The organism is Psychrobacter sp. FME13, assembly GCF_014861395.1.
Classification (GTDB): domain Bacteria; phylum Pseudomonadota; class Gammaproteobacteria; order Pseudomonadales; family Moraxellaceae; genus Psychrobacter.
The window spans coordinates 1-57,671 of the sequence record NZ_RRYV01000006.1; the positions used below are offsets into that span (position 1 = coordinate 1).

Below are 57,671 nucleotides of genomic sequence, written 5' to 3' on the forward strand. Positions count from 1 at the left end.
ACGTTACTTTAATCAAAATCTCTTATCAGCTGTCCTAAATTAGTTGACCACTACAATGAAGGTGGCAGATCTAATAAGGATGACAGGAATTAGTAAGTCGACAGTGCACAAGATCTATAACGAACAGACTTCAAGAATAGATTTTGACACTATGGATAAAATTTGTGAGGCACTAGATATTGAAGTAGGTGATTTATTTACTTATGTACCTAACGAGTCGCTAGATAAAGAGAAGTAAATTAATTTTGAGAGTGCTTTAGATAGTTTAGGGTAGAGGTCAAAAGTGCTACTCTGAAAGAAAGGCGAAATAGACAGCAGGCGCAACTTAGGCACAATTTAGGCACACACATTTTTTAATGACGTTTGCGGAAAGTGAGAAAAGAGGAAATCTGCATCAACGTATAGTTTCCTTTTCCGCTACAGCCCATATTTCACGGACAAAAAAAAGCCCCAATCAAAAAGATTGGGGCTTTCGAATCTGGTAGGCGTAACTAGATTCGAACTAGCGACCTCTACCATGTCAAGGTAGCGCTCTAACCAACTGAGCTATACGCCTATTTAGGTCATGCATTTTAGCAAGTTTTTCAAACTTTGCAAGCCTTTTCTATCACAATACTCACTTATTATCATAATATTTGATAAAGCGTCAGATATAGAATATTTATTAGTGTTAATTATTTATTTATATTAAATACTAATTTAATTGTGTTTAGTTTTTATTGTTAATAAAAGTGTCATTCCTATTATTTATCAAGGCTGAACTGATATGATATATCTTGAGTTTTGGTGATAATGATTTCAAATGAATCTTGATTGCCAAGAATGAAATAAGCATAAGTTGGAGGAGAATATGGGTCTATTGGTAGATGGGCAGTGGCAAGACAAATGGTATGACACAGAATCTAGCGGTGGACGCTTTGAGCGTGAAGATGCAGGTTTTAGAAACTGGGTCACGGTAGATGGCAGCGCAGGACTGTCAGGTGTAGGGGGATTTAAAGCTGAGGCCAATCGCTATCATCTATATGTTTCGTTAGCTTGTCCTTGGGCGCATCGTGCTTTAGTTTATCGTAAGCTCAAAGGCTTGGAAGATATGATTTCACTTTCTGTCGTCCATCCCTATATGGGTGAGCATGGCTGGACGTTCTCAGATGGTTCAGGTGTCATCGCTGATCCTATCGTAAATGCGAGCTATTTATATGAGATATACAGGGCGGCAAAACCGGACTATACAGGACGTGTCACGGTACCCGTTTTATGGGATAAAAAGACCAATACCATCGTTAGTAATGAGTCGGCAGAGATTATTCGTATGTTTAATTCAGCCTTTGACGAAGTTGGTGCATTGGCGGGTAATTTTCTACCGATAGAGTCATTAACAGCAATCGATGAGATCAATGATTTTGTTTATCCTGCGATAAATAATGGCGTGTATAAAGCAGGTTTTGCGACTACGCAAGCAGCTTATGAGGAGGCAGTGACGGAGCTGTTTGCCGCGCTAGATACGTTAGAGGTACGCTTATCCAGCCAGCGCTATTTGGTCGGTGATACGATAACGGAAGCAGATTGGCGACTGTTTACGACCTTGGTGCGCTTTGATGCTGTGTATGTCGGACATTTTAAATGTAACCTGCATCGTATCGTTGATTACCCAAATCTATGGGGCTATCTGCGTGAGTTATACCAAGTGCCAGGTATTGCGGAGACGGTGAATATGGCTCATATTAAGCAGCATTATTACACCAGTCATGCCAATATCAATCCTACTCGCATCATACCTGTGGGACCAGTGGTTGATTTTAATGAGCCGCATGACCGTGCACATTTATAGCTTTATTTATTAAAATAAAGCATTCAGACGAAAAAACGCCTCAACCACTATTAGGTAGTTGGGGCGTTTTTTTATGAGATGAAATACTCTTTACTTCATGTTAGGCATTGTTTAATTGACGTGCTGCTTCTAGAGCAAAGTAAGTCAAGATACCATCAGCACCAGCGCGGCGGAAGCCTATTAAAGACTCTAAGATGACGGCATCGCTGAGCCAGCCGTTTTGAATGGCAGCCATGTGCATCGCGTATTCACCAGAGACTTGATAAGCAAAGGTCGGTACACCAAAGGTATCTTTGACCTCACGAATCAAGTCTAGGTATGGCTGACCAGGCTTAATCATGACCATATCAGCACCTTCATTGATGTCCATGGCCACTTCATGCAATGCCTCTGCGCGATTGCCAAAGTCCATCTGATACTGTTTTTTATGTCCACCTTTTAGGTTGCCAGCACTACCGACCGCATCACGGAATGGACCATAATAAGCGGATGCATATTTTGCTGAGTAGGCCATGATGGCGGTATTGACAAAACCTTCGGCTTCAAACGCATCACGCATGGCCTTAATGCGGCCATCCATCATATCGCTTGGGGAGATGATATCCGCACCTGCACGAGCATGTACCAATGCTTGCTTGACTAGCACTTCAATGGTTGCATCATTGATGACATAGCCAGTGTCATCTAGCAAACCATCTTGACCGTGTGAGGTATAAGGGTCTAAGGCAACATCGGTCATAACTACCATTTCTGGTACGGCATCTTTGACCGCCTTTATTGTACGTGCCGTTAGTGCGTTTTCGTCATAAGCTGATCTGCCATCAGCTGTTTTTAATGAGTTATCAATCACTGGGAAGATATCGATGGTTGTAACGCCTTCTGCCAGTAATTCTTTGGCGTAGTGGATCAGTAAGTCAATGGATAGGCGCTCGACACCTGGCATACTAGCAATCGTTTCGCGCTGGTTCTCACCTTCTAGTACAAAGACAGGGGCGATAAAATGTTTAGGATGTAGCTCAACTTCACGAATCATGGCACGTACATTATCGTTATAACGTAGGCGGCGTAAGCGAGTAGCAGGGTATTGGCGATTGAAAGTATAAGTCATGTTTTTCTCACTATAGGATTTTATCTGGATTTTGATTTAGGTTTTTTATCACAGATGGTTATAACAACAGCGTTATTTAATGATATTAAAAATATCTAACGCTACTATAACCAATAGTGATAGTAGAAAGCAAAAAGCCCTACCAAGTCGGTAGGGCTTTTTGTACTTATCGACTGCTGATCTTATGATATGGCCATGAGATAATGCCTCTATCAAGCTTAAGGACGAGTATCCTTAAGGATTAGTTGTCTGTGTGACAGATGCTGGCTCAACAGTGCTCTTGTTAAAAGTCGTCTTTTCCGTGATTACTCCTACAGTCGCATCCGTTGTACCATCGTTATTAATATCAACTTCGGTAGTAGGTCTAAAGGTTGTGGATTCAGATGGTTGCGCTTGTTCAATCGCTGATGCTTCCTCTAAAGAAACCACGCGTGCTGAGCCTGCAGCATTAACTGCATTGGTGGCTTTTGTCTTATTACCGTAGTTTGACACATTCGCTATTTGTGCCAAGTTGGTATGCTGCGGTACTGGAATATCAGTTGGTACGTCTAGATTGGCACCGCCGCCGAGCGCTTGATACAACTCAATTTGGCTAATGACTTTTTGTAGCTCTAAATTCAAAATACCCTGCTGCGTTGAGAATAAAGAACGTTGTGCATCAAGTACGTCTAGGTAGTTAGAGACACCTGCTTTAAAGCGTGCATTGGCAATATTATAAGTTTGCTCATAGTTGTCTTGCAAACGATATTGTGCATCGAGCTGATCGCCTAATGTTGCTCGTGTTGCGAGGACGTCAGAGACTTCACGGAACGCCGTTTGAATAGAGCTTTCATAGGCAGTCAGCGTTTGGTCGCGCTCAATCTTAGCCACATCATAATTGGCATCTAAGCTACCAGCATCGAAAATAGGCACACTAATACTTGGACCAAATGACCAACCAAATGAACCACTGCTGAATAAATCATCCAAACTGCCACTACTAACACCGATATTACTGGCCAGGCTGATAGATGGGAAATAAGAGGCACGTGCTACTTCGATGTTGGCACCAGCAGCTTTCAAGTTGTATTCTGCTTGTAGCACATCTGGGCGATAGCGTAGCAACTCACTAGGTAATCCAGTATTAAATATTTGCTGGTTAGTAATATTGGTAACCGAAGGCGTAGGCCGAAGGTCACTAGGTATAGGTGCACCAACTAAGTACTGCAAAGCATTACGTGCCGTCAAAACACTGCTTTGAGCACTCAACATCGCAAGATTGGCGTCTTCTAATGAGGCGCTCGCTTGCAAAGAAGCCAGTTTGTCATCAATGCCTGCTTCAAAGCGTTTGGTGGTGATAAAGAGTGACTCTTTACGACTTTCATAAGTTTTGGACGCCAACTCAAGTTGGGCTAGGCTATAACTTAGATTGGCATAGCTCTGGGCAATATTACTGATGAGCGTGATTTGAGTGGTGTTTTTTGCAGCTGTGGTGGCCAAAAAGTTCTGTAAGGCTTGATCTTTTAGGCTTGAAATTTTACCCCAAAAATCCAGCTCATAGCTTGCTAAACCCAGATTAACATTGTAGCTATTACTGGCGTTACGATCAGTGCTGTTTTGGGCACCGCGAGAATAACTGCCACTACCATCAATCGTTGGCAAGTCGCTAATATCCGTGATTCGATATTGTGCACGTGCTTTTTCAATGGCTAGACGTGCGCTTTCGAAGTCTTTATTGTTTTCAAGACCCAGTGCTATGAGAGCTTTTAAGCGCTCATCGCTATAAAAATTCTGCCAGCGCTGACTGGCAATACTGGCCTGATCAGCGCTACTAGCCGTGTCCTTATCGTATGCTTCATAGGCTTGGTTGATTGGAACATTAGGCTGAGCCAGCACAGGGTTTATATCTGATTTCGGAATCGTATTACAAGCAGCCATACTGATTGCTAGGGTTGTTAGACCTATTAGCCGCACACCATTTTTACGAATGCGAGATGGTAATAAAAGGGTAGAGGTCACGGGGCACTCACCTGTCGTTGCGCCCACGCTGGCAGTCATATTGACTGTCGCGTGTGCTGAGTTTGAGGTAAAAATCGAACGAAAACTCATTATGTATTGTCTCCTAAGTTCACAGGCTGATAACTCTTAGAGAGAGTCGGACTTTGTGGATCACCATTTGGTGTATCATCACCATCGTCTCTATCATTTGGCTTGTTATTCTCATATTTATGAGGAAAGATACTACGTATCCAGATATAGAACATGGGAATAAAGAAAACACCTAATATAGTGGCACTAACAACCCCACCAAGTACACTGGTACCAATAGCACTTTGGCTGCCAGAACCAGCGCCAGTGGCTAAGAATAATGGTACAACCCCGAGGCCAAAGGCAAGCGATGTCATAATGATTGGGCGCAAGCGTTGACGCGCTGCCGTCATCACTGACTCTTTAAGACTATAACCAGCGTCTTGATAATCTCTTGCAAATTCGATAATTAAAATCGCATTTTTAGCAGACAGTCCAACTACAGTCAGCAAACCTACCTGCAAATAAACATCGTTGGCGAAGCCGCGCATCCATGTAAATAGTACTGCGCCTAAAACACCAAGTGGTACAACTAATATGACAGAGAAAGGTATCGACCAGCTCTCATACAAAGCAGCTAGACATAAGAATACCACTAAGAGCGAGACTGCATATAGCAATGGAGCCTGAGCACCTGATTTTTTCTCTTCAAGTGACGTGCCTGTCCACTCATAACCGACGCCTTCAGGCAGATTGGTTATCATCGTCTCTACCGCCGCCATTGCTTCACCCGTACTGAGTCCAGCAGCAGCAGAACCCTGAATGTTCATAGAAGGGAAACTGTTGTAACGGGTCAGACGCGGAGAACCTGACTGCCATTCACTGCTAGAGAACGCATCGAATGAAATCATATCGTTATTGTCATTACGTACATACCACTTACCAAGATCGTCAGGATTGGTACGACTACTCGGCTCGCCTTGTACATAAACGCTCTTAATACGACCACGGTCAACGAAGTCATTGATATAACTTGAGCCCCATGCGGTCGAGATAACGCTATTGATACTGGACATCGACAAGCCATATGCAGCGGCCTGTTCTTGATTGACATTGACTTTCAGCTGCTGTGCATCCTCTTGACCGTTAGGACGTACACCAGAGACTTGGTCGTTTTGAGCGGCCATACCCAACAACATATTGCGGGCTTCGAGCAGCCCTTCATGACCGACGTTTCCGGTATCCTGTAGCATCAAGTCAAAACCACTGGCATTACCAAGTTCAGTAATAGCGGGCGGTACAATGGGGAATACTTGCGCCTCATTAATCTGAGTAAAGAAGTACCCCATTGCTCGGCCAGCCACAGCTTGCGCGGTATTTTCATCACCTGGGCGTTCATCCCAATCCGACAAGCGTACAAACGCCAGACCCATGTTTTGGCCTGATCCGGCAAAACTAAAGCCTGCAACGGTAAAGACAGAGGCAATATTATCGGCTTCTTGAGTATCGTAATAGTTTCTAACTTTATCCAGTACGTCTTGTGTCTGATCGAGTGTAGAGCCAGAGGGAAGCTGAACTAAGGTAAACATAATACCTTGATCTTCTTCTGGCAAAAACGAGCTAGGAATGCGTAAAAAGATCACCGTCATAATACCAATAATGGCAGCATAGCCAATTAAATATAACCATTTACGACCGAAGCTTTTACCCACGAAGCGCTCATAAGAGATGCTTGCTTTAGAGAAGCTACGGTTAAACCAACCGAAGAAACCTTTTTGAGTGGCCATATTACTCTTGTCATGGCTCTTGCTACGTTTAAGCAAGGTCACACACAGGGCAGGGGTAAAGATAAGGGCAACTAAAGCCGATAGTACCATGCTGGTAATCAAGGTAATGGAGAACTGACGATAGATAGCACCAGTTGAACCGCTAAAGAACGCCATAGGTACAAATACTGCTGATAGAATCAGAGCAATACCAACAACAATCTTACTAATTTCACCCATCGATTGAACGGTAGCGTCTTTGACAGAAATGTCAGGATCTTCTTCCATAATCCGTTCGACGTTCTCTACGACTACGATGGCATCATCGACCAATAGTCCGATAGACAGTACCATCGCAAACATAGTCAGAACGTTAATACTAAAACCTGCGATATACAGCACACACAAGGTACCCAAAAGTACCACAGGTACAGCCAATGTCGGGATAATCGTTGCACGCCAGTTCTGTAAGAAAATGAACATGACGATAAATACAAGCACAATAGCTTCGATGAGCGTATGTACTACTTGCTCAATAGACAACCGAACGAATGGTGTCGTGTCATAAGGAGTAACCGTGGTTAGGCCAGCAGGAAAGTTTCGTTCCAACTCAGCCATACGAGCACCAAGTGCTTCGCGCGTATCAAGTGCGTTAGCGCCACCTGCCAAGGATATACCCATACCAGCAGCTTCTTGACCGTTAAATAGTGAGTTAACACTGTAGTCTTGACTTCCAATCTCAACATCTGCGACATCGCTTAAGCGTACTTGCGCGCCTGAGGCATCCGTTTTCAATAATATGTTTCTAAATTCATCAGGGGTCTGTAGGTAGCTTTGTACCGTTACAGTTGCGTTGATGACTTGTTGTTCAGTGTCAGCGGGCGCTTGACCTAACTGGCCTGCAGAGACTTGCGCATTTTGCGCACCGACGGCAGTAATGACATCAGAAGGCATCAAGTTATAGCTACGTAAGCGTGCAGGGTCTAGCCAGATACGCATCGCGTAGGTAGAGCCAAATACACGAACTTCACCAACACCTTCGACACGGCTGATCTGATCAACGATGTTTGAGTTAATGTAATCTGCGATATCACCGCGATCCATACTGCCATCTTCAGAGATGAATGCTTGCACCATCAAAAGGCTGCTAGAGGATTTGTTGACCGTGACACCTTGACGCTGAACGGATTCAGGTAGTGAGCTTGTTGCTGCTTGAAGCTTGTTCTGTACCTGTACTTGAGCGGTATCAGAGTCAGTACCAGTCTCAAAGGTGAGCGTCACTGATGCGCTACCGTTTGACGAGCTGGTTGATGACATATACATCAAACCATCAAGACCTTTCATTTTTTGTTCGATGATCTGGACCACTGAGTTTTCAACGGTTTGCGCACTGGCACCAGGGTAATTTGTGCTAACTGTAACAGTCGGCGGTGCAATACGTGGGTACTGTTCGATCGGTAGATTAATGACCGATATCACCCCGATGAGCATGACTAAAATAGCCAATACCCATGCAAAAATAGGGCGATTAATAAAAAAACGTGACATAGTATATCCCTAAGTCTTCCTATCTTTGAATGGAATTAGTTAGCTGCATCTTCCGCAGGTTTCTTGGCCGTGTTGCTGTCAGCAGGGTTCTTAGTTGCTGCTTGCTGTGGTGTTTTGGCCGAAGTACTAGCAGGCGTGCTATTTCCAGTTGATGCTGGCGTAGCATTTTCTACAGGCTTGGCAACGACTTCTTGATCAGGCTTAACTTTTGAGCCACCGATGACCACTAGCTTGTCGCCTTCTTTTAGACCGTCAGTCACTATCCATTTGCCTTCATATGTACCATTGATCGTTACAGGGCGTACTTTAATTTTATTGTTTTCATCGACGATATAAACTTGAGTTTCATTTTTGGTAGAGCGGGTGACCGCGCTTTGTGGTACCAATACTGCGTTGGTAATGACACTTTGGGTCAAACGCGCACTTACATACATACCCGGTAGTAGAATATCATTACTATTCGGGAAAATTGCGCGTAGAGTGACGGCGCCAGTTGATTCATCAACTTGTGCTTCAGATAAAGCCAATTGACCACTAACGGGATAAACGGTACCGTCTTCTAATACCAACTCAACACTATTCAGTCCCGCTTGTGCTTTGCCTGCAGCGATTTGTTGCTTCAATTTTAGCAGCTCGGATGAAGACTGACTGATATCGACATAGATAGGATCTAGACGTGAAACTGTCACGAGCGGATCAGTTTGACTGGCACTAACCAACGCACCAGCAGTAAAGTTTGAGCGGTCACTACGACCAGAAATGGGTGCACGTACTATCGTGCGACTAAAGTCTAGGGCACTGGCTTTTAAACCCGCTTTTGCGCTTGCAATACTCGCTTTTGCGCTTGCGGCGCTGGCTTGTGATTGGCCAATAGCTGCGCGTGCGCTTGCTACCGCTGCTTCGGCTGTGCGTACAGCTGTCACAGCTTGATCGTATTCTTGTTTAGATATGGCATTAATTTCGACCAAACCACTCAATCGCTGTAAGTCGCTTTGTGCTTGTGCTAATGATGCTTGATTACTCACCAAGGTAGCTTTGCTGCTGGCCGTGTTTGCCAATGCTGTTTGATAGTTGGCCTGAGCCTGTGCGACAGCTGCTCGACCACTCGTTACAGAAGAAGCATAATTGTCCGTATTAATACGATAAAGTGCCTGACCTTTTTTGACAGAGCTCCCTTCACGGAAAAGTATTTCATCAATGACGCCACTAACCTGTGGGCGGATGTCTGCGGTTTGGTAGGCTGTGGTACGACCAGCAAAGGTTTTTACTTGAGGTACGGTTTCGAAGGTTACGGTTTGGACGTTGACGACAGATGGAGGCATTTGCTGTTGTGCTGCATCTCCAGCAGCATCGCCATCATTGTCACAGCCCACCAATACAGCTCCAGATAGTACAGCTGCCATTATAAGCGCAAGATAAGAGTGCTTCATCAATGTCCTCGTCAATAATATAATTGCGGTATAAATAAAAGAGTAATAATCAGTAGTAGTGTTTGATATATCGTTATTTATGCTATAACAATCAGCATTAGGTGCTATGAATAATAGGCATATGCATTACAATGTTGATTGTTTAATAAATTTAAAAATGGCTATCAATACGAAATATATAATTAAATAATCAGGTATTAGCCAATAAGCATAGTCCGCTATTATAAACTAAAGGGTTAACCCCACAGTCAAGCTAATAAAAAGAAATTTTTCCTAAAAAAATCCGTATTTCTAATCATAAACAATAAAGATATTGAGGGTGTACGCACCACAAAATATAACGTTCAACAAGATGTAACATTATGAACCAGTTAAAATTATGTTGTTTTTTGGTTAATGAAGCTGATTTTGTACATATCTAAAACTGTATTTAAGAAGTGTCATGTAGACAGCAAAACATTGTATTTAGCGATATCTAAAATCATTTTTAAATTTAGTTAAGCTGTATGGGTTGCTATTAGGGAGTGTCCTCAATTCAATTGATAGACATCTAAATGGGTTAAAAATGGCTAAATCTTGCCAAACAGCGTCAAATAACTGACTAATATCTCGATATTATCTGCGCTATTTTCCTTGTTTGACGACAATTTATCTCATTTTCATCACCATTTTTTAAATGAGGACACGCCCTAGAACAAATATTATTTCGTTATAAAAAGCAACCATCACGCAATTATAGTACTGCTTAGACTTATGAAACTTAAAGAAAGGTAACGATTTAACTAAAAGAACAAGTGTGTCAGTAATTAGAATGTTTAGCGAATGATATCAAATAGATAAATTTTGCCCAATTATATTGGACTATATTGAATACTTACAGGTTTGCATCTGCTCATAAGTGATACTGCTGATCATAGCAGTCTTGCGCTTGCAAGTTCAGTGAGTTGATATAAACCTAAACGGTAACGATTGTCCGGCAGTGTGCTAAGCGCATCTTGAGCCAGTTTGGTTTCTTCCAGCGCACGCTTTTTACAGTAGTCCAATGAGCCTGAGCTTCGCACTAGTTCAATCAGCTGTTCTGCATTTGGCGTTTTACCGGTTTGTACGGCAACTCTCAACTGCTCATAACCTAATGCATCACGGTCTTTTAATAGCTCAAGTGCTTTGATAGTGGGTAGCGTTGGCTTGCCTTCCGCAAGATCATCGCCAAGGTTTTTGCCCATTAATTCACTATCACCACTATAATCAAGCACATCATCAATAATTTGAAAAGCATTACCAAAGTGTTGACCGAAATCACCTAGTGCCTGCATATATTCTGTTTTACCTTGTAAGATAGCAGCTCCTTGCGTTGCCATCATAAACAGACGTGAGGTTTTACCATCAATAATGCGCAAGTAGTCTGATTCTGTAGCGCTAGGGTTATGCTGATGTTGTAATTGCAATACTTCACCCTCAGCGATATCGCATGTGCCATCAGAGAACACTTGTAATAATGGCAAGCTTTGAAAGCCAACGAGTAGATTAAAGGCCCGAGCAATCAGATAATCACCAACCAATACGGCGGTAGCGTTATCCCATGTAGCATTGGCTGTAGGTTTGCCACGACGTTGACCTGACTCATCAATAACATCATCATGAACTAAGGTAGCGGTATGTAACATCTCAGTGATAGCGGCCAAATGCATGGCTTGTTGTGATGGGTTGTCGTTGAACATACGTGCGCATAACAAGGTAATTAACGGGCGCATACGCTTGCCACCAGCATTAATTACATGCTGTGAAACGCTCATTACTAACTGAACCTTGGAGTTCAGACTACCGAATACTTGCTTATCCATAATCTCAAAATCACTAGACACGATACTCTGGATATCAGCATAGTTAAGTGTTGATGGCATGTTTAGATCTGTCTTATTTAGAGGAGTACTGGTCATAATAAATAGTCGTATTATAAAAGTGAAGAGAGTTTTCAGCCTTGGATCTCTAATGGATAAGGCGTTTTTTCTATAATAGCATAGCTGTGTCTTTAAATTGTTGGTTAAAGTATTTAGAGAGCAATGTACCTTTTCTATATCATGTTTGTTGAGCGTATGTAGACATTGAAATAAAACACTCAAAATTAGCTGAAATGCTACGTAGGTAAATAAATCTGTTTTTACTAGGGCATGTCCTCAATTCAATCGATAGTTATCTAAATGGGTTAAAAATAGCTAAATCTTGCCAAACGGCGTCAAATAGCTGACTAATATCTCGATATTATCTGCGCTATTTTCCTTGTTTAACGGCAATTTATCTCATTTTTATCACCATTTTTAAAATGAGGACACGCCCTAGATTTATAAAGAAAAAAGATATCTATAAAGAACTATAAGTAACTGATTATATAAGTTATAATAACGACCTTTAGGCATAAACCACTATCCACTATTATTTTGCGATGCCTCTTTTGTTGAGCGTTAGAATAGATGTGTTCACAATCAATAGCTTATATAGTAGCAAAAGGTATGCTTATTCGTGTAACCACCTTACAAAAACAAGATGTGCGGCTTGCTTTTATGAGCAAAAAGCCGTAAAATCTTGCCTTTAATTTTTCCCTGTCGTGTTCGTCGTAAAAGCGTTGGTATAACATCAGCCACGGCACACGGGTTAAACGGAGTCAGACAATGTACGCAGTAATCAAAACTGGTGGTAAACAGCACCGTGTAGTCGTCGATGAGTTGCTTAAAGTTGAACTACTAAAAGCAGAAAAAGGCGAAACTATCAAATTTGAAGACGTATTAATGGTTGTTGACGGCGATAACGTCAAAATCGGTCAACCTGTCGTTGAAGGCGCTAGCGTTGAAGTTGAAGTTGTTGAGCATGGTCGCGGCGAAAAAATCCGTATCATCAAGCACAACCGTCGTAAGCATTATCACAAAGAACAAGGTCACCGCCAATGGTACACCTTGTTAAAAATCAAAGCTATTAATGCCTAATTACCCATTTAGCAATTACTGCTAAACAGCGCACTAAATGCTTAAGAGTTGCCGCATCAGCGGTAAGTCAAATTAACAAGGAGATTTTCTCATGGCACATAAAAAAGCTGCCGGTTCGAGCCGTAACGGTCGTGATTCAAACCCAAAAATGCTAGGCGTAAAAATCTTTGGTGGCCAAGCTATCACAGCTGGTAACATCATCGTTCGTCAACGTGGTACAGAATTCCATGCAGGCGAAGGCGTTGGCATGGGTCGTGACCATACTTTATTTGCACTGAATGACGGTGTTGTAAAGTTTGCGACCAAAGGTAAATTTAACCGTCGTTATGTTACGGTTGAAAACGTATAATTATCTATTTAGGTCATTTTGTTCTTTGAATGCAATGATCGGATAATTAAAAAAGCTCCTATTGCCTTGTGGTAGTAGGGGCTTTTTTATATGTATTGATTATAAAAAGTATTGTCAAACGATGATAATAAACAACAATAGTCATTACTCATCCTGCTGAATATTATGTAACAATCATAATTACAAGCCTGTATGGCAGGTGTAGTAATGATTGCAAATCATGACTATGCGTGTGATAAAAAAACTGGCACACTACCTCTATTGTTTATAGACACTAGTTTGATTCTCGTCAAATAAGCACTGGTATAAAATTTTAATTGAAATACTGTATTTTTAAGCGATTATGCATTTTAAAGAGGATTAATGATGACTTTATTAACCAAACAATCAAAAAAACAGATAAGCTTAAAACAAAAAGTAGCGAATGGTGCTTTAGCAGGTATATTGCTGACATCGCTTGGCGTGGCGGCACCTATGATTGCGATGACACAGTCTGCTACTGCAGCACCCGCAGATAACCTAATCGCTGCTAAGCGCTTGAATACGCTTTTGACAAATACGAAGAGCATGACGGCTAACTTTACTCAAACGACTAAAGGTGCGAACAGCGGTACGTTCAGTGGCTCTATGAGTGTGCAACGCCCGAATAGTTTCCGCTGGGAAACCAAGTCACCATCAGAGCAGTTAATTATTGCTAATGGCAGTTCAATGTGGGTATATGATAAGGACTTAGAGCAAGCGACTAAGCAAAACGTGGATAGCCAAGTCGGTAATACACCAGCGTTACTACTATCAGGTGATCCGAGTAAAATTGATCAAAGCTTCAAAATTACTCAGCCATATGATAATAAAAACTACTACGTGCTGTATCCAAAATCAGACAATGCCAGCTTTAAGAGCTTGTCAATGAGCTTTAGTGGTGGCAAACCTGTAATGATGGTGTTGAACGATACGCTTGGCCAAACTACCTCTATTAAGTTTAGCAGTATCAAAATGAACCCAAGTATTAGTAGTAGTCAGTTCAAATTTACACCGCCTAAAGGTGTTGATGTTATCAATCAGTAAAATCAATTTCTGAACGGTATGACTACTCAGATAAAAACAGTATGATTACTCAAAAAAAAGGACAAATCTTAAATGATTTGTCCTTTTTTATGGCAATGAGTATAGCTATAAGATGGTGATAGTATTGCTATCTCGATATTGTGCGTTGAGTGCTTTCAAAGCGTTGATGTTTTAAGACATGGCTTTGATGGTCTCTATATCGGGCATTGGTGGTAACTCATCCAAGCTTGTTAGCCCAAAAGCATCTAAAAACTGTGGTGTGGTGTGTAGCAATGCAGGACGACCTAAAGTTTCTTTATAGCCATTTTCTTTTATCCACCCCTTATCAAACAATTGCCGTAATATATTGCTCGACAACGTCACACCGCGCACATATTCTATGTCGCTACGGGTGACTGGCTGTTTGTAAGCGATCACACTTAGGGTTTCTAGTAACGCTTGGCTTAGACGCTCCTGCCGCTGTGGAAAGACGCTTTGAATCAAGCTGCTATAGCCATCTGATATCTGTAGTCGATACCCGCTAGCGGTCTCGTGCAAGCTTAATACACCGCTATCTAATCGTATCTGCAATAAAGAAAACGCTTGATTCAACTCTTTCGCCGATAAAGAAAGGTGTTTCTTTAATGCATGAGCAGTTAGTGGCGCCTCCGAGGCATGTAATAGCACCTCAATATCTTTACTGATACTTTCTAAGTGCTGACGTTGCTCATCGGTCAATGACAGTAGCGCTACTGATGATGTTTTCTCATGGCGTTGCTTTAGGTTAGAGGTATCTGTCATGACAAAGCTACTCTTTTTAAATGTTGGTATGTATAAAGGCACGCTTTAATAGATAAATGATGATTATGCCAACCACTGTAACGTCAATAGGCCGGTTTGCTGATCTTGTTCAGTATCAGTGTTTTGATCAACAGTAGCGTTGTGATCAATAGCAGGGACACTTTCTAATTCAGTGTTCATGACACCAACCAACTGCCGTTTAATCAGCTCTAATACCGCGACAAAACTGACCACGACGCCTATTTTACCTTGTGATTTATCTAACAGTTCATAAAAAGAGTGTGCACCATCTGTGCTCAGTTGCCGACTGATACTAGCGATACGGTCAGCAAGTGGTACGATATCGACCTTAATATTATGCATTTGATAATCAGGCTGTAGCTGCATCTTAAATAAGCTATCAATCAACAGATTGGGTGAGTAGCTAGGTAACTCTGCATGCATAATGTCTTGGCTAGGCATGCTAACCATCGCCAAAAATACATCACGTTCTAGGCGAACTAAGTTATCCAAGCGCTGACTGGCTTCTTTGATTTGTGCATACTCTTCCAACCGCTCAATCAACTCTGCTTTTGGATCACGCTCATCAGTTGGTGTTTCTGGTTTTGGAAGCAGCAGCTCTGTTTTAATAGCAATCAATGTCGATGCCATTAGCAGATAGTCACCGGCCAACTCAAAGTGATCGGTATCCAACTCACTGATATAAGCCAAATACTGCTCAGTGATGGGCAGTATTGGCATTTGGGTTAGGTCAACGTTATTTTTTTTGACCAAATACAACAAAAAATCTAAGGGTCCAGCGAACTGCTCTAGCCAAATGGCAAAAGCTTGCGGCGGCACGTACAAGTCTTCTGGCAAGTGCTGCACTGGCGTCTGATAGATACGTAATGACATATCATGAGTGCTGGCAGCGGTAGCCGGTGCTTCTTCTAACAACTGACTCGTATCCAATGGATTATTTGAGCTTGGCAAGTGGTTTGATGCCAATGGCTCGGCGTGTTTTATCCAGTTGCTTGCGGCTATGACGACGTGCTTTTTCTGCGCCCATTTGTAGTATTTCTTCAAGTTCTTTTGGATTAGCCATCAGCTCTTGGTAACGTTCGCGGAATGGCGCGATTTCGTCATTTATTTTGTTGAATAAGGCTTTTTTTGCATCTCCCCAGCCTATACCAGTAGCAAACTGCTCACGCATATCCGCTATTTCTTCAGGCGTTGCAAAAGCTTTATAAATCTCAAAGATAGCTGAGTCGTCAGGGTCTTTTGGCTCATCAGGCAGCTGCGAGTTGGTGACGATTTTCATGATGGCTTTTTGCATTTGCTTTTCGGCGCTTACTTGCGGATTAGTATCGCCAAATAGCGGAATGGTATTGCCATAGCTTTTACTCATTTTACGGCCATCAAGACCTGTTAGTAATGGAATATCATCATCTACAACCGCAGATGGTAGCGTAAATAAAGTTTTGTATCGATGATTGAAAGTACCTGCGATATCACGCGCCATTTCGATATGTTGTATTTGATCACGACCTACAGGTACATGGGTGGCATTGAACATCAATATATCGGCTGCCATTAGTACCGGATAGCCAAATAGTCCCATGTTGATACCTTGATCAGGATCGACGTCTTCCTTTTCCATATTGATATCGACGGCTGCTTTATAGGCATGAGCACGGTTCATCAGACCTTTGGCACATGAGCAGTTCAATACCCACGCCAGCTCTGGAATCTCTGGTACATCTGACTGACGATAGAAGGTCACACGCTCTGGGTCTAGACCACAGGCAATCCAAGTCGCGGCAATGGCTTTGGTTGACTCATGAATGATAGTGGGATCGTAACAGCCAATAATACCGTGATAGTCTGCCAAAAAGAAAAATGCTTCATCATCACTGTTTTGAATCGCTTGGATGGCTGGACGAATCGCACCAACATAGTTACCCAAATGTAGGGTGCCAGTCGGTTTAATACCAGTCAAAACACGCTTTACAGCTGGTGCTTCGGTAGAGGTTTGGTTGTTAGATGTACTATTACTAGTCATAGGAATTCCGTTATTTCGTTTATCAAATTATTATAAATGCGTTGTTATTTATGAATGATCATATTGAAAATATTGACCATAAAGTATAACAAATTTTTTGACCATTTTTCTTTGGAATGACCGCTACTTATAGATATTCGTGCGACCTGACGGCCCATGCTTAAAGCGCCGATGAAACCACATCCACTGGGTGAGATCGATACGAATGAGTCCTTCTAAAATTTCATTAATCTGAGTGGCGTCAGCAACCTCATCATTACTAGGATAGTTACTTATTTCAGGTGTAATCGTCAGATGATAATGTGGGCGTTTGCCACTGGGTAAATTGTCTGGCGTTTGCCGATAAGTATGTAGCGCCATAAACGCTGGTGGATGAGTCTTGTCGCCCAATTTAGCCATACGCCGTGAGGCAGTTATAGTGGCTGCTGGCACACCGAAAAATGGTGCCATGACGCCCTGCTTAAGACCATAGTCTTGATCAGGAGAATACCAAACAACGTGTCTTGCCTTTATGGAGCTGACCAAGCTACGCATATCTCGACTGGAGATTTGTTTACCGAAGATATTGGTACGACCGTTATAAATGAACCAGTCAAGGAGCGGGTTATTTTGCGTACGATACATACAGTCTAAGGCAAAAAACTGAGCACAAAACAAGCCACCCAAATCAAGCATGGTGTAATGCGCACCGAGTAAGATAACAGGACGACCTTCATTCTGTGCGTTAACTAAATGCTGTAAGCCCGAAATAGAAACCGTGCGGGTAAATATGTTTGGTCGAAACCAAGCACATAGGGTTTCAAATACGCCGATTCCTTGATTGACAAAGACTTGCTTGGCCATTAATTCTCGTTCAACTTCTGGCTTTTCTGGAAAGGCTAGTTTGAGATTAATCAAGGTATCACGTCGGCGTGAGCCCGCTATTTTATACAGTAAAATACCCAAGTTACGACCTAGCCAAAACTGATAGCGTAAAGGTAAATAAATCAGCGGCAAAACCAAAGCGAGTAATAACCATATCCCCCAGTATTTAGGCGATAAAAACTGCCATTGAAAAGGTTTTTTATCAGCTTGCGCTGTACGCTTATGGGTTTGTCTAATAGTTGGCGTACCATCAGGTAGGGCAGGCGACTTCGCTGACGGCTGTATGCTTGGTGGAGGCATGCTGTCTTTTGAAGGTGGTTTACTGGGATCATACTGTTCGGGCGCTTTCATAATATCCTTTTGCAGCACTTATTATGGCATCGAATCATTGCTATTTTACCGCATTGAAGCTAATGATGAAAAGTTATTACGATAATGGGGTAGTGCTTGCTAGTTTACAAGTTAGGTTTTGATACAGTGGGTCTGTGGTGAGTTATTGATATTGAAAGTTAGGCATAAAAAAACCTTACAAGCTGCGAACAGCTTGTAAGGTTTTGCAAATCTATTCTTAGTATTTAATGCGATAACTGCCGCTCCGAGAAAAAGACAACAGCCGTAAAATAGTAAGAAATAGCTTTGATTAACGTTTTGAGAATTGTGGACGTTTACGTGCTTTACGTAGACCCAACTTCTTACGTTCAACTTGACGTGAATCACGAGTAACAAAGCCAGCTGCTTTTAGAGCAGGTTTTAGCGCTTCGTCAGCTTCGATTAGTGCACGAGTGATGCCGTGGCGGATTGCGCCAGCTTGACCACTGATACCACCGCCTGCAACAGTTACATATAGATCATATGCGTTAACAGAGTCTAGTAGTTCTAATGGCTGACGTACAACCATGCGTGAAGTTTCACGGCTGAAGTATTCGTCAAGTGGTTTACCGTTAACAACGATGCTACCAGTACCTTTTGATAAAAAGACACGAGCAGTAGAAGTCTTACGACGACCAGTTCCGTAATTGCGTTCCATAAGTGTATCCTTAGATGTCTAGTGCTTTAGGTTGCTGTGCTTCATGTGGATGTTCAGTACCCGCATATAGTTTCAGCTTCTTGATCATCGCGTAGCCGAGAGGGCCTTTTGGAAGCATACCCTTAACTGCTTTGTGTAGAACATCTTCAGGCTTATGTGCAAGCAATTTACTGAAGTTAGTTTCTTTGATACCACCTGGGTAGCCACTGTGACGATAGTACTTTTTATCTTGCGCTTTTTTACCCGTTACCGTGATTTTGTCAGCATTGATGACAACAATAAAGTCACCAGTATCAACGTGCGGCGTAAAAGACGGCTTGTGCTTGCCACGTAAGCGACTAGCGATTTCAGTGGCTAAGCGACCAAGGGTTTTGCCGTCAGCATCTACGACATACCAGTCATGGGTCACTTCAGCTGGTTTTGCACTAAGTGTTTTCATGATAAAACCTTAAAATTAGAATTCGTTGAGAGTTTAGCTGGGAACGGGGCTCTCAAAAAACAGACTGCACATTATAAGCAGTAGAGCCTACGCTTGCAAGCTGCATTAGGGTTTATTTTTGCCTTATATACATTTAACTGCAGCGTTTGGCCAGTTTTAAGCAGTTTTAGACATTTTTTAGTGATATTAAATGATTTATCAAATGTGACAAATGACACAATCGTCAATGTTACGTTTGGTAATCACCGTGCAATTATGACGATGATAGACGATAAAGTCCAGCAACAACTTGTCCAACTTTGGTTTGTTTTAAACATTCAAAATTTAAGTGCTGTAGTATTGTTTGCCGCTGAGCGGCTAAGTCATTATTCAAAGTATCTGCTAGTTGCTGCAGTTGACTCTCTAGGTCTTTGTCGGCCTCTAAATAGATCAACGTATTTGTATCAATTAATGATTGAGTGATGAGGGCCATCAAAATCGGCTGCCACAGATCCTGAGCATAAGGTGGATCAATAAAAACAATATCGAAAGTATGAGCAGTAAGCCGCTCCCGTATTAAGATTTGTTCTGCTGTACCTGTGATGATTTGATGGTTGTCAGTATTGAGGCGTAATTGCTCAGCACTTTTTTGCAGCATAGTGCTTTGAGCACGATTTATTTCAATAAAAGTACAGTGTGCAGCCCCGCGAGACAGTGCTTCAAAGCCTAGCACGCCACTACCTGCGCAGCTATCAAGCACATAGGCATCATGAATATCAGCGAGTAGCCAATTAAATAACGTCTCGCGCAGTCGATCAGGGGTTGGACGTAAACCTTCTGCATCGATGAAACTTACAATACGACGTTTAAATTGACCTCCAATGATACGCACATCGCCTGCTGCAGAGACTTTTTTGGTTTGAGTATTTTTTTTAGCTTTATGGCGGCTCATAGGTTTATTCATTATCTTATCTCACGGGCAGTCTTCTTACTCGGAGGTAGCGACTGCTTCTTCTTGTGCTTTTAGTGTAGCCTCTTCTTTATCACGTAAGGCATCACTCATGGCTTTTTCAAAGGCTTTTTGGCGTTTAATGACTTTTAATTCATCAGTAGTCGGTGGCAAAATAGGATTGCTCTTGCGTTGTAGGACCCAATAGTCAAAAAGTGCGCGGCCGATAGGGGCGGCAACCGTACTACCGCCACCACCGTTTTCGACCAGTACTGCAAGGGCAATCTGAGGGTCTTCGACTGGCGCAAAACCATTGAACCAAGCATGATCCCAATGGCGTTTATCTATTGCGGACTTATCATAACGTTTGCCCTGTGCAATAGACTTTACCTGAGCAGTACCGGTTTTGCCGGCGATACGGTAACGAGGGGTATAAATACCACGAGCAGTCCCGCTTTTTACGGTATTTTCCATCGCATCGTGCATACGTAACCAATCAGAAGATTTACCATTATAATCAATTTTACCATCAGGTTTGGTGATGACGTCAACTTTGGCTTCACCGTTACTATTTTTGAGTAAGTGCGGGGTAATATGGTAGCCTTTATTGGCCGTCATGGCTGTGGCGTTAGCTACTTGTAGCGGGGTAGCCAAAAAATATCCTTGACCAATACTGACTGAAATGGTCTCGCCCGGTAACCAGTTTTTATCGTAGGTATCTTTTTTCCACTTTGGAGAGGGCATAATGCCTGTTTTTTCATTAGGTAAGTCAATACCAGTTTGTTCGCCAAAACCAAAGCGTACCATCCAGTCATGAAAACGTTGGATACCCATCTCGTAGGCCAACTTGTAATAATAGGTATCTACCGACTGCATGATGGATTTTTTTAAGTCGACGGTACCGTGTCCTCCTCGTTTCCAATCACGAAAACGGTGTGAATCACCAGGTAAACTGAAATAACCGGGGTCGTAGATAGTGCTATCCCAATTACGTAAGCCGTAGTGGATACCGCCCAAGCCCTCAAAAGGTTTGATAGTAGATCCGGGTGGATACATGCCTTGAAGCGCACGATTATATAATGGCTGATCAGGACTATCTCGCAAGTCGCCATAGTCTCTAAAAGAGATACCTGAAATAAACGGGTTAGGGTCATAGCTTGGATTGCTGACAAAGGCCAATACATCGCCGTTCTTGGGATCGATCGCTACGATTGCGCCGCGTCGGCCATCAAGCTGTTGTTGAGCGACTGTTTGTAAGCCATAGTCCAGAGACAATGTGATGTCATTACCAGCGATAGGCGGCTTGGTATCCAGTTGGCGAATGATATTACCAAGAGCATCCGTTTCGACTGATTGATAGCCTGGTTGCCCGAGCAACACATCTTCATAATAGTCTTCGATACCGATTTTGCCGATTAGATCTGTACCAGCGTAACGGTCTTTATCAATACGTTTGCTTTCTTTGTCGTTAATACGACCCACATAGCCAATGACGTGTGCGAATAGCTCGCCATAAGGATAGTCGCGCGTTAACTTGCTTTGGATACTCACACCACGAAAAAAGGGTTTGCGTTCACTAAATTGTGCCAGCTGTGCATCAGTTACATCAATTTTTATGGTCACAGGATCATTTTTATTTTTGTTAAGACGCGCCAAAATATCAGTAATGTCTTTTGTTGTTAGATCGAAAATAGGCGCAAGTAACTGTAAGGTACGTTCTGGGTCTTCAACCTCATCAGGGCTTATCATTGCGGTAAATACAGGCTGATTGTCTGCCAGTATTATTCCATTACGATCATAAATATAACCACGGCTCGGCGGTGAAGATATTAGCTTGATACGATTGTTATCAGCTTGTGTTGTGTATTTATCATGGGCATAGACTTGTAGATAGCCATACCGCGTTATTAAACCGCCTAACCCAAGAAATATCAAAATACCAAAAACGATAATACGATGGATAAAGATACGACTGACCTGTTCAGTGTTGGGAGTTATTGGTTTATTCATATAAAATTAGAGCCTGAACGGTCAGATTAAGTCAATAAAATAAAAATAGGCAGGGTCGTTAACCAGTATGCAGCAAACATAAAGGATAATATAAGGGATTTCAAATATATAGAAGCAATCGTTTGAAATAACAACGAATCAACTTGTCTATAGATATGCGTTGTCACTGAATCATAAATTATAACAGAACAAGTTAGAATACGCAGTATTTTGCTATCTGTTTTGCTTTTATTATTGCTATCTCAATGATAGCTTATATTTGGGTCTTTTCTATCTGCGTAGGCTGATAAAGCATCTCATCTCTAGCCACAACTTGCTTAAGGTCTGCGTGTGCTAATACATAGCAAGTATGCTAAAATCAGGCGATTTATTTTATAGTAATTATTATGGGTAGAGCGTGTTTTTGTAAAGCGTTCTAATTTAGAAACGGCGCGTTATACGTTATTAGTAAGACAATATCGGCAACGACAATATTAGCAACGATAATCAACCTGTCAGGGACAAGATAAATCATGGACCCAACTTCATTGTGGCAGACGATAGCTGAACACCCAGAATTTTTTGCCATGCTAACGATTCCTCCTGTGACCGCATTTGTCACATGGATACATGTGTGGATGGCACTAAAAATGCTGTTTTACCCCATTAAATTTTGGGGTGTTCGTATTCCAAACCTACCTTTTTTTGGGTTGCCAGGTGTTGGTTGGCAGGGTATTGTTCCACGCAAAGCTGGCAAAATATCAGGTGTCATCGTTGATCAAACGTTATCAAAGCTTGGCTCACTTGATGAGTTTTTTCAGGCGATGGAACCTAAGCAGCTGGCGACATTTATCACGGATACTGTTGATAATAACCTTGAAGCACTGATTGACGAGATCATGTTAGATCATTCGCCAGGACTGTGGGGTAATTTGCCTTATGCAATCAAACGCCGTGTTTATGCCCAAGCGCATCAAGAATTACCTAGTATTATGCAGTCTTTAGTGACGGACTTGACCCAACATGTCGAAGACCTGGTTGATATGCGTCGAATGATTGTCAATACGATGGAGAGTGATCGTCGTTTGATGGTTAATATGTTTTTAAGAGTGGGCCAAAAAGAAATCGATTTTATTTGGCATATTAGTGCTTTTATTGGCTTGTTCTTTGGTATTACTCAAATGTTTATATTTTTGCTAGTGCCGCAACATTGGACGGTACCATTTTTTGCAGCAATTTGGGGGTTTCTCACCAACTGGATTGCTATCTGGATGGTGTTTAATCCAGTAGAGCCGCGCTTTATATCCTATGTGAAGTTTTTTTCTGTGCAAAGTCATTTTCCCTTTATCAAACCGCAGTTGCCACGTATTGAAAAGTATCGTTTGCAAGGCGGTTTTATGAAGCGTCAAGAAGAAGTTTCTGAGGTTTTTGCTGAGATTGTTGTAAAAGATTTGGTCACGCTTGAAAACATCATGAATGAGATGATGTATGGTGATCGTGCTGTGCAAACGCGTGAGTTGATGAAATCGCATTTATATACAGTATTAGAGTCACCTGTTATTAGTACGACGTTGCGTGTGAGTTTAGGTCGACGTGAATACGGTCAATTAAAAAATACGATTATTGATAAGTCAATTGTAGCAACAATGGTGCCACTGCGTGATCCTGAATTGAATGAAAGTCGTGCTAGTAAAATATTTGGGCTGTTTCGTGACCGTATTCGTGCACTGACGCCAAATGAGTTTCAAAATTTATTACGTCCAGCTTTCCGTGAAGACGAGATGACATTGATTGTACTTGGTGGGTTGACCGGATTTTTGGCTGGCTGGTTGCATCTGGTGTTAGTGTTTTTCCCCGCAGTTCAATGATAAGTATCTTTTTATGTTGTTTACACACATCACATACAGAGTGGATACAAGAATGTGACAAGTTGGCGCTAATGTACCATGCTGTAAAGGTCTCGAATTACACAGGCTGGTGGCGATAATCATCGCAGTCATACATACAGCAGTCATAAATATTAGATGTTCTAGATATTTTAAATGTCTTAAAATTCCAATCCCTAAAATAAACTATGACCGTATTAAGGTAAACAAGGTTAGACCGTATGTTAATCACAGAATTGGGTTATTTTGCCTTGCTGGCCGCCTTTATGTTGGCGATCTTGCAGGTGGTATTGCCGACCGTTGGCGTCATGCGCGACCATGTTGCATGGCAGCGTCTAGCACCAAGCCTAGCATGGGCACAGTTTGCTGCAATGATCACATCATTTGGCGCACTGATGGCAGGTTTTTATTACAATGACTTTAGCCTTGTCTATGTCACGCAACATTCTAATACATTGTTGCCTTGGTATTATAAACTGTCAGCAACGTGGGGTGGACATGAAGGTTCATTGCTACTTTGGATGACTATTATGGCCACTTGGTGTGCGTTGGTCTCTTATTTCAGTCGCGGTTTACCATTGTCGATGCGTGCACGAGTCTTGGTTATCTTGGCAGGTGTGCAGATGATGATGCTAGCGATGCTTATCTTTACCTCATCGCCATTTGATCGTACATTGCCTAATTTACCTGTTGATGGTGTGGATCTAAATCCTGTGCTACAAGATTTCGGTTTGATTATTCATCCGCCTATGTTGTATATGGGTTATGTGGGCCTGGTCGTGCCATTTGCTTTTTGCATGGCTGCATTGTGGGAAGGTCGTTTAGATGCGGTATGGACACGCTGGTCGCGTCCATGGGCGCTCGCTGCTTGGGGCTTTTTGACAGTCGGTATCGCACTTGGCTCGTGGTGGGCTTATTATGAGCTAGGCTGGGGTGGTTGGTGGTTTTGGGATCCAGTAGAGAACGCCTCACTGATGCCATGGCTAGCTGGTACTGCTTTACTACATTCACTTGCGGTAACTGAGAAGCGTGGTGTCTTTAAAGCATGGACCATCATGCTAGCAATTTTTGCTTTTGCGCTCAGTTTGCTAGGTACATTTCTTGTGCGCTCAGGTGTGATTACCTCTGTGCATTCGTTTGCCGCTGATCCAACACGTGGTTTGGTGATCCTTGTGATTCTTGGCGTGATTATCGGTGGCGGCTTATTTATGTTTGCTGTCCGAGGCTGGCGTTTGACTGTTGAAAGTCAATATCAATTGATTTCACGTGAGTCTTTTTTAGTTATCAATAACGTCATCCTGTTGATCTCAACCTTAGTCGTCTTACTTGGTACGTTATATCCTATTATTGCTGACTCCTTTAATTTAGGACAAGTATCCGTCGGTCCTCCGTATTTTAATGCGCTGTTTGTGCCATTGACTTGGTTGATACTGGTCGCAATGGGTATGGGATCCAATATTCGCTGGAAAAAAGACAGCCGACCGCTATTGGGTTCTGGTACGGTCATTGCGGCAAGCAGCATTGTATTGGCAGCGATTATCACCTATTTCGTCAGCCCGTCTGCGATGCTCAATATCGGCGTTACATTGGCAGTTAGTTTTTGGGTATTGTTCTGGATGGTCGTAGACTTTAAAGACAAAACTAAAAATGCACCTAGTTTCTTCAAAGGTTTACGTCAGTTACGTCTCAGCTATTGGGGTCAGCAGACCGCTCATATCGGTGTAATTGTGGCGGTTATCGGTGTTGCGTTTACCAGCACGTTGAGCATTGAGCGTGATGTTGCGCTTGGGCCAAATGATAGTGTTCATGTTCAAGGTTATGACTTTACCGTCAAGGGCTTTAGTGAAATAAAAGGCAGTAATTTTGATGCCACGCAAGCTGAAGTTGACATCACCAAAAATGGTGAGGCTGTGACAACACTATACCCTGACAAACGTAATTATATTATTAGTATGATGCCGATGACCGAAGCCGCTATTGATGCCAGTTTGATGCGCGATGTTTATGTGGCACTTGGTGAGCCTATTGCCGAAGGTAGTAATGAATGGGCAGTACGCATTTATGTTAAACCGCTCATTCGCTGGATATGGCTTGGCGCGCTGATTATGGCGTTTGGTGCATTATTGAGCATGTTTGATAGTCGTTATCGTATCAAGAAAATCAAGACGCCTGCACAAATAGCGGCGAATAAAGCAGGATTTTCGACTGTTGCCGATTTAGAAGCAGCCACTATGAAAGCGGGGGATAAGTAACATGAGTACATCAAACCATACCCCTGATCAGCACGATAAGAAAAGCAGCAGTAAAACCATAAACAAAAAGCAACTTAAGTTATGGTTTTTAATACCGCTCATTGTTTTCTTCGGATTGGTCGTTATGCTGTACATGCGTCTGGGTAAGCCAACAGAAATTGTTACTAATACCGCGCTTGAACGTCCAGTACCAACTTTTGAGCTACCATTATTGTCAGATACCAGTCGTATCATGACCAACGCGAATTTGCCCAATCAGCCTTTTTTGATGAACATATGGGGCTCTTGGTGTCCTACCTGTATCATTGAGCATCCTTTTTTGATGCAGCTAGAAGAACGTGGTGTCAATATAGTAGGCGTTAACTATAAAGATGAAATCGGTGATGCTTTGGGGTATTTGAACCGAGGTGGCGATCCCTTCTCAATGTCTATTCAGGATTTATCCGGTCAGTTTGCTTTAGATTTAGGTTTAACTGGTGCGCCCGAGACTTTCGTTGTGGACGGTGAAGGTATTATTCGCCAGCACATTATTGGTGAGATTAATGAAAGTAACTGGCAAAGCCGTATTACACCTTGTTTGATGGTACTCAATGACGCTAATAATAACGACGTTACTCCAGAGTTAAGTCAGATTGAGGAGGCGTGTAAATGATTGCTCATCAAATGAAGGCAGGGTTGTTAACGCTAGCAGGCTTTATTATAGCTGCTCTATTGAGTGTGACCAGCTATGCTGCGATTGAAGTCTATGATTTTGATTCTCCACAGCAAGAAGCGCAATATCGTGGTCTCATAGAAGAGCTACGCTGTCCAAAATGTCAGAATCAAAACTTAGCAGGCTCTGATGCACCTATTGCTCAAGATCTGAAACAAAAAACCTATGACTTGATAAAAGATGGTCGTAGTGACGGTGAAATACGTGCCTATATGCAAGAACGTTATGGCGATTTTATCAGTTATAAGCCACCTGTACGCCCATCAACATGGATATTGTGGTTTTTTCCGCCATTATTGCTCATCATTCTATTGATAGGCTGGTTTTGGCAAAGCAAACGACGCCAGCTTGTTGTTAGTGGCGAAAGTGGCGTGTCAGCGAATAATACTGCTACGGCACTGTCTGCTGCCGAAAAAGCTGAACTGGATCGCTTGTTATCACGTGCTGATAGCAATGATAAGAAAGATCAGGACATCACCAGTCTCGAGGACAAAAAATGACCATATTTTCTACTGTGGGCTTATTTATCTCTATAAGTTTACTTATTGCCTTAATACTTGCTGTGATTGTTATCATGCCGTGGTTAAGAGCGCCTCGTTCGCAACAGAAACAGATAGACAATCAGCTGTTAGATATTAATCTTGCTGTATTTCGCGAGCGTTTAGCGGAGCTAAAAACAGATAAAGATAGTGGTACTATTGATGACAGTCATTATCAAAATCAAAAACTTGAGCTTGAGCGTCAGCTGCTAGATGCTCAACGTGATGTCACACCGATGGTTACACCTGGTATTAAAAGTCGACTGATTATTATTGTTTGGGTACCTGTATTGACAGGTATGTCTTATCTGATGGTTGGTGACCGTACACCTGTATTTGAACTTTGGACAGCTGAAGACAAAGTTGCTCAAGTTGCTGATGATTTGTTGACGGGTAAAATTGATCAGCCACCTGCTTGGGCAGTCGAAGATGGTCAGCAGCTGATCAGTGCTATGCAGACCAATGTATATCGTCATGCTGATGACCCAGATCGCTGGATGCGTCTATCTGAGTTGTTCTTATCATTAGAAGCGACAGATTCGGCGTTAGAAGCGTTGTCACGTGCTTATCGTTTATCACCAGAAAATGAAGAGATTGCGACAACTTACGCACAAATTAGCTTTTTTGCTAATAACGGTCAGCTAGATGGTAATAGCCGCCGAGTATTAGAAGGTGTGTTGGCCAAAAATCCAGGTCATGAAGGCGCGCAAATGCTCATGGCAATGGGTGAGGCTCGTAGTAGTAATTTTGATGAAGCACAAGGTTGGATTACGCGTCTACGTGACAGTATTTCTGCCAAACCAGGTGACCATACCCAAGCACTGGCAAGTTTAGATGAGTTAAGTGCTAGCGTAGCTAATCAGCGTGCGCAAGCGTCTGAAGGGGTTGAAGTTACTGTGAAGGTAAGTGCTAGCTTGTTACCTTTAGTCAAGGGTGATGACGTGTTGTTTGTGGCGATACGAGATGTTAATGGTGGACCACCATTTGCAGCTAAGCGCTTACCAATTAGCGTTATTAAGCAGGGCGAAGCCAATATTAGCCTAAGCGATTTAGATGCGATGATGCCTGAACGTACGTTAAAATCTGCGCGAGATGATAAAGTTCAGTTAGCCGTCATCGCACGTATTAGCCATAGTGGTACAGCCACTGCAGAGACAGGAGATTTGTCAGGAAACCCTGTTGTTATTGGTCCTGAGCAAACTGAGGTCAATGTAGAAATTAGTCAACAAATCCCATGATACACTCAATCTATTGTAGGTTTGTTTTGCTGTGAGACTCTATAATATAAGCGCTATCGCCAGATATAGTATCGTGCAACTGTGTTATATGAACAGATAAGTCATGGTCACGTATCATCGCAAATAATTAAAGTACTTGAGCTTTGCAAAGCCACAAGGTAAGGTAGCTTTGCAAACAACCAATCCCAACGTTCAATCCCAACGTTGTATTAGTCCCAAAATCCTATCTATTAAGAGGAGAATCGTATAATGATGCGTATTATTTTGCTAGGCCCACCAGGCGCAGGTAAAGGCACTCAAGCCCAATTCATTTCGAAGGAATATGATATCCCGCAAATTTCAACAGGTGATATGCTGCGTGCAGCGATCAAAGAGGGTAGCGAGCTGGGTAAAAAAGCCAAAGATATCATGAATGCTGGTGGCTTAGTTTCTGACGACCTCATTATTAACTTAGTGAAAGAACGTATCGCCAAGCCTGATTGCGTAAATGGCTGTATCTTTGATGGTTTCCCACGTACGATTCCACAAGCTCAAGCGCTTGCAGATGCAGGTGTTGCCATTAATCATGTGGTCGAGATTAGTGTTCCTGATGACGAAATCGTTAACCGTCTGTCTGGTCGCCGCCAGCATCCAGGCTCAGGTCGCGTCTATCATATCCATCATAATCCACCTAAACAAGAAGGTTTAGATGATGTCACTGGTGAAGAATTAATTCAGCGCGAAGATGATAAAGAAGCCACTATTCGTGATCGCTTAGCGACTTATCATGAGCAGACATCAGCTTTGGTTGGTTTTTATCAAGACAAAGCAAAAGAAGGTGCTGATGCGCCTAACTATGATAAATTTGATGGTACGCAAGGTATCGATGATGTGAAGCAACAAATTTTATCAGCACTAAAAGGCTAATCATTCATTTTAGATGATTGATGACGCTAGCGCAGACCCTGCCCATTATTTATTGGCAGGGTTTTTTTATACCTAGTGATAAAAAAGGTTGTTTCTATAAAGAATAGGTGTCTAACAAAGCACAAATAACAGAGCACAAAAAAGCCGCTAACTCATGCATAATAAGTCAACGGCTTTTAGATGCTGTTATCTTGATATATTATCAATCCAAGATCTAAGCGTTACCCTGCGCACCGACTTGTGCTTGCTGCTGGCTTTGCGCGTAAGCTTGATCAAAGTTTACAGGGGCAAGTAGTAGTTGTGGGAAGCTACCACGTGTGACGATGTCACTGATGACCTCACGAGCATATGGGAATAGCACATTAGGGCAGTAGGCACCTAGGATTTGACCAATTTGGTCTTCTGGAATATCTTTCAATAAGAAAATACCTGCTTGATGAACTTCAGCGATAAACGCTGGCTCTTCAGCATTTTTTGCGGTAACGCTCACGGTCAAAATGATTTGATAATGATCATCATCAAGCTTTTCTGCGTTGCTAGACAGGTTGATATCAAGCTCTGGGTTCCACTCTTTGGTAAATACGCCAGCACCTGGCACTTCAAGTGACATGTCTTTTACGTAAATACGCTCTAGTGCCAATTGTGGTTGTGCTTGTTCTTCAGCCATAATAATTCCTCTAAAATTGAATCAAATAATTAAGAAAATATAATTGTAATATAAATCGAGACTGAATTTGGATATTTCATCTCGATATTTTTATCACCAGTTTCACTATCTATCTTTATAATAGTTGAAGACGGTAAAGTAACGGATTAACCTGCTAATAGCTCGTCTAGTTTACCTTGTTGGTTCATTTGATTGAGTTCATCAAAACCACCAACAAAGGTATCGCCAATGAAGATTTGTGGCACAGTACGATAGTTATTGGTTTTTTTCATTAATGCTTGGCGCTCTTCTCTGCTTATGTCGTGCATACCAATCTCTTCATAATCTACGCCTTTATTTTGTAATATTTTTTTGGCATTTGTACAGTATGGGCAAATAGGCGTAGTATATACTTTAACAGATACAGTCATGGTAAATCCTTATTTATAAGTGTGTATGAGGCAAGGGGTTAATTATAATTAGTTTGGTAAACTATCATAGTTTACGCCTTGTTATAATATGTCATCCATAAGTAATGCCATTCACAAAAATGAGTTCAGCAAGCAAAATGGGTGTAAATACTACACATGGTAGACTAGACAATTTTGATACGGCTAATGGTATTTTTAGGGTTAGTGTAAAGGGTAAATATATTTTGTGCCGCTTATTACTACAGTGGGGATGAGCATCGCGAATTCAAGATGTTGTCGCATAAAAGTACGGCAGGTGAGCATAAATATCACAAAAAAAAGACACCCATTGATAAGGTGTCTTTTTAATTGTTATTACCAATCCACTGCTAATAATTGATACTGGTAGAAGGCTACTCTACTTATGTAAGCTGGGTTTGGCTTTATTTTTGCCTTTACTTTTTGACTTAGTATCTTTTAACTCCACCAGTGGCATGCCTGAGGATTTCCAGCCACCGACACCACCTTCTAAACGGTAGACATCATCTTTACCGATCATCTGGATTGCAGCGCCTGCTTGCACGCCTATATCACATACAATGATTACTGGCTGTTCTATCGCACGAATTTCTTCTAGGCGATCTTTTAGCACAGTAAAAGGTATGTTGCGGCTACCTTGAATATAGCCTGACTCAAACTTCTTTTTTTCACGAATGTCGATAAGCTGCGCATTTTGCGAGTTCACCATCATACCAAGAGTGTTGGGCGATATTTTTTTGCCGCTACGTTTGCTTTCAATCGTAAAAAACATGACGGCAAGTACGGCTAATATACCAAATAAAAACGGGTGATTGCCCAAAAAATCCAGCGCACGTTCCAAACCATACCTCCAAGAAAATAAGTGTTCTATTAAGCTGAGATATCAGCCTAACGATATTGAACAAGGCGCTATTATACCGATTAGACCATCCAGAGTAAACGTGCGATAGACAACCTAGCAGTTAAGCGTTAATAAGACCTTAATAAGGCTTGGTATCTGCTTCTTCTCTGAGAGTGACAAGGTTTTCGACACGGCGCTGTAATACGTCACCGTTAGCCACTGCTTGCCATAACGCACAACCTTTACTGTTATGAGTATGACGACAATCCCGGAACTGGCAATCACCTGCGAGTGGTGCAAGCTCTATGAAGCCTGAGATAATATCGTCAGGACTTAAGTGCCAAATACCATACTCACGGATACCAGGGGTATCGACGATACCGCCTTGGGTCAAATCATTTGGGTGAAAAGGTAGTAAACGGCTGGTCGTCGTGGTGTGCTGACCGAGTTTTGAGTTCTCAGAAATAATATTGACGCTCTGTGCTGACTTTGGCAATAGTGCATTAATTAGGCTGCTTTTACCGACGCCAGACTGACCAGCAAAGATAACCAGCTTTTTATCTATATAGTGTTTTAGCTCATCAAGTCCTTGCTGGTCAGTGCTGTCTGCAATATTTTCAGGACAGTCTACTGACGTGAGCACGCTCTCATAACCGAGTGCGGCATACTGCGCTAGTAGTTCATTGGTATCTACGCCGTTTTCTTGCGCCAGTAGATCGGCTTTATTGAGCACCAATAACGGCTTTACACCAGCGTGATGACAAACGACTAAATAACGATCAATAAGCGTTGGCGCGGCAGCAGGCAATGGGGCAAAAACAATGGCCAAAATATCAACATTGGCGGCGACGGGTTTGAGCTTATGATAGCGATCAGGACGCGACACAAGCGAGCTACGTGGTTTGACGGACTCGATACGTCCAAAACCTGTATTAGAGTCCGCAGTCCAGCGTACTTGATCACCTGCTGCCAACATTGGCAGGTTGGTACGTACGTGACAGCGCCAGATATCATTTAATTCAAGCGTCTGCCAAAACGGTTCAGGATCGTCAGGGGCAATCTCTGGCTGTACGGGTATCACAGCTGGCAAGCTAGTGACCTGTACTTCCAGTTGTTTGCCATAATGCGCCATGACCACGCCATCCATCAAACTGTCATCGATACTGTCTTGACTGTCCAATTGTTGTTTATCGATGCGACGAATCTGCTGTTTGGTCAGTTTGCGCTGCCTGATTAATGCCATGGGTTTTGACCTATTAAAAAAATATTGCTAAGTGTAGCGTGAAAATTTGCTAACATACAGCCTAAAGCGCCTATACCAGACGGTGGTTTTGTAATGTTTTAATTTTTAAACGCATTATAAATTGGTAAGCGCAAAATAATATCATTTGAGCATGACCATTTATAGATGGTTTATCTAGTTAGAATTGCGCCAACGTTGAGCCAATGTTGTGCCAAAATTTATTTACCATAGGATAAAATATGAGTACCGATGACCATCCCAATAAGATTAAAATCAAAAACCAAGGCAAAAAAGGGCTGGTATGGATTGACCTAGAAATGACCGGACTCGATACCCTAAACGATGAGATTATCGAGATTGCTACTGTCGTAACTGACGAAGATTTGAACATACTTGCTGAAGGCCCTGTGTTTGCTATCAAAGTATCGGACCAAGTCTTAAATAAGATGGATGACTGGAATACCAAGCAACATGGTCAGTCAGGGTTGGTCGATCGTGTGCGCCGTAGTACGGTGACATTGGCAGAAGCAGAAGCAGAGACCATTAAGTTTTTAAATAAATGGGTCGATAGTGGTAGATCACCAATGTGTGGCAACTCAATTTGCCAAGATCGCCGTTTTATGGCACGTCAAATGCCAGAGCTTGAACGTTTTTTCCATTATCGTAATCTCGATGTCTCATCAATCAAAGAGTTGTGTTTCCGCTGGCGCCCTGATATTTTACGAAACTTTGAAAAAGGTGGTAGTCACTTAGCGTTAGATGATATTCGCGACTCTATTCGTGAGCTAAAGCATTATCGTCAGCACTTTTTTAAGTTAATTCCTTAAAACATAAAGCGTTTTAGATACAAGCTAACAGTGACAAAATGGTAAAAAGGGTCAACTCATAAGTGAGCTGACCCTTTTATATATCTGAAGTACACTTAAAACATATATCAAACGAGTGTTTTAAACTCAACCAATTCAAATTCAGCATTATTACTACTAAAGCTATCATGTGTATTTTCGTTGCCTGTCACTGCGCCAATCACCGCACTGACTTTTGGCTGGCGTGTATCCTTGTCTAACAATCGCCAATCGCCTAAGACATAACGTTTCTTATCAGCAGTCGCCTGATGAATGTCTGGACGATGTGTGTGCCCATGTAATAGAGCATCACTATCAGTGATTGCTTGTATCACGGCGTCCTCGTTGACATCCATAATATGAGTGGCTTTTTTGGCATTGTTTTGCTGGCTTTTTTGGCGCATTTTTTCAGCGATAGCCAAGCGTTTCTTTAATGATTTATTGAGCAAATACCATTGAGTCAAACGATTGCGCATTATTTTGCGAAAAAACTGATATTTCTTATCATCGGTACAGAGCGCATCGCCATGCTCTAAGCGATAACTTTGCTGCCCGACATTTAGGGTGTATGGCTCATAAATAAGCTGACCACCGAAGAGGTTGCAAAACGGTTGATCTAATAAGAAATCACGATTGCCATGCATCACTAAAATCTCACAGCCAGCTACTCGCAGTGCTTTTAACTTCAAGATAATCGTAGTGAGCCAGTGGTTCTGGCGCTCATCCTCTGATAATGATAAGTAAACGTCATCACCTAGCCATACTTCGAACCAATCACCCAAGATAAATAAGCGTTTTAGCTTAGGTAAGGCAAGACAATCATCAAGCAGTGCCAAAAAAGCCTGCACTAAGGCAGGCTCTTCAGGCGATAAATGCAAATCGCTAATCAATACTTGTCGCACCTCATGAGGGCGGGTTGTAATTAGGTGGTCAAAACTTTGCATTTATCCTTATCCTCGTAACTTATAAGAGTGTGTTTTTTGAAATACTCTCTGAATAAGTGCTTACTGAATAATATCTATCAAATAATAATTAACTGTCAATTACTATTGAGAGACAATAGTCGCTGAGTTGATCACTACTGGCTCTTTTGGTACATCAGCATGCATGCCGAAACGACCAGTAGGAACGCCTTTCATTTTTTCAATCACATCCATACCGCTAGTGACTTTACCAAATACGGTGTAGCCCCAACCTTGCATGTTTTTGCCAGTGTGATTTAAGAAGCCATTGTCTTTTACGTTTATAAAGAACTGGCTAGTCGCTGAATGCGGGTCTTGTGTACGTGCCATCGCAATCGTACCAGCATCGTTCTTTAGACCGTTGTCAGCTTCGTTTTCAATTGGCGCATTGGTTGGTTTTTCGTTCATTTCAGCGTCCATTCCGCCGCCTTGAATCATGAAGCCATCAATGATGCGATGAAAAATCGTACCGTTATATTGACCAGATTTTACATAGTTCAAAAAGTTTTCTACGGTTTTTGGTGCTTTTTCTGCATTGAGTTCGATAACGATCGCACCCATATTGGTATCTAGTTCTACTACTGGTGGCATGTCTACCATGTGATATTCCTTGTTGGTTGCAGCGCCTCAAGTGACGCTGTCAAGTGGTGGCTAAAAGTTGGTGGTTAAAAAGTTATGGCTAGTCTAACGGCTTTTTTAGTCTGTGTCATGTATCAGGCTGTTAATGCCTTTGCAAAAGCTGATAGAATAACGCAACTTTATCCCTTTTTATTATAATTTTTTGATGACCTGTTTTTAATGGTTTGGTTTGAATATTCCATGATGTGTGATGGCACGCATCGTGAACTGATAATTTGCGTTAGGAGCAATGCCCGATGAGTGATAACTCAAGCAACAATGCACAAAAAGACGAACAAAAAAACGATTTTATTCGTAATATCATTCGTGACGATGTCAATGCGCAAAAACAGCAACAAATCGTGACGCGTTTTCCACCTGAGCCAAACGGCTACTTGCATTTGGGTCATGTAAAGTCTATCTGTTTAAATTTTGGTGTGGCTGAAGAGTTTGATGGTGTGTGTAATTTGCGTTTTGATGACACCAATCCGACAGCAGAAAAGCAAGACTTTATCGATAATATCGAAAATGATGTTAAATGGCTTGGGTTTGAGTGGGCAGGTGAAGCACATCATGCGTCAGGCTATTTTGACCAGTTGCATGCTTGGGCAGTACAACTGATTGAGCAGGGTGATGCCTATGTCGACTTGCAATCACCTGAACAAATGAAAGAAAATCGCGGCTCATTTAATGAGGCTGGCACGCCATCACCACATCGTGACGCTAGCGTTGAAGAAAACTTAGCGCTCTTCAATGATATGAAAGCGGGTGAGTACGCTGAGGGCAAGGCTGTGTTACGTGCCAAGATTGACATGGCAAGCCCCAACATGAACATGCGTGATCCTGTCATCTACCGCGTCATGCACCAAGCGCATCATCAGACTGGTGACAAATGGTGCATCTATCCGATGTATGATTTTGCCCATCCGCTCTCTGATGCACTTGAGGGTATTACTCATTCATTGTGTACATTAGAGTTTGAAGACCATCGCCCGTTCTATGATTGGGTCATTGAAAAAGTTGGTTTTGCCACGCCGCCGCACCAGTACGAGTTCAGCCGCTTGAATGTGGATCATACGTTGACCAGTAAACGCAAACTTAAGCAGTTGGTTGACGAAAGTATTGTTAGCGGTTGGGATGATCCACGTATGCCAACCATCGCTGGCATGCGGCGTCGTGGCTATACACCAGAGGGTTTACGTGATTTTTGTGAACGTGTGGGCGTGACAAAAGTAGATAGTGTGGTTGATTTTCGTTTATTAGAGTTTAGTATTCGTCAATCATTGGAGACGACGACTGCACGTGGTATGGCGGTACTAAAGCCGTTAAAAGTGACGATTACAAACTTTGCGGAAGCGGTTAGCAGCTGGGAGTCACAAAAAGCCGATAGCGTCATTGCACGCTTTGATGATGATTCGCAGACTTTATGGCTCACGCAGCCAAAGCATCCTAATGTCGATATGGGCGAGCGTGAAATCCCGTTCACTGAGACCATCTATATCGATCAAGGTGATTACGAAATTGTACCGCCAGCAGGCTACAAGCGCTTGTCACCCGAAAAACCTGAAATTCGCCTACGTAATACTTATGTATTGGCCGTGACTGAGCATATTACTGATGAATCTGGCAATGTGGTCGAGCTAAAAGCCACGATTGACCCAACTACCTTGGGCAGCAATCCTGAAGGTCGTAAGGTTAAAGGTGTCATTCACTGGGTATCAGCCAGTCAAGGCGTGCCAGCAACGGTACGCATGTACGATCAGTTATTTAGTGTTGAAGATCCAAGCAGCGTTGCTGACGTCCATCAAGCATTGAATCCTAATTCGTTGATTGAACTCAGTGCGGTGGTTGAGCCATCACTTGCCAATGCTGATGCTGGTACGCGTTTCCAGTTTGAGCGTGAAGGTTACTTTATCTCTGATAGCGAAGACCACAGCAAGGATAAACCGGTCTTTAATCAAATTGTTAGCTTACGTGATAGTTATAAGCCTGCTTAATGGGCAGTATAAATAACTTTTATTTAAGGCAAGACTAAACAATAGTAGTTTGCAAATATACCCATTTCTAGTACGCTAGAGGTGGGTTTTTTTGTGGATAGGTATAAATTGTAATAGTAGAAATTGAGGATAAAAAATGGCAAAGTTTTTAAACAGCAGTGGGACGACTTATCACTTAGAAGAGTTAATCAAAAATGCCTCTGATAGACTGGTTATTATCAGTCCATATTTAAAGCTTAATGAACGTATTAAAGAGCTATTGGAAGATCGCAATCGTCTGAAAATTGATATTAGAATTGTTTATGGTAAGAATGATCTACATCCTGAAGAAATTAACTGGCTTAAAAACCTGACCTTTATTCGTACCAGTTTTTGTAAGAATCTACATGCCAAATGCTACTTGAATGAAAATGAGTGCATTATTACCAGTTTGAACCTTTATGAGTTTAGCCAAGTCAATAACAATGAAATGGGGGTACTCATTTATCGTAATGAGGACGCTAAACTCTACGCCGATACCTATGAAGAAGCACAGCGTATTATTCGTATTAGCGAGGAGGTGCGAATGTCTCTTGAAAAAGTCAGTGCATCTGACGGTGGAAACGATGACAAAGTCACCTCTAGCAACTCTACGGCGAATACCAATACTAATACTAATACTAATACTAATACAACAGCGAAATCTAGCACAGAGTCGGCGACACCAAACTATTCTAAATTAACGACAGCTAAGCTTGCGAAAGAGTTGGGCTACAAAACACAAGAATTAAATAACAAGTTATTGGCAGCTGGTTATCTGCAAGAGAAAGAAGGCGAGTTGGTCTTAACAGACGCAGGACGATCAGCCAGTGGCATAAGCAAGAGAGGGAAGTTCGGGGAATTCTGCTTGTGGGATGCAGGGATGGTGGTGTAACAGATTGTCTCGGTATATACTAATTTGGTTGGTAAAAAATGGAATAACTGCATTACAATCCATCACAAGACAGTAATAAACAGTTTGATAATATAGGATGAAGTTTTTGCTGACGTACTTTGCATTATTGTGTAGTATCTAACAGAGTACGTTGATAATAATAGAGAGTGTGGATATCTTTGGATACTAGCACTCATCACTAACTCGTTAACAAACGAACTGATTAACAAACATAATAAGGAATAAAGCATGGCACATTTACGTTTAGGCGATACCGCACCAAATTTTGACGCAACGACGACAGATGGCGATATTAGCTTCCATGATTGGGCAGGTGATAACTGGGTTGTTTTCTTCTCGCATCCAGCTGACTTCACGCCAGTTTGTACCACTGAGCTTGGCCGCGCTGCTGCACTGAATGGCGAATTCCAAAAGCGTGGTGTTAAACCAATCTGCATCTCAGTCGATGGTATAGACGATCATCATGCTTGGGCAAAAGACATCGGTGAGACTCAAGGTACTGACTTGAACTTTCCAATCATCGCCGATCCAAACAAAGAAGTCGCCGAGCTATACGACATGATGCATCCAAATGCCGATAGTACTCATACCGTACGTAGCGTGTTTATCATTGATCCAAGCAAAAAAATTCGTTTGATTTTAACCTACCCAGCTAGCTGTGGTCGTAACTTTGATGAGATTCTTCGTGTTATTGACGCGCTACAACTGTCTGATGAATACAATATTGCAACACCAGTAGATTGGAAAGATGGTGATGATGTGATTATTCCACCAAGTGTTAAGAATGAAGACATTGCTGCTAAATATCCTAAAGGTTATACAGAGGTTAAACCTTATCTACGTACCACACCTTCACCAAATAAATAAGGTGGAGCAGTCCTGTCATTAAAAATAATAAGCCCTGTAACGTAATGTTATGGGGCTTTTTACTATTTATATAACAAGCATTATTAGGTTTTGCTATGATGAGCATAGTAGGCTATAACTGTTATATAGCGTATTGGTATTCTGAACTATACGCTATAGTACGATAACCATAACAAAGTCTATCAGCGCTGAGTCGCTTTGAGTCCAACTTACAAGGAGTTTGTCATGAAAAAATTATACGTAACCCGTACCGCACCAAACCCACGCAAGGCACTTATCTTATTAGCATCAAAAGGTATTGACGTTGATGATATTGATGATATCGACGTCATTGATATTGATTTCGCTGCTAATGAGCAGAATTCAGATGAGTTTACCCAAATAAATCCGATGCGAACCGTGCCAGTGTTGGTATTAGGTGATGGCACAGTACTCAATGATTCACAGGCCGTTTGCGAATACCTAGATCGTGTTTATGGTGAGCGCTCAGTGATGGGTAATGATGTCATACAACGCGCCCAAGTGTGCTCTATGCGCCGTATTGCAGAGTTTGAAGTCTTGTATAACTTTATGTTGGCATTTCAGCACAGTAATCCTGCAAAAGCCCAACGTGTTGAGCAAGTGCCAGAGTTTGTCACACCATCTATCGCACGAGGGGTCAAAACACTCGCGTATTTTGAAAACATCTTAGAAGGCCGTGAGTATCTGGTTGGTGAGCAATTGAGTTTTGCTGATATCGTCCTATATATCGGTTTAGATTTTGGAAAAGTGCTGAAAGTAGATCCTAATGAGCAGGGCAAAAATTTGGCTCGTTTTTATCAAATGATGAATGAGCGCTTTAGTATTAAAAATATGGCAAAAGCCAAACTTGCTCACAAAGATGCATAGATAAAACGTCAAAATTAACAAGTGACTTATCATCGTTAGCCTTGGTGGTTGATAGTAGCATCAACTATTCAAGGCTTTTTTATGACGGTATATGGAAAAATAGTAGTCAGAATGGCAGTTACTATGAAACTATAAAATCGAACACTTTGTTACAACCAAAACAGTCACTAGCGCTATAGTATGCAGGTATTTACACTATATATTAGGTTGATGCCATATATTAATTTTATGTCATCAATTGTTTAGACTTGTAAGAAAAGGATAATTATGATGCATACGAATAGCTACAAGGTATGACTGTTATGACATCGTCTGTTAAAAAACGACCTGTTAGTTTGATCTGTGTGTCCAGCTTGTTGGCAGCCAATGTGGCACTAAGTGCCTGTCAAGGCTCGTCTACACCCAGTGAAAATATGGCAGTAGATAATGCTAACGCAGTCACGAGAAATACAGATAATATGGATGGTGACATCATATCTAACGTTATGGTTGGAGAAGATCAAGCAACGGTGAAAGAGATGAGTGCTGAAGAAGCCATGATTCACAATCTTTCACGTTATCGTTGGACGCTCATATCTGCAGCCGATAGTAGCGATCAACCATTAGATACATTGATGCAAATCACTAACCAAGTACGTTTGTCATTCAATCAACACCAAGGTCAAAACACCTTAAACTATAGTGTCGGCTGTAACACTATGAGTGCTGTGTATCAGCTGCAAGGTTCTGCCTTAACTATTGAAGACAGCATGAGTACCAAGATGTCTTGTGGCGATCTTGATAAGGCCGAAAACAGCTTAAGTCAGCTGATGCAAGGCAATAGTCAACTTGTTTTTGCGACAGGTAGTGATGTTTTTAAAGATGATACACCAATACTGACGCAAGTAACTAACGACTCGGCTACTTTGGTTTGGGAAGGCAAACTCACACCACAAGCTAAGTATAATAGCAAAGGTGAGGCAGTATTTTGGGCGGTAAGTGCTGATATGGTACCGTGCGCAGACAGTGACGCACCGACGTGCTTACGAGTTAAACCGATTACTTATAATAATCAGGGTATTAAGGTCAGTGAAGGCGAATGGAGTGTATTTACTGGTGAGATCGATGGCTACCAGCATGATAGCAAGCATGATGAAGTATTACGTCTACAGCGTTATCGACTAAGTAACAGTGATGGAACAAAAGGCAGTGCATCAGGTGAAGAATACGCTTATGTCTTGGACGCAGTTATTCAAAGCTCGGTAGCGGAATAGTTTTAAGTCTAGATCATATGAATGTTTCGGTCAAACGTATTAGTTTTAACCTTTACTAAGTTTGCCGTTCAAATCAAAACACGCGCCATATAGACGCGTGTTTTTTTATGGTTGTCTATATTTAACGTAGATTACCTAAATCTTCTTCGGTCAAACGCCAGCGGCCTTTTTTCTTGGAAGCACCGCGTCCACGCATAGCGCTGTTCAGTAGCAATTTATTCATCGAATGGCTTGAATGTGCATGACAAATAGCGCAGGCAAGTCCATCAGCTGCATCTTGTTGCGGTATCACGTCTAAAGATAATATCCGGCAAACCATTTCCTGTACTTGTTCTTTTGCTGCTGCACCATAACCACAAACGGCTTGTTTAATCTGACGTGCGGTATACTCTGAGACTTCCAAGTCCAATGCTACCATAGCAGCAATCGCTGCACCTCGTGCTTGTCCAAGCTTAAGTGCAGAGTCTGGATTTTCAGCCATAAACACCTGCTCAATAGCGGTGTAAATAGGCTCGTCAGTATATTTCAAATGATGTTGGGTAATTCGTGTTAAGCCATTAAAAATACGCTTAAGTCGCTCAGGCATCTCTTTGGTATCTGTACGGATAGTGCCCGCATCGATATATATCAATTTGTCGCCGGTTTGATGAACGATACCATAACCCGTCATGCGCGAGCCTGGATCAATTCCGATAATAATGGCCATAGTACTCCGTTTTTTTACATTTTGTTTTGGGTTCAATCTTATATAAATTGGATATAGAATACGATTTGTCCAGCACTACTACTCGCAGTGCTTTTACTCAACTTGCTTGTATCCAAATTATATTGTACCGACTATATGACTTAAAAATGAGCCTATAGTTTGATAGTATAGCAATCAATCCCCATATACATCATATGTTAGCCATCTTAATTTGCATGGCACTCAATTTATTGATTTTTATTTTAAAGGACGACACTTTATGGGTCAGATAGTTGGTATTGCCATCGTTTGGTTTATTATCGAGATGCTACTATGGTATTTGCTTGCTCAATTTATGAGCGGCTGGTGGGTGTTCATGTGGTTTATCGTTGCTGCAGTCATTGGTATTTCACTCATCCGTAAAGGAATGGCAGCACTCAATCCAATGGCACAGCAGATGAAAGCTGGTGGCATGATGAACCCATCAATGCGTCCGCAAGAATCGACCATGATTAAAAGCGTGGCGATGGCAGCAGCGGGTATTTTACTCCTAATTCCTGGTGTGCTCAGTGATTTTCTCGCGTTACTAGTTATATTACCACCAGTGCAAAAGAAGCTTAAAGACTTTGCCAATAATTACGTCATGAACAATCAGCAAAAAATGATGGAAATGATGGCCAAGCAGATGGGTGGGCAAATGGGCGGTGGACAAAACCCGTTCGGCGGTATGGGTGGTCAAAACCCATTTGGTGGAGCAGGTGGTATGAACGGACAGAACCCGTTTGGTCAGCAACAACAAAACCCGTTTGGTGATGTTTTTAAACAACACACAACTGTAGATGGTACTGCCAAAAACATTCCTAAAGACGTGAAAAAAATCACTAAATCTGCCAATGATGAATAATCATTAACAGATAGGTATAAAAAAGCCCCTTTTGTTGATGACAAAAGGGGCTTTTTGTTGGTTATAACCAATTAATTATAAGCTCATTCGTTATACTTCAAAAGGTTAAAACCGAATATAACAACCGAAGTGCCGCCGCAAGATGGTGACCCATGAACCGTGAAGTTCAGGGCGGATGCGTCATTGCCTCTGTAGGTTTCCTGATACACCGCAAGCGGTGCAGGCATACGCATTGAGACAATAGGTACCACATCCTGGTAAAGCATTATCGGCTCAGGGAATAAACATCTACTAGCCAACACTTCAGAATATAATTATCTTAACCAATGGTTTGGGTGATTGCAAGTGCGATTTACAGATTGCTACTGTAGGTTTGATGTTAGGTATTATTGATGCTGATTTTTAAGCTTATTCTGAGTAAGCAATCAGTGCTGCTAGCCACTAATTATGGGCTTGCAAGGGCTGTTTTTCAGCTATTTTAAGATGTGTGTTAAGATAGAAGGCTTTAAACATCCTAATACAGCATTATAGGCGTTCATTCACTTGAGGAGCGGTAATTCATGACCCATAATAACCATCAATCAGAATCTCTTAATAATAGTCAAGCTCAACTCAATAATAAAAAAATACCGCATGTCTTAATGATACTAGATGGTTTTGGAAATCGTGAAGAAGATAAAGATAATGCGATTGCGGCTGCTGATATGCCAAATTTAGATAAGATTTATCAGCAGTATCCGCATGGGCTAATATCAGCTTCAGGAGAAGATGTTGGTTTACCAGATGGTCAATTTGGTAATTCAGAGGTTGGGCATATGAACTTGGGCGCTGGCCGTGTTCTTTATCAAGATTCCACTCGTATTTCAAGCGAGCTGTCTAATCGTGAGTTTTATAAAAACGAAGCGTTGGTAAATGCTGTTAAAGCTGCAAATGAGCTTGGTGGTAATGTACACATCATGGGGCTGTTATCAGATGGTGGGGTGCATTCTCATCAGGACCATATCGAAGCAATGTGTCACTCAGCATTGGTACATGGCGCCGAAAATGTCTTCGTCCATTGTTTTTTAGATGGTCGTGATACACCGCCGAAGTCTGCCGATAAGTATATAAACCGTCTACGCACGCATATTAATAAACTCAATGAGCATTATGAAGGTGGTCGAGTACAGATAGCGAGTATTATTGGTCGCTACTATGCAATGGATCGTGATAATCGCTGGGATAGAGTCCAAAAAGCCTATGAGCTTATCACTGAAGGTAAGGCTGATCGTTTAGCTACTCGTGCAGATGGTGCAGTGCAAGCTGCTTATAAAGCACGTGAGACGGATGAGTTTGTTAGTCCGACTACTGTGATTGGACGTGATGAAGTACCATATACTGTCGACGACAATGATGCGCTTATTTTTATGAATTTCCGTGCTGATCGTGCTCGTGAACTTGCCCAAGCATTTGTACTGCCAGATCATGAGTTTCCTGGATTTGCTCGTAATAAACAACCGAAACTTGCAGCGTTTGTGATGCTGACCAAGTATTCAGATGTGTTGGCTGATAATTCAAAAACCAGTATCGCTTATCACCCAACATCCTTGACGAATACACTTGGCGAGTATTTGCAAGATCAAGGTAAAACACAGCTACGTATCGCAGAAACCGAAAAATATGCTCACGTGACGTTTTTCTTTAGTGGTGGTCGTGAAGACGAGTATCAAGGCGAGACTCGTATTTTAGTACCTTCTCCAGATGTGGCTACTTATGACTTACAACCTGAAATGAGCGCACCTGAAGTAACAGATAAATTGGTAGAGGCGATTGAGTCTGGTCAATACGATACACTCGTAGTGAATTATGCCAATGGTGATATGGTTGGGCATACAGGTATATTTGATGCTGCTGTCCAAGCTGTTGAGTCGCTAGATGTCTGTGTGGGTCGTGTGGCGGCAGCAGTGCGAGCAGCTGGTGGTGACATGCTTATCACAGCTGATCATGGTAACTGTGAACAGATGCAGGATTATGAAAGTGGGCAAGTACATACGCAGCATACTACTGAATTAGTACCTTTGATTTATGTGGGTGATAAGAAGCTGCAAGTGCGTAGTGGTGGTAAGCTGAGCGATGTTGCTCCTACTATTTTGGCACTGATGGATCTCGAAATACCAATTGAAATGACAGGTAAAAGCTTATTGCTTCCTGTGTCATGATTTATTGCTGAGTGATTTTAGTCTTTATATTTTGACAGTATATTAGTATTGTTTATAGTGATAAAAAAGGAGAGATACCAGCTATCTTTCCTTTTTTTTCGATACATTTTCCCTAAATTACGTGCAATACTAGTCTAGTCTTAAGCCCATGCTTGGTGTTATGTTGTGAGACACATATTGATGAATACATCATTAACAATGATTTTGTACATTCTATTATTTAATTGAGTTCTCTTATGCCTCCTTTCTACTTTATACGCTCGTCTGTGTTTAAACGATTGGGCAAGCCAATGATACGCTTATCAAGCGCACCTACTGTCTGTAAGCCTGTATTGATAATTGGTTTGCTTGGATTAAGTACGGTTAGTATGTACGCACAGGCAGCAACACTAGAGACAACTGATACGACTCATAGTCCTACGGCAGGTTTGCAGCTTATTAGTCTAAATGATGATGAAATAGCCACCGAAAATGATATTGATAATTTATCAGATATTGCTGATATGCTCGATGCTGCAGATGAGCCTGATGACTCAATAGATAGTATTCCAGATGAAACAGCGCTAACTGATGATACGGATGATATCGATACCAGTATTCCACCTGAAGTTGCACAAGTATCATTAAATGCCATTTCTCCAGAGACGCTTAAGACGTTTGTCGCTGTAGTAGATTTAGTGCGCCGTGAATATGTGGATACGGTGAATGATGAAGAGCTTTTTAGTAATGCAATGAGCGGAATGCTAACCAAGCTTGATAGTCACGCTGAGTTTTTGGATGCTGAAGCCTATGAGAACCTGCGTGCTTTTACAGAAGGTGATGTCGGTGATGTTGGTATTAAAGTCACTTATCAATCCGCATCTGGCCATTGGGTAATCACAGAGGTTAGTGATAATTCACCTGCTGATAAAAAAGGCATTGCTGTTGGTGACTACTTGCATCAAGTAGATGAGTTTAAACTTAATGCAAACAAAGAAAGCAATGATGTCCAGCAGCTCTTAACAGGGATTGCTGGTACGCAAGTAGATATTGTGACGTCAACTGCTGGGCGTCGTAAGCATACGACTACGTTGCAGCGTAATAATAGTCACCCTCAAGTGATTGAAGCAAGGCTGGTCAACGGTATTGCTATCGTCAAATTACCTGCTTTTCAAAACAACAGCCGTGAAAAACTGTTAGAAAGCTTAATTGATTTAGACGCACCCATACAGGGTATCTTGTTAGACATGCGTGATAATCCAGGTGGTGTATTAACATCAGCGGTTAGCGTTGCTAGTTTGTTTATGACTGATACGGATGTGGTACAAGTAAAAGCGCGTCAAAGTGATTCACGTACGCTCTCGACTCAAGGTGCAGCATTACTTGAACCATTGCCATTAGTGGTGTTGCAAAATCGCTATTCAGCATCAGCAGCTGAGGTGTTGGCCAGCAGTTTACAGGCGCAAAAGCGTGCTACTATCGTTGGTGAAGTGAGTTATGGTAAAGGCTCGGTACAGTCAGTGATTCCACTAAATGATGAACAAGCTGTCAAGCTCACCGTTGCGAAATATATGACAGCATCAGGTAAAAGAATAGATGGTATCGGTGTAAAGCCCGATGTGGCCTTTTCAGGTAATGAGGGTACTTGGGAGCAGCAAGCACTAACTCTTTTAAAAACCAGAGCATTGGCTTCGGGCATTCGTTTTGTTCGTAAGCCTACTCAGGTCGATAAAACGATAGACAAAACAAGTAATTAAGTTTTGGCTGTTGACAGAATGCCGTTGTCAACATTGCCAACCATGAATCATAACGTTTGAGACGTTATGATTCGGATTGATCCTCGGCTATTTCCAATTTTTTCATGCGATAGCGTAAAGAGCGGAAAGTTGTGCCTAGAAGTTCAGCTGCCTGAGTTTTATTCCAACCAGTTTGTTTAAGTGCGGTGATAATTAACTGCTTTTCTTGCTCTTGTAGGTAGTTCTCTAGCCCTTCAGAGGGTAGCTGTCCGTCTGGTAGTTCGTTTATTCTGACTTGCTGACCATCCCTATTTTGCGTCGCTTGATAAATGGTGGTGTCGTTATTGCAATCCTGACTGGCTTCATTCAATGCCTCTATATGATTGTTAGTTGATGGTTGTATCATATTAGGGAAGTGTTGAATATTAGTACGATATGGGTGCAAATTGGTTGTTGTTTGCTGAACCTGAGTGGTTTGTGTTGAATGGAGACGTGTTTCGCTACTTTCTAGCGTTTGATCAGCTGTTTTATGAGTTTTCTCTGGTTCTGGTAAGTATGTATTGTTCGTATTCTCAGGACTTTGGATATTTGTAATGTCTTGATGAGTGTCGATATCAGCGAGGCCCAAGTGAATGGTATCAATGGTTGGATTTTCTGCTAGCGTGACTGCACGTTCAAGAATATTACGTAGCTCGCGAACATTGCCAGCGAAGTTATGATGTTGTAAGCGCGCGCAGGCATCTACAGTTAAGGAAGGTACGGTCTCTAACTGCCATTCATTGGCAATCATTGCCAAGAAGTGCTCAGCCAAAACAGGAATGTCATCACGGCGAGCGTTAAGCGTGGGTAGTTTTAGCTCGATCACATTGATGCGATAATATAAATCTTGTCGAAAGGCTCCGTCTTGTACTAGGCGGTTTAAGTTTTTATGTGTGGCGGATAGAATACGGATATCAACAGGTATTTCTTTAGTATCACCAATAGCTCGCACTGTCTTTTCTTGAATGGCACGCAGTAGTTTTACTTGCATTGCTAAAGGCAGGTCTGCGACTTCGTCTAAAAATAATGTACCGCCATTTGCTTGTTGAAACAGCCCTTGCTTGTCAGTAACAGCGCCTGTGAAGCTGCCTTTTTTGTGACCAAAAAACTCTGACTCTACTAGCTCTGAAGGGATGGCACCGCAGTTAACTGGCACAAAGCTACCATCCCTACGAGGGCTTAGGTCGTGAATTAGTCTCGCAACTACTTCTTTTCCTGTGCCAGAAGCACCTGATAAAAATACAGGTGCTTGTGAGCGTGCTAATTTTAAAATGGTGTTCTTAAGAGGGTGCATCACAGCAGAGTTACCGATAAGCCTACTGTTCAACATTTTTTGCTCAGGTGAAGATTCAGGTGTGCTGGTCGATGCACTGTCTTGATGAATAACCTTTAAAGCATTCTCTACTAACTGTCGTAAACGTGGTAGCTCTAGTGGTTTATTGACGAAATCAAAAGCACCTAACTTTAACGCCTCGATAGCCAAGTCCATACTACCATGCGCAGTAATTACAGCGACAGGAGTGCTAGAGCTACCATTGATTTCTTTTACCAAATCTAGTCCTGAGCCGTCAGGCAGATTTAAATCGGTTAGGCAAAAATCATAATCATTATCTTGCCAGTAGGATTTTGCTTGTGACAGAGTGTAAGCCACATCACTTTTTATCCCCATTTTAGTCAAAGTAATTTGCATTAATCTGCATAGATCTACTTCGTCATCAACGACTAGCGCGGTTGTTGTCATACATCATCTCATCGTATTTATATCTACAAAATTTAAAAAGATAGCATTTTCTAATTAGGACATGTTTGATATTTACAATATATTTAACATTTAAAAATAGTCACTGCTGATCATCAAAACAGCTCCAGACAAGGCGTAAAGTGATGGTAATGCTCGAACCTTAACGAGTATTAAACATGCATTAGACAACCCTTACTTATAGAGCATTTTTATCTCGCATTCATTATGTTCGGACTAGAGCCCACAGAAGGTGCTATTAAGCGAAAACAGGTTTTTTTATGTTCAGGAATATAAAGTAAGCGAGTCTGGTTGGCTTCACAAAATGCTTGTGATAAGTACAACCCTAAGCCAGTACCTTTTTGATCTGTGGTGAAAAAAGGATTGAATAAGTGCTCGAGACTTTCAGAGCTCACACCATCACCATTGTCTAAAACATCGATTATAACATCGTTGTCGGCACAATAAATTTCAATTTCCACATAAGCATGAGAGTGGGCATAGCTACTGTAGCGTAAGCCATTGTTTATTAAATTGATTAAGACTTGTTCCAATTGGTGAGTATCAAATGATATCGTGGGCTGTGCGTTTACTCGTAAAAAAACATCATGTTTTGAAAAGTAGTTTTCCAAAAATGTTGGCATCCATTCAGCCAGTACGATTGACTGCTGATTTGCTGCTTGCTGGCGAGACAGCTTTAAGACATCTTCGATAATGCGATTTACCCGTTTGGTTTGTGAAAATATCATTTTATAAAGCTCGTAATTATTATCGATATCATCATCTGCTGCGTTTTTTTCCTCAGTTTCTGTTACGTCTTCCATTAATAGCTGACTGGCTTGAGAAATAGCTGCTAACGGGTTTCTTATTTCATGGGCGATACTGGCCGTTAATTGCCCTAAAGAAGCCAGTTTTAATTGTTGAGCACTGGCTTGCTCACGGCGTAAATCTTCTAGCATGATGAGTTTGCTATCATCTTTTAAGGGAACGATTTGCACACGTAATTTACCGAATATAGAGGCATTTGCTACTGCTGGTAAATCATAAGTAAAAGTGCATGATTGGCCTTCTACTACTGACAAGCAGGCTTTTAATAACTGTGCATGCTGCTTACTGAGTTGTTGCTCAAAATTGGTTAAGAGCTCAGTATGATTGTTGTTGCGTGCGTGGCTAGCTTCACTGGACGGGTTAGGTAATGGTACTGATACTGACAAATTGTATGAAAGACTCAGTAATTGATGGGCCGCAAGGTTAGCTAGGACAACACGCTGCTTATCAATGACGATGACACCATTCGCCATCTGTGCGATTACTTCTTGATTGATGACATTCAATCGTTCTACTTCTTTTGCTTGTCCCGCTGCTACTTTTTCAAGTTGCATCAGGCGCTGCGAAATAGACCAACTTAAAAAGCCAACGGCCAAAAAGCTGACAGACATGAGTAGAGCATTACCTAAGTTTGCCAAATTTATACTATTGGCAATGGCATAAAAAAACTGCTGATAAATAACAAAAATAATTGCAAGTAGGGTAACAATGAATGCTTGTGAGGCATTGAGCAGCATAAAGCTCGCTGCAACCACTACCATATATAGCATGGTGAGCTGTAAGTCAGGAGCGCCAGCTGTATAAAGTAATAAACTCAATATCACAACATCTAATACCAAACCAAAAGCGAGTTGGCGTTGCATTTTTTTATGTACTACATAAAACAGTCCAAGTAAGATTAGACTCAGTAGAATATAAAAGCTAAGGGCAGTTTGTTGCAAAAAGCTTGGCAGAGAGACATTATCATTAGCCTGAGCTGTGACATATCCCATCAACATAAAAAATGTACTAAGGACAAAGCGATAACTGCTATAGATGAGCCCTAGCTTTCGTAGCTGTGTTTGTGGAAGGGTATCATCGTGATGTAAATAATGAGTAATAGCAGGCTTCATAAATAGACCGTGGTTGAGAAAGAGTGACTAGGGCGTGTCCTCATTTTCAGCCTGTTTAGATTTTTATGTTCAGACTGAGGACACGATCTAAGTAGTTTACGGCTGAATCAAGCCGTGACGAATGGCCAGATGCGTCAATTTAACATCACTGTCAACGCCGACTTTTTCATAAATGCGATAGCGATAAGTATTGATGGTTTTGACACTGACAAATAGTTGATCAGCTATTTGTTGAGGGCTTTGGCAGTTAACCACCATCATGGCTACCTGCTTTTCACGATCACTTAATAAGTCAAAGGGTGAGTTGGCATTATCTGATAATAAAACATCAGCCAATTGTTCCGCGACATCTTGGCTAAAATAACGACCACCTTGATAAATCTTTTTGATAGCTCGTATCATTTCATCAAGTGGCGTGCCTTTGGTAATATAACCATTGACGCCCGCTTTTATGAGCATCGATGGGTAGGGCTGTGCTGACATACTACTGACGGCTAATATCTTGATACCCATATCCAGTTGAATCAACCGCTTAGTTGCTTCGAGCCCACCGATATTAGGCATATTAACATCCAGCAACACCACATCAGGGCGCAGTTTTTTGGCCAGTTTAATAGCCATATCACCGCTGTCTGCTTCGCCGACCACTTCGATATCGACACTATCTGATAGCATACGACTGATACCCATTCTTACCAAATCATGATCATCAACTACCAATACTTTAATCATAACGATACTCTTTATTATTCGTGAGAATGAAGGTTTTGACTGATGCTAAATGACAAGTAGATTCCAGACATCTGAGTCATCTAAAGGTTGTGGTATTTAAAATATTATTATCTAATATATAGCGTGTTGAACATACCCTATATTGAATATGGATGATAGCCACATTCAAAATGAATGCATGTTTCTAAAACGTAAATCAATGTTTCTACAATATAAGTTGGTTGTAGAGAAATTTGAATTCGGTAAAAATAAACCGTTAAATCAGTTTGATGCATTAAACTTAAATGCAAACCATGATACACTAAAAATACAAAAACTCTATACGAGTACTTACAAACACATCTATAAAGGCTACGTACGTTCTTGGCGCCAGACAGTGTATAACTGACGTGATAACGACAGCAGGGGGCATAATGAGACAACTACCATTAACCAAACAGCAACTAATCGCTGCTATGATTTCATTGAGTTTGGGCAGTGCATCACAAGCGGCACTTACGATTAATGGTAGCACTGATACTGGTTCTAGTGCTCGCATGAGTTGGGGCGGTGCTGATAGCCTGTCTGAAGCGCGTAATATCATGTACAAATCCAACAGCTCCACTATCACAAAAACTGATAATGGTTCTGGTGCCACTTTCGCTAGTAATAACAACAGTTACAATACCACTTACAGTGGTAAGTTTGGCAGTAGCGACATGCTGCCAATCAGTACTGATTCGCGCAGTGTCGCGGTAATCGATGCTGAAACTGGTGAATCTATTTATGAAAAAAATGCTGATGCTGCGCGCCCGATGGCCAGTATCACAAAAATTATGACCGCGATGGTTGTATTAGATGCAGGCCTTGACATGCGTGAAGAAATTACGCTTGATGCAGAAGATTTTGTTGGTCCAAAGCGTGCTAGCTCTCGCTTGAAAGCTGGTGATCGTTTGAATCGTGCTGAAATGCTATTAATGGCATTGATGAAATCAGAAAATCCAGCAGCGAAAAGTCTAGCGCGTAATTATCCAGGTGGCTATAGCGCCTTTATTCGTGCTATGAATCGTAAAGCTCAAGATTTGGGTATGACTACCGCTTTCTTTGGCGATCCAACGGGTCTTGATAAGCGCAATGTCGCTTCATCAAAAGATCTCGTAAAAATGGTACGTGCCGCTGGTAATTACGATGTCATTCGTCGTTTCTCCACCACTAAGAGCTACGATTTCTTTGTCTCAAACTATTCAAGTGGTAACCGTACCTATAAAGCCAACAACACTAGTAGTTTGGTGCGTGATGGTAGTTACCCAATTGGTATCTCAAAAACAGGATTCATTAATGAAGCAGGTCGTTGTGTCGTGATGGAAACTCGCGTAAACAACCGTCCAGCGATTATTGTTATCTTAGGTGCGAACAGTTCAGCCACACGTTGGGGTGATGCCAAAAATATTCTCAACAGTTTAGCGACACGTCGTACAGTGTAAGCTTATTGTTTTGATACTTATAAAAAGGCTGTTATGTGATATAACAGCTTTTTTATTGTGTGGAAATTACGGACGTATTATATGATTCAGTTATCAAATATTTTACAGCCTCAGTTGTATTTGCTGACCAACGATGACGAGTTTGAGATTCTCTATCAAAAGTTAGAAGCAGCACTGGCAACAGGATTAATTGCGCTACTACAAATCCGCCGTAAGAGAACACTTTCTCTACCTGATGGTGCCTCAGAGTTGTATAAAGAGGCGAAGCAAATAGTCGATTTGGCCAGTACGTATAACGTACCCGTTGTTATTAACGATGATATTGGTTTGGCAGCAAAGCTTGGCGTTGGTGTACATTTGGGTCAAAAAGATGGCAGTATTAGCGATGCCAAAAAATATCTATCATCAAATCAAATCATTGGCCGTACGTGTCACTGTGAGTCGGAATTAGTGGCAGAGGCAAAAAAAGATGGCGCGAGTTATGCTGCGATGGGCGCAGTCTTTACGTCTATGACCAAACCAAATGCCGATATTGTATCGCATGAGCAGATTGTTTCAGGTTGTCAGCAAGGTATAGATATGTGTGTGATAGGTGGTCTAACGGCTGAAAATGTCTCGAATTTAGCAGGATTACCGATTAAGTATGTCGCGGTAGTAGGCGATATTATGGATTTACCCATCCCAGAAATAGCAAATCGCTGTCGTGAGTGGCAGCAGGCGTTTTCTGAGTGGGGACCACCTGCTTTATAATTTATTCGTCAGAAATAGCAGTAAATAGTTATTCAGCATGCTCCATACATAATGTAGCGTAGGGTAGTGCTTCTAAGCGTTTTTCTTCGATTTGCTTGTCACACACCTCACATTCACCATAAGTGTTGTTTTCGATGCGATTGAGAGCATTTTCGACATAGCTTAAGTTTTGGCGCGCTTCGTCCATAAGGTTTTTGCGCATACCGTTTTGACGATAAGAAATCGCTTGGTCGTCCCAATGCTCATTGAGATCATCTTGTGGGTTTTGAATATGATCTTCTATTTTGCCAATTCTAATTTCATATTCGTCTTTAAGTTTCAACAGATTTTGTTTGGCAGTGTTTAGATTAATACTCATTGTATTCTCCTAATAATTATATTTTCCTAATGATTGTAGTCATGCTGGCCTATATCCGTAAGCCTTTTTTTATTGATTGTAGTAATGCGAATTGTCTTATGGTAAAGGACAGGTTTTTCAGAAACCACCACAGAATGTTAAGGTTTCTTATTCCACTACATTCTCATGTTAAGTTTTTAATTAATATGTTGGTTATGAGCTGTTGATATAAACTGGTAGAATACATCGCCATCGACTTTGGTTCGTTAAATCACATTACTACTATAAATGAGCCAAAACACGGTGCGGAATATAGAAAATCTTTGTCATATAACTACAAAGATATCTTTTATCCAGTCAAAAATTAGAAATAAATAAAATGATTGAGGATACACATCCAGGAAATGATGGTGAGTAATTCTTTTTATAGCAACATTTAGCAATAACAGTAAGCTTAAATTAACCAACAGATTGATGCATAGGAGCAGTTCATGAATTTTTTGCGTATGAGTGAGTTGAACTTAACGGATAAAGTGGTATTAATTCGAGAAGATCTAAACGTACCTATTAAAAACAATAAAGTCACGAGTGATGCTCGCTTGCAAGCAAGTTTGCCTACTATTCAGATGGCATTAGAAAAAGGCGCTGCCGTTATCGTTTGTTCACATTTGGGACGCCCGACTGAAGGTAATCTAGAAGCAATATATTCATTAGCACCTGTTGCTGATTATTTGAGCGATAAGCTAGCGGTGTCAGTGAGTCTCAATCGTGAGTATTTGACTGAAGGAGCACCTATCAAAGCTGGTGAAGTCGTACTATTAGAGAATATGCGTTTTAATGAAGGTGAAAAGAAAAACGATGCTTCTTTGGCAAAAAAATATGCCGACTTATGCGATGTATTTGTGATGGATGCTTTTGGTACGGCACATCGTGCGCAAGCATCAACAGAAGGTGTCACTCAAGCCATGCGTCAAGCAGGAAAAACAGTCTGTGCAGGTCCTCTATTGGCTGCTGAGCTTGATGCTTTGAGCTTAGCACTTGAAACACCAGCACAGCCAATGCTTGCAATTGTTGGTGGCTCGAAAGTATCAACAAAATTAGAAGTCTTACATAGCTTGGCTGAAATATGTACACAGATTATCGTTGGTGGCGGTATCGCCAATACTTTTTTAGCAGCGCAAGGTCATAGTGTTGGTGCTTCACTATATGAAGCAGACTTGGTGGATACTGCCCGTGATATTATGAATAAAACGGAAATTTTATTGCCTGATTATGTCATTGTTGCTGATAAAAATGACATTGATTTTGACGATTTTACAGGTTCATTGCAAAAAGCGACTGCCACTGTTAAGTCTATTGATGCGATTGGCGAAGATGACATGATCTTAGACATCGCGCCAGAAAGCGCAAAACAATTGGCTGAGGCCATTCTCAATGCAAAGACTATTTTATGGAATGGTCCAGTAGGTGTGTTTGAAGTAGATGCTTTTGGTCAAGGTACTCAAATATTGGCAGATGCTGTCAAAAATAGCCAGGGCTTCTCCATTGCTGGTGGCGGTGATACTTTAGCAGCAATTGATAAATATCAAGTTGCTGATGGTGTTAGCTATATGTCAACAGGAGGTGGTGCATTCCTGGAGTTTGTAGAAGGCAAGGTTCTTCCTGCAGTTGCTGCGCTACAAATTAGCGCTTAATTTATTAACATTAATTAACATTTTTGAAACATTATTGGTACAATTTAAAACAAGTATTAAAAGTAAGCTATGCAAGCTAATATGTCAGCTATGATTTTTGTTTGTTGATTTTGGATAGAAAACAGGCATAACTACTGATTATTAAGTAGCTATTATTTGTATATATACTGAAAATTGTTATTGCATGTCTTATTTGCACTCTATAAAATAGCGCAACCATGTATATTGACATGTTTTATTTATGAGAGGTTTATTATGTTAAAACGTCATTTGTTACTTGCTAGCGTACTTGCTGGTACTTTTGCAGTTACTGCATGTAGTCAACAAACAGAAGAAAACGCTGAAGCGGCTACTGAGTCTGCTGCTGATGATATCGCTGCAGAAACTGAAGCAACTGCTGCTGAAGCTGAAACTGCTGCTCAAGATGCTGGTACTGAAGTTGCCGAAGGCGCTGAAACTGCTGGTGCTGCTGCAACAGAAGCACTAGAAGACACTGGCAATGCTATCACTGAAGGTGCTAGTACTGTTGTTGAAGGCGCTGCTACTGCTGTTGCTGACGGTGCTGACGCTGTTGCTGACGGTGCAGAAGATGTTGCTGTTGATGCAGAACAACAGTACTAAGCAATGTAATGACTGGTTTGTTGATCTTCTACTGATTGATAGGTAATCCATTAAATCAGTTATGGACATATTTGTTTATTATAAGCTCTCAAAATACTAGAAAAGCCTTGGTGATTGCCAAGGCTTTTTGCATTGCCTCTGACTTGTCTTCAATACATTCTAAACGTTAAATGGGTTGAGAATAGCTAAAACACTGCCAAATGGTCTCAAGTCGCTGATTGATATCCTGGTATTATCTGCATTATTTCCCTCATTTAATGACTGTTTTTTAAATGAGTATGAACTTAGATTTTGTTGGTTAAGTTACAACATTGGTTTTATAAAAAGATAGTTCGATAAATAGTGATGCAACTGCTACGAAGACATCGCAAATTTTGCTATAATCACCGCGTATTAATTACCCCTGAAATGATTAACTGTTTTGCAGATTGACAGTGCTGTCACTGTTATTAAGCAAGGTTTTTTGCTGTTTATTCTAAAGCCCTATTTCAAAAGCTGTCATTTTAAGAGTTATTTTCAAAAACACTATTCAACCTTTAATTAGAGAGCGCTTTATGGCCTTAATTTCTTTACGTCAACTTTTAGACCATGCCGCTGAACACAGCTATGGTGTTCCTGCCTTTAACGTCAATAATCTAGAGCAGATGCGTGCAATCATGATGGCTGCAGATGCTTGTGACTCACCTGTGATTGTACAAGCCAGTGCTGGCGCACGTAAATATGCAGGGTCTGCGTTTTTGCGTCATCTAATTATTGCTGCAATCGAAGAATGGCCGCATATTCCAGTAGTTATGCACCAAGATCATGGTATGTCAGCGGCTATCTGCCAACGCTCAATCCAGCTTGGCTTTTCTTCAGTGATGATGGATGGCTCGCTTGGTGAAGATGGCAAAACGCCAATGGATTACGACTATAATGCCAACGTTACTCGCGAAGTTGTGAAAATGTCACATGCTTGCGGCGTGTCTGTAGAAGGTGAAATTGGTTGCTTGGGTAGTCTTGAGACTGGCATGGCAGGTGAGGAAGATGGCTCTGGCGCAGAAGGTGTGCTAGACCATGAGCAGCTATTGACCAGTGCTGACGAAGCTGAGCAGTTTGTTAAAGATACCAACGTCGATGCTCTTGCTATTGCCATTGGTACTAGTCATGGCGCTTATAAATTTACGCGTCCACCTACAGGTGACATCCTGTCTATTGAACGTGTTAAAGAGATTCATGCCCGTATTCCGAACACGCATTTGGTTATGCATGGCTCGTCATCAGTACCGCAAGAATGGCTAAAAGTCATCAATGAAAATGGCGGTAATATTGGTGAGACTTATGGTGTACCTGTTGAGCAAATCGTTGAAGCGATTAAGCATGGTGTACGTAAAGTGAATATTGATACAGATTTACGTTTGGCATCGACGGGCGCTATCCGTCAGTTTCTTGCAGAAAATCCTAGCGAGTTTGATCCACGTAAATACTTCAAAGCCTCTATGGTTGCGATGTCAGATGTCTGTACCAACCGTTTTGAAGCCTTCGGTTCGGCTGGTCAGGCACATAAGATTCGTCCGTTAAGCCTTGAGGCTATGGTCGATTTTTATAAATAGTTTATTAGGCGTTAAAATCGTGGTTAGATGGCCATAGAGT

Annotated in this window: 49 protein-coding genes, 1 tRNA gene and 1 other RNA gene; 25 read left to right on the forward strand and 26 right to left on the reverse strand. The window is 41.6% G+C overall.

The genetic code is table 11. The annotated features are described in order from the left end of the window. Nucleotides 1-55: 55 nt before the first annotated feature. Nucleotides 56-238 (forward strand): helix-turn-helix domain-containing protein, encoded by a 183-nt coding sequence (locus EI164_RS01670; protein WP_192518269.1) that lies wholly within the window; start codon nt 56-58, stop codon nt 236-238. A 241-nt stretch (nt 239-479) separates the two neighbouring features. Here EI164_RS01670 and EI164_RS01675 read toward each other — a convergent pair. After that, a tRNA-Val gene (locus tag EI164_RS01675) sits at nt 480-556 on the reverse strand. 294 nt (nt 557-850) lie between these two features. Here EI164_RS01675 and EI164_RS01680 point away from each other — a divergent pair. Then, entirely contained in the window at nt 851-1,828 is a 978-nt protein-coding gene (locus EI164_RS01680; protein ID WP_192518270.1) for a glutathione S-transferase family protein, read from the forward strand. Between the two features lie 100 nt (nt 1,829-1,928). Here the strand turns inward: EI164_RS01680 and hemB are convergent, their stop codons facing one another. The 5 genes from hemB to EI164_RS01705 form a co-directional block, all read right to left on the reverse strand. Further along, on the reverse strand, nt 1,929-2,936 hold the full coding sequence (gene hemB / locus EI164_RS01685; RefSeq protein ID WP_192518271.1) for a porphobilinogen synthase: 1,008 nt from the start codon (nt 2,934-2,936) through the stop codon (nt 1,929-1,931). A gap of 234 nt (nt 2,937-3,170) precedes the next feature. Next, nucleotides 3,171-5,024 (reverse strand): efflux transporter outer membrane subunit, encoded by a 1,854-nt coding sequence (locus EI164_RS01690; protein ID WP_192518272.1) that lies wholly within the window; start codon nt 5,022-5,024, stop codon nt 3,171-3,173. Continuing rightward, nucleotides 5,024-8,257, reverse strand: coding sequence for an efflux RND transporter permease subunit (locus EI164_RS01695; RefSeq protein ID WP_192518273.1), 3,234 nt, complete (start codon nt 8,255-8,257; stop codon nt 5,024-5,026). The genes EI164_RS01690 and EI164_RS01695 overlap by 1 nt, the downstream gene beginning before the upstream one ends. Before the next feature lie 35 nt (nt 8,258-8,292). Then, nucleotides 8,293-9,687, reverse strand: coding sequence for an efflux RND transporter periplasmic adaptor subunit (locus tag EI164_RS01700; RefSeq protein WP_192518274.1), 1,395 nt, complete (start codon nt 9,685-9,687; stop codon nt 8,293-8,295). A 911-nt stretch (nt 9,688-10,598) separates the two neighbouring features. Beyond that, on the reverse strand, nt 10,599-11,624 hold the full coding sequence (locus tag EI164_RS01705) for a polyprenyl synthetase family protein (RefSeq protein WP_192518275.1): 1,026 nt from the start codon (nt 11,622-11,624) through the stop codon (nt 10,599-10,601). A gap of 729 nt (nt 11,625-12,353) precedes the next feature. Here EI164_RS01705 and rplU point away from each other — a divergent pair. The 3 genes from rplU to lolA all read left to right on the forward strand — a co-directional run bounded on the left by rplU (nt 12,354) and on the right by lolA (nt 14,079). After that, nucleotides 12,354-12,665 (forward strand): 50S ribosomal protein L21, encoded by a 312-nt coding sequence (gene rplU / locus EI164_RS01710; protein WP_110922591.1) that lies wholly within the window; start codon nt 12,354-12,356, stop codon nt 12,663-12,665. Between the two features lie 91 nt (nt 12,666-12,756). Then, nucleotides 12,757-13,014, forward strand: a complete 258-nt coding sequence (gene rpmA, locus EI164_RS01715) for a 50S ribosomal protein L27 (protein ID WP_192518276.1) — start codon at nt 12,757-12,759, stop codon at nt 13,012-13,014. A gap of 366 nt (nt 13,015-13,380) precedes the next feature. Then, nucleotides 13,381-14,079 (forward strand): outer membrane lipoprotein chaperone LolA, encoded by a 699-nt coding sequence (lolA, locus tag EI164_RS01720; RefSeq protein ID WP_192518314.1) that lies wholly within the window; start codon nt 13,381-13,383, stop codon nt 14,077-14,079. 171 nt (nt 14,080-14,250) lie between these two features. On the opposite strand, the gene scpB is transcribed toward lolA, so the two are convergent. The 8 genes from scpB to mrdA all read right to left on the reverse strand — a co-directional run bounded on the left by scpB (nt 14,251) and on the right by mrdA (nt 22,168). Then, a complete protein-coding gene (gene scpB / locus EI164_RS01725; RefSeq protein ID WP_413038421.1) occupies nt 14,251-14,796 on the reverse strand; it encodes an SMC-Scp complex subunit ScpB in 546 nt (181 codons plus the stop codon). 126 nt (nt 14,797-14,922) lie between these two features. Beyond that, a complete protein-coding gene (locus EI164_RS01730; protein WP_225739064.1) occupies nt 14,923-15,753 on the reverse strand; it encodes a segregation and condensation protein A in 831 nt (276 codons plus the stop codon). A 61-nt stretch (nt 15,754-15,814) separates the two neighbouring features. Further along, a complete protein-coding gene (locus EI164_RS01735; RefSeq protein ID WP_192518278.1) occupies nt 15,815-16,900 on the reverse strand; it encodes a tryptophan--tRNA ligase in 1,086 nt (361 codons plus the stop codon). A 123-nt stretch (nt 16,901-17,023) separates the two neighbouring features. After that, entirely contained in the window at nt 17,024-18,115 is a 1,092-nt protein-coding gene (locus EI164_RS01740) for a lipid A biosynthesis acyltransferase (protein WP_192518279.1), read from the reverse strand. 289 nt (nt 18,116-18,404) lie between these two features. Then, nucleotides 18,405-18,791, reverse strand: a complete 387-nt coding sequence (gene rpsI / locus EI164_RS01745; protein WP_192518280.1) for a 30S ribosomal protein S9 — start codon at nt 18,789-18,791, stop codon at nt 18,405-18,407. 10 nt (nt 18,792-18,801) lie between these two features. Beyond that, nucleotides 18,802-19,230, reverse strand: a complete 429-nt coding sequence (gene rplM / locus EI164_RS01750) for a 50S ribosomal protein L13 (protein ID WP_192518281.1) — start codon at nt 19,228-19,230, stop codon at nt 18,802-18,804. 253 nt (nt 19,231-19,483) lie between these two features. Continuing rightward, the gene (rsmD, locus tag EI164_RS01755; protein WP_225739062.1) at nt 19,484-20,161 is read right to left on the reverse strand and encodes a 16S rRNA (guanine(966)-N(2))-methyltransferase RsmD; all 678 of its coding nucleotides are present in this window, start codon (nt 20,159-20,161) and stop codon (nt 19,484-19,486) included. A gap of 36 nt (nt 20,162-20,197) precedes the next feature. Beyond that, nucleotides 20,198-22,168, reverse strand: a complete 1,971-nt coding sequence (gene mrdA, locus EI164_RS01760) for a penicillin-binding protein 2 (protein WP_192518283.1) — start codon at nt 22,166-22,168, stop codon at nt 20,198-20,200. Nucleotides 22,169-22,680: 512 nt separating this feature from the next. Between mrdA and EI164_RS01765 the strand changes: the two genes are divergently transcribed. The 6 genes from EI164_RS01765 (at nt 22,681) to adk (ending at nt 29,680) form a co-directional block, all read left to right on the forward strand. Further along, the gene (locus EI164_RS01765; RefSeq protein WP_192518284.1) at nt 22,681-24,015 is read left to right on the forward strand and encodes a hypothetical protein; all 1,335 of its coding nucleotides are present in this window, start codon (nt 22,681-22,683) and stop codon (nt 24,013-24,015) included. A 239-nt stretch (nt 24,016-24,254) separates the two neighbouring features. Beyond that, entirely contained in the window at nt 24,255-26,285 is a 2,031-nt protein-coding gene (locus EI164_RS01770) for a heme lyase CcmF/NrfE family subunit (protein WP_192518285.1), read from the forward strand. A gap of 1 nt (nt 26,286) precedes the next feature. Then, a complete protein-coding gene (locus tag EI164_RS01775; RefSeq protein WP_192518286.1) occupies nt 26,287-26,937 on the forward strand; it encodes a DsbE family thiol:disulfide interchange protein in 651 nt (216 codons plus the stop codon). 11 nt (nt 26,938-26,948) lie between these two features. Continuing rightward, nucleotides 26,949-27,497, forward strand: a complete 549-nt coding sequence (locus tag EI164_RS01780; RefSeq protein WP_192518315.1) for a cytochrome c-type biogenesis protein — start codon at nt 26,949-26,951, stop codon at nt 27,495-27,497. Continuing rightward, nucleotides 27,494-28,774, forward strand: a complete 1,281-nt coding sequence (ccmI, locus tag EI164_RS01785; protein WP_192518287.1) for a c-type cytochrome biogenesis protein CcmI — start codon at nt 27,494-27,496, stop codon at nt 28,772-28,774. The genes EI164_RS01780 and ccmI overlap by 4 nt, the downstream gene beginning before the upstream one ends. A 252-nt stretch (nt 28,775-29,026) precedes the next feature. Next, entirely contained in the window at nt 29,027-29,680 is a 654-nt protein-coding gene (gene adk / locus EI164_RS01790) for an adenylate kinase (protein ID WP_192518316.1), read from the forward strand. Nucleotides 29,681-29,894: 214 nt separating this feature from the next. Here adk and secB read toward each other — a convergent pair whose 3' ends face one another. From secB to rsgA, 4 genes are all read right to left on the reverse strand, one after another. Continuing rightward, complete coding sequence (gene secB, locus EI164_RS01795) at nt 29,895-30,350, reverse strand: protein-export chaperone SecB (RefSeq protein WP_192518317.1); 456 nt, start codon at nt 30,348-30,350, stop codon at nt 29,895-29,897. Nucleotides 30,351-30,493: 143 nt separating this feature from the next. Next, nucleotides 30,494-30,757 carry a glutaredoxin 3 gene (gene grxC / locus EI164_RS01800; RefSeq protein ID WP_192518288.1) on the reverse strand — a complete coding sequence of 88 codons (264 nt, stop codon included), beginning with the start codon at nt 30,755-30,757 and terminating at the stop codon, nt 30,494-30,496. Nucleotides 30,758-31,154: 397 nt separating this feature from the next. After that, a complete protein-coding gene (locus EI164_RS01805) occupies nt 31,155-31,616 on the reverse strand; it encodes a rhodanese-like domain-containing protein (protein ID WP_192518289.1) in 462 nt (153 codons plus the stop codon). A gap of 139 nt (nt 31,617-31,755) precedes the next feature. Next, complete coding sequence (gene rsgA, locus EI164_RS01810) at nt 31,756-32,859, reverse strand: ribosome small subunit-dependent GTPase A (RefSeq protein ID WP_192518290.1); 1,104 nt, start codon at nt 32,857-32,859, stop codon at nt 31,756-31,758. Between the two features lie 239 nt (nt 32,860-33,098). Here rsgA and orn point away from each other — a divergent pair, with 239 nt between their 5' ends. After that, the gene (orn, locus tag EI164_RS01815) at nt 33,099-33,686 is read left to right on the forward strand and encodes an oligoribonuclease (protein WP_192518291.1); all 588 of its coding nucleotides are present in this window, start codon (nt 33,099-33,101) and stop codon (nt 33,684-33,686) included. Between the two features lie 107 nt (nt 33,687-33,793). Here the strand turns inward: orn and EI164_RS01820 are convergent, their stop codons facing one another. Then, entirely contained in the window at nt 33,794-34,648 is an 855-nt protein-coding gene (locus EI164_RS01820; RefSeq protein ID WP_192518292.1) for a UDP-2,3-diacylglucosamine diphosphatase, read from the reverse strand. Nucleotides 34,649-34,750: 102 nt separating this feature from the next. Next, nucleotides 34,751-35,266 carry a peptidylprolyl isomerase gene (locus tag EI164_RS01825; protein ID WP_192518293.1) on the reverse strand — a complete coding sequence of 172 codons (516 nt, stop codon included), beginning with the start codon at nt 35,264-35,266 and terminating at the stop codon, nt 34,751-34,753. Between the two features lie 275 nt (nt 35,267-35,541). On the opposite strand from EI164_RS01825, the gene EI164_RS01830 reads away from it, so the two are divergent. The 5 genes from EI164_RS01830 to EI164_RS01850 all read left to right on the forward strand — a co-directional run bounded on the left by EI164_RS01830 (nt 35,542) and on the right by EI164_RS01850 (nt 41,223). Next, nucleotides 35,542-37,281: a glutamine--tRNA ligase/YqeY domain fusion protein gene (locus tag EI164_RS01830; RefSeq protein ID WP_192518294.1), complete on the forward strand. Its 1,740-nt coding sequence runs from the start codon at nt 35,542-35,544 to the stop codon at nt 37,279-37,281. 136 nt (nt 37,282-37,417) lie between these two features. Then, entirely contained in the window at nt 37,418-38,194 is a 777-nt protein-coding gene (locus EI164_RS01835) for a phospholipase D family protein (protein ID WP_192518295.1), read from the forward strand. Between the two features lie 249 nt (nt 38,195-38,443). Next, the gene (locus tag EI164_RS01840; protein ID WP_192518296.1) at nt 38,444-39,082 is read left to right on the forward strand and encodes a peroxiredoxin; all 639 of its coding nucleotides are present in this window, start codon (nt 38,444-38,446) and stop codon (nt 39,080-39,082) included. Between the two features lie 225 nt (nt 39,083-39,307). Beyond that, the gene (locus EI164_RS01845; protein WP_192518297.1) at nt 39,308-39,970 is read left to right on the forward strand and encodes a glutathione S-transferase family protein; all 663 of its coding nucleotides are present in this window, start codon (nt 39,308-39,310) and stop codon (nt 39,968-39,970) included. Between the two features lie 302 nt (nt 39,971-40,272). Continuing rightward, nucleotides 40,273-41,223, forward strand: coding sequence for an META domain-containing protein (locus tag EI164_RS01850; RefSeq protein WP_192518298.1), 951 nt, complete (start codon nt 40,273-40,275; stop codon nt 41,221-41,223). Between the two features lie 121 nt (nt 41,224-41,344). Here EI164_RS01850 and ruvC read toward each other — a convergent pair whose 3' ends face one another. Next, on the reverse strand, nt 41,345-41,929 hold the full coding sequence (gene ruvC / locus EI164_RS01855) for a crossover junction endodeoxyribonuclease RuvC (RefSeq protein ID WP_192518299.1): 585 nt from the start codon (nt 41,927-41,929) through the stop codon (nt 41,345-41,347). Between the two features lie 259 nt (nt 41,930-42,188). Between ruvC and EI164_RS01860 the strand changes: the two genes are divergently transcribed. Then, on the forward strand, nt 42,189-42,812 hold the full coding sequence (locus tag EI164_RS01860; protein WP_192518300.1) for an FxsA family protein: 624 nt from the start codon (nt 42,189-42,191) through the stop codon (nt 42,810-42,812). A gap of 117 nt (nt 42,813-42,929) precedes the next feature. On the opposite strand, the gene ssrS is transcribed toward EI164_RS01860, so the two are convergent. Next, nucleotides 42,930-43,125, reverse strand: a non-coding RNA gene (gene ssrS, locus EI164_RS01865) — 6S RNA. 247 nt (nt 43,126-43,372) lie between these two features. On the opposite strand from ssrS, the gene gpmI reads away from it, so the two are divergent. Continuing rightward, nucleotides 43,373-45,010 carry a 2,3-bisphosphoglycerate-independent phosphoglycerate mutase gene (gene gpmI / locus EI164_RS01870; RefSeq protein ID WP_192518301.1) on the forward strand — a complete coding sequence of 546 codons (1,638 nt, stop codon included), beginning with the start codon at nt 43,373-43,375 and terminating at the stop codon, nt 45,008-45,010. Nucleotides 45,011-45,246: 236 nt separating this feature from the next. Further along, entirely contained in the window at nt 45,247-46,746 is a 1,500-nt protein-coding gene (locus tag EI164_RS01875; RefSeq protein WP_192518302.1) for a S41 family peptidase, read from the forward strand. 64 nt (nt 46,747-46,810) lie between these two features. Here EI164_RS01875 and EI164_RS01880 read toward each other — a convergent pair whose 3' ends face one another. The 3 genes from EI164_RS01880 to EI164_RS01890 all read right to left on the reverse strand — a co-directional run bounded on the left by EI164_RS01880 (nt 46,811) and on the right by EI164_RS01890 (nt 51,174). Beyond that, nucleotides 46,811-48,505, reverse strand: coding sequence for a sigma-54-dependent transcriptional regulator (locus EI164_RS01880; protein ID WP_192518303.1), 1,695 nt, complete (start codon nt 48,503-48,505; stop codon nt 46,811-46,813). 209 nt (nt 48,506-48,714) lie between these two features. Further along, nucleotides 48,715-50,442, reverse strand: a complete 1,728-nt coding sequence (locus tag EI164_RS01885; RefSeq protein WP_192518304.1) for a sensor histidine kinase — start codon at nt 50,440-50,442, stop codon at nt 48,715-48,717. Nucleotides 50,443-50,538: 96 nt separating this feature from the next. Beyond that, on the reverse strand, nt 50,539-51,174 hold the full coding sequence (locus tag EI164_RS01890; RefSeq protein WP_192518305.1) for a response regulator: 636 nt from the start codon (nt 51,172-51,174) through the stop codon (nt 50,539-50,541). 413 nt (nt 51,175-51,587) lie between these two features. Here EI164_RS01890 and EI164_RS01895 point away from each other — a divergent pair, with 413 nt between their 5' ends. After that, nucleotides 51,588-52,637: a serine hydrolase gene (locus EI164_RS01895; protein WP_192518306.1), complete on the forward strand. Its 1,050-nt coding sequence runs from the start codon at nt 51,588-51,590 to the stop codon at nt 52,635-52,637. Between the two features lie 81 nt (nt 52,638-52,718). Continuing rightward, a complete protein-coding gene (locus EI164_RS01900) occupies nt 52,719-53,387 on the forward strand; it encodes a thiamine phosphate synthase (RefSeq protein ID WP_192518307.1) in 669 nt (222 codons plus the stop codon). 28 nt (nt 53,388-53,415) lie between these two features. Here EI164_RS01900 and EI164_RS01905 read toward each other — a convergent pair whose 3' ends face one another. After that, complete coding sequence (locus EI164_RS01905) at nt 53,416-53,745, reverse strand: TraR/DksA family transcriptional regulator (protein ID WP_192518308.1); 330 nt, start codon at nt 53,743-53,745, stop codon at nt 53,416-53,418. 470 nt (nt 53,746-54,215) lie between these two features. On the opposite strand from EI164_RS01905, the gene EI164_RS01910 reads away from it, so the two are divergent. From EI164_RS01910 to fba, 3 genes are all read left to right on the forward strand, one after another. Continuing rightward, nucleotides 54,216-55,418, forward strand: a complete 1,203-nt coding sequence (locus tag EI164_RS01910) for a phosphoglycerate kinase (RefSeq protein WP_192518309.1) — start codon at nt 54,216-54,218, stop codon at nt 55,416-55,418. Between the two features lie 255 nt (nt 55,419-55,673). Then, nucleotides 55,674-56,039: a hypothetical protein gene (locus EI164_RS01915; protein ID WP_192518310.1), complete on the forward strand. Its 366-nt coding sequence runs from the start codon at nt 55,674-55,676 to the stop codon at nt 56,037-56,039. 554 nt (nt 56,040-56,593) lie between these two features. Beyond that, nucleotides 56,594-57,631 (forward strand): class II fructose-bisphosphate aldolase, encoded by a 1,038-nt coding sequence (gene fba / locus EI164_RS01920; RefSeq protein ID WP_192518311.1) that lies wholly within the window; start codon nt 56,594-56,596, stop codon nt 57,629-57,631. The last annotated feature ends 40 nt before the right edge of the window (nt 57,632-57,671 follow it).

What these genes read in the sequence shown, in the direction of transcription:
- EI164_RS01850 (WP_192518298.1), top strand. Translation starts at nt 40,273, where the DNA reads ATGACATCGTCTGTTAAAAAACGACCTGTTAGTTTGATCTGTGTGTCC.
- EI164_RS01775 (WP_192518286.1), top strand. Translation starts at nt 26,287, where the DNA reads ATGAGTACATCAAACCATACCCCTGATCAGCACGATAAGAAAAGCAGC.
- EI164_RS01890 (WP_192518305.1), bottom strand. Translation starts at nt 51,174, where the DNA reads ATGATTAAAGTATTGGTAGTTGATGATCATGATTTGGTAAGAATGGGT.
- EI164_RS01735 (WP_192518278.1), bottom strand. Translation starts at nt 16,900, where the DNA reads ATGACTAGTAATAGTACATCTAACAACCAAACCTCTACCGAAGCACCA.
- mrdA (WP_192518283.1), bottom strand. Translation starts at nt 22,168, where the DNA reads ATGAATAAACCAATAACTCCCAACACTGAACAGGTCAGTCGTATCTTT.
- rpsI (WP_192518280.1), bottom strand. Translation starts at nt 18,791, where the DNA reads ATGGAACGCAATTACGGAACTGGTCGTCGTAAGACTTCTACTGCTCGT.
- rsmD (WP_225739062.1), bottom strand. Translation starts at nt 20,161, where the DNA reads ATGAGCCGCCATAAAGCTAAAAAAAATACTCAAACCAAAAAAGTCTCT.
- ccmI (WP_192518287.1), top strand. Translation starts at nt 27,494, where the DNA reads ATGACCATATTTTCTACTGTGGGCTTATTTATCTCTATAAGTTTACTT.
- lolA (WP_192518314.1), top strand. Translation starts at nt 13,381, where the DNA reads ATGACTTTATTAACCAAACAATCAAAAAAACAGATAAGCTTAAAACAA.
- EI164_RS01690 (WP_192518272.1), bottom strand. Translation starts at nt 5,024, where the DNA reads ATGAGTTTTCGTTCGATTTTTACCTCAAACTCAGCACACGCGACAGTC.
- EI164_RS01705 (WP_192518275.1), bottom strand. Translation starts at nt 11,624, where the DNA reads ATGACCAGTACTCCTCTAAATAAGACAGATCTAAACATGCCATCAACA.
- EI164_RS01900 (WP_192518307.1), top strand. Translation starts at nt 52,719, where the DNA reads ATGATTCAGTTATCAAATATTTTACAGCCTCAGTTGTATTTGCTGACC.
- rpmA (WP_192518276.1), top strand. Translation starts at nt 12,757, where the DNA reads ATGGCACATAAAAAAGCTGCCGGTTCGAGCCGTAACGGTCGTGATTCA.
- EI164_RS01835 (WP_192518295.1), top strand. Translation starts at nt 37,418, where the DNA reads ATGGCAAAGTTTTTAAACAGCAGTGGGACGACTTATCACTTAGAAGAG.
- EI164_RS01825 (WP_192518293.1), bottom strand. Translation starts at nt 35,266, where the DNA reads ATGGTAGACATGCCACCAGTAGTAGAACTAGATACCAATATGGGTGCG.
- EI164_RS01880 (WP_192518303.1), bottom strand. Translation starts at nt 48,505, where the DNA reads ATGACAACAACCGCGCTAGTCGTTGATGACGAAGTAGATCTATGCAGA.
- EI164_RS01830 (WP_192518294.1), top strand. Translation starts at nt 35,542, where the DNA reads ATGAGTGATAACTCAAGCAACAATGCACAAAAAGACGAACAAAAAAAC.
- gpmI (WP_192518301.1), top strand. Translation starts at nt 43,373, where the DNA reads ATGACCCATAATAACCATCAATCAGAATCTCTTAATAATAGTCAAGCT.
- EI164_RS01670 (WP_192518269.1), top strand. Translation starts at nt 56, where the DNA reads ATGAAGGTGGCAGATCTAATAAGGATGACAGGAATTAGTAAGTCGACA.
- rsgA (WP_192518290.1), bottom strand. Translation starts at nt 32,859, where the DNA reads ATGGCATTAATCAGGCAGCGCAAACTGACCAAACAGCAGATTCGTCGC.
- EI164_RS01910 (WP_192518309.1), top strand. Translation starts at nt 54,216, where the DNA reads ATGAATTTTTTGCGTATGAGTGAGTTGAACTTAACGGATAAAGTGGTA.
- EI164_RS01770 (WP_192518285.1), top strand. Translation starts at nt 24,255, where the DNA reads ATGTTAATCACAGAATTGGGTTATTTTGCCTTGCTGGCCGCCTTTATG.
- grxC (WP_192518288.1), bottom strand. Translation starts at nt 30,757, where the DNA reads ATGACTGTATCTGTTAAAGTATATACTACGCCTATTTGCCCATACTGT.
- fba (WP_192518311.1), top strand. Translation starts at nt 56,594, where the DNA reads ATGGCCTTAATTTCTTTACGTCAACTTTTAGACCATGCCGCTGAACAC.
- EI164_RS01885 (WP_192518304.1), bottom strand. Translation starts at nt 50,442, where the DNA reads ATGAAGCCTGCTATTACTCATTATTTACATCACGATGATACCCTTCCA.
- EI164_RS01730 (WP_225739064.1), bottom strand. Translation starts at nt 15,753, where the DNA reads ATGTCATTACGTATCTATCAGACGCCAGTGCAGCACTTGCCAGAAGAC.
- EI164_RS01915 (WP_192518310.1), top strand. Translation starts at nt 55,674, where the DNA reads ATGTTAAAACGTCATTTGTTACTTGCTAGCGTACTTGCTGGTACTTTT.
- EI164_RS01905 (WP_192518308.1), bottom strand. Translation starts at nt 53,745, where the DNA reads ATGAGTATTAATCTAAACACTGCCAAACAAAATCTGTTGAAACTTAAA.
- EI164_RS01780 (WP_192518315.1), top strand. Translation starts at nt 26,949, where the DNA reads ATGAAGGCAGGGTTGTTAACGCTAGCAGGCTTTATTATAGCTGCTCTA.
- EI164_RS01840 (WP_192518296.1), top strand. Translation starts at nt 38,444, where the DNA reads ATGGCACATTTACGTTTAGGCGATACCGCACCAAATTTTGACGCAACG.
- EI164_RS01695 (WP_192518273.1), bottom strand. Translation starts at nt 8,257, where the DNA reads ATGTCACGTTTTTTTATTAATCGCCCTATTTTTGCATGGGTATTGGCT.
- orn (WP_192518291.1), top strand. Translation starts at nt 33,099, where the DNA reads ATGAGTACCGATGACCATCCCAATAAGATTAAAATCAAAAACCAAGGC.
- EI164_RS01895 (WP_192518306.1), top strand. Translation starts at nt 51,588, where the DNA reads ATGAGACAACTACCATTAACCAAACAGCAACTAATCGCTGCTATGATT.
- EI164_RS01680 (WP_192518270.1), top strand. Translation starts at nt 851, where the DNA reads ATGGGTCTATTGGTAGATGGGCAGTGGCAAGACAAATGGTATGACACA.
- hemB (WP_192518271.1), bottom strand. Translation starts at nt 2,936, where the DNA reads ATGACTTATACTTTCAATCGCCAATACCCTGCTACTCGCTTACGCCGC.
- EI164_RS01860 (WP_192518300.1), top strand. Translation starts at nt 42,189, where the DNA reads ATGGGTCAGATAGTTGGTATTGCCATCGTTTGGTTTATTATCGAGATG.
- ruvC (WP_192518299.1), bottom strand. Translation starts at nt 41,929, where the DNA reads ATGGCCATTATTATCGGAATTGATCCAGGCTCGCGCATGACGGGTTAT.
- adk (WP_192518316.1), top strand. Translation starts at nt 29,027, where the DNA reads ATGCGTATTATTTTGCTAGGCCCACCAGGCGCAGGTAAAGGCACTCAA.
- EI164_RS01820 (WP_192518292.1), bottom strand. Translation starts at nt 34,648, where the DNA reads ATGCAAAGTTTTGACCACCTAATTACAACCCGCCCTCATGAGGTGCGA.
- rplM (WP_192518281.1), bottom strand. Translation starts at nt 19,230, where the DNA reads ATGAAAACACTTAGTGCAAAACCAGCTGAAGTGACCCATGACTGGTAT.
- EI164_RS01740 (WP_192518279.1), bottom strand. Translation starts at nt 18,115, where the DNA reads ATGAAAGCGCCCGAACAGTATGATCCCAGTAAACCACCTTCAAAAGAC.
- rplU (WP_110922591.1), top strand. Translation starts at nt 12,354, where the DNA reads ATGTACGCAGTAATCAAAACTGGTGGTAAACAGCACCGTGTAGTCGTC.
- EI164_RS01765 (WP_192518284.1), top strand. Translation starts at nt 22,681, where the DNA reads ATGGACCCAACTTCATTGTGGCAGACGATAGCTGAACACCCAGAATTT.
- EI164_RS01845 (WP_192518297.1), top strand. Translation starts at nt 39,308, where the DNA reads ATGAAAAAATTATACGTAACCCGTACCGCACCAAACCCACGCAAGGCA.
- EI164_RS01875 (WP_192518302.1), top strand. Translation starts at nt 45,247, where the DNA reads ATGCCTCCTTTCTACTTTATACGCTCGTCTGTGTTTAAACGATTGGGC.
- EI164_RS01700 (WP_192518274.1), bottom strand. Translation starts at nt 9,687, where the DNA reads ATGAAGCACTCTTATCTTGCGCTTATAATGGCAGCTGTACTATCTGGA.